Here is a 57671-nt window from a genome sequence, read left to right as displayed (position 1 = left end):
CGACTTGATCGTCCAACTCTCGCCGACCCGCCCCCAGCCCCGCTCCGGGTCGGCGCCGCCACCGAGGGTGTACATGACGCTGTCCAGGTCGGGGCAGATCTTCAGCCCGTGCAGGTAGAGGTCGTCACCGACGTTGACCACGGCGGTCACCTCGGCGCCCACCTGACGGGCGTACTCGCGTACGCCGACCAGGAACCGGGCGCCCCCGATGCCGCCCGCCAGAACCACGATGCGCATGTCGACCATCCTCCCGCACGCCACGCCTGCGGTCCTCCGGTGGCCCGGGAGACTAGGCTCACGTCCGGCAACTGTCCGCCTCGCCCCTGGGAGAGCTAGTGACCAGCCCCGCCGAGCCCGCGTCCGCCGACGCGACCCGGGCCCGCCAGCTGACCAAGCCGCTACGTGAGCTTGCCGCGTTCGCGCTGCTCGGCGCGAACGCCGTGTTCCTCTTCGTCGGCCTGATCCGGCTGCTGACGCCCACCGACTACGGCAGCTTCGGCGACCGCGCGGGCAGCGCCTTCTTCACGTTCGTCGGTCTCGAGGCGACGGCGCTGCCGCTGCTGGCCGTGTTGCTCGCCACGCACATCGAGCCGGTCCTGACGAAGGCGAAGACGATCACTCAGCTGGCGCTGGGCGAGTACGCCGTCGGCGCCCTCTTCGGCGCGCTGACCTTCCTGATCTGGATGGTGGGTCGGCTGGCCGAAGGGGAGGCGCTCGACGCCCTGCTCGGCCTGCTCAGCCGGCTGGCCTGGCTGGCGATCTTCGCGGTCGGGGTCTTCGCCGTCTACACGATCTGGCGGGCCTTCTACTACGTGCCGAAGCCCAAGCCGCAGCCCGGTGTCTACGGCGCCCCGCAGCCCGGCTGGCCGCAGCAGCCGGGCGGCTGGCCCGGTGCGGGTCAGCCCGGCGGCTACCCGGTTCCCGGCCAGCCCGGCGGGTACCCGGCGCCCGGTCAGGGGAGTGGCTACCCGTACGCCGGTCAGCCCGGCGCGTACGGCCAGCCGACCCCACCGTTCACGTCGGCGCCGCACTCGGCTCCGCCGGCCAACGTCGCGCCGCACTCCGCCCCGCCGGCGGGCCCGGCCCCGTCGGCCCCGCCGTTCGGGCAGCCGCCCTCGGCCGAGCCGACGCAGACGATCCCACGTCAGCCCGCCGAGCCCACCCAGGCGATTCCGCGCCCCGGCGACGGCGAGAGCGACCGGACCCAGTCGATCAACCCGGGTGACGATCCGAACACCCCGCACTGACCCGGGCACCGTCCGGCACCGTCCGCACACGTTCGGCGAGAGAGTGGGCTCCCCGTCGGGAGGCCACCTCTCGCCGAATTTTCTTCGCCGGGGCCGGCGGAGAGGTGTGGTTGCCCACGGTGGCGACGACGACGGCGGGGTGCAGCGGATCACCGCTTAGGCTGAGCGGATGGTTGATCGCACCGACTCCGCGCCGACCGAGGCGAGTGTGCGCCGGGCTCTGCGCCGCGCCGCCACCGGTCGGGCGTTGGACGTCGACGAGGCGACCGCGCTGCTCGGCGCGCGCGGCGACGCCCTCGACGAACTGCTCGGCTTCGCCGCCGGGATCCGTGACGCCGGCCTCCGTGACGCCGGTCGGCCCGGTGTCGTCACGTACTCCAAAAAGGTCTTCATCCCGCTCACCCGGTTGTGCCGTGACCGCTGTCACTACTGCACCTTCGCCACGGTGCCGCACCGCCTCCCGGCGCCGTTCCTCGACCGCGACGAGGTGCTGGCGATCGCCCGGGAGGGGGCGGCGCAGGGCTGCAAGGAGGCGTTGTTCACCCTCGGTGACCGGCCGGAGGAGCGCTGGCCGGCGGCCCGCCGTTGGCTGGACGAGCGCGGCTACGACTCCACACTCGACTATCTGCGGGCCTGCGCGGTGGCCGTGCTGGAGGAGACCGGGCTGCTGCCGCACCTGAACCCCGGGGTGCTCTCCTGGTCGGAGCTGCAACGGCTCAAGCCGGTCGCCCCCAGCATGGGCATGATGCTGGAGACCACGGCGACCCGGCTCTGGTCCGAGCCGGGCGGCCCGCACTTCGGCTCGCCGGACAAGGAGCCCGCCGTCCGGCTACGGGTGCTCGACGACGCCGGCCGGGTCGGCGTCCCGTTCACCACTGGCATCCTCATCGGCATCGGTGAGACGCACGCCGAACGGGTCGACGCGCTCTTCGCGATCCGCCGCGCCCACCGCGAGTACGGCCACCTCCAGGAGGTGATCGTGCAGAACTTCCGCGCCAAGCCGGACACCGCGATGCGGGGTATGCCGGACGCGGAGCTGCACGACCTGGCGGCCACGGTGGCGGTGGCCCGGCTGCTGCTCGGCCCGGGGATGCGGATCCAGGCGCCGCCGAACCTGATCGAGGGCGAGTTCGACCTGCTGCTGCGGGCCGGCATCGACGACTGGGGTGGCGTCTCCCCGGTCACTCCCGACCATGTGAACCCGGAACGTCCCTGGCCGCAGCTGGACGAGTTGGCGCGGCGTACGGCCGACGGTGGGTTCGCCCTGCGTGAGCGGCTGACCGTCTACCCGGAGTACGTCCGCGCCGGCGATCCGTGGCTCGACCCGCGCCTGCTGGCGCACGTGACCGCGCTGGCGGACGGGGTGACCGGGCTGGCCGTCGAGGACGCCCGCCCGGTGGGCCGGCCGTGGCAGGAGCCGGAGGAGGTCTTCGGCGGGCGGACCGATCTGCACGTCACGATCGACACGGCCGGGCGTACCGGCGACCGGCGGGGCGACTTCGACAGCGTCTACGGCGACTGGGCCGAGGTCGCCACGAAGGTGACCGCCGCTCCGGCGACGTCCGGTGCGGGCGACCACGACCTGCGGGCCGGTCTGCGGCTGGCCGCCGACGACCCGGCTGCCCTGCTGGAGCCGCGGCACACCGACGCGGCGCTGGCGCTCTTCGGCGCGGACGGTCCGGGCCTGGACGAGCTGTGCCGGATCGCCGACGACGCGCGCCGCTCGGCGGTCGGCGACGACGTGACGTACGTGGTCAACCGCAACATCAATTTCACAAACGTCTGCTACGTGGGCTGCCGGTTCTGCGCGTTCGCCCAGCGGGAGCGGGACGCGGACGCGTACCGGCTCTCGGTCGACCAGGTCGCCGACCGGGCCGAGGAGGCGTGGGCGGCCGGCGCGACCGAGGTCTGCCTGCAGGGCGGTATCGACCCGAAGATGCCCGTGACCGGGTACGCCGACATCGTCCGGGCGATCAAGGCGCGGGTGCCGGAGATGCACGTGCACGCGTTCTCGCCCATGGAGATCGTCACCGCCGCCGCGAAGGCCGGCGTGCCGGTGCGGGAGTGGCTGACGCAGCTGCGGGAGGCCGGTCTGGACACCATCCCGGGCACCGCCGCCGAGATCCTCGACGACGACGTCCGCTGGGTGCTCACCAAGGGCAAGCTGCCGGCCGCGGCCTGGGTCGAGGTGGTCACCACCGCGCACGAGCTGGGCATCCGGTCCAGCTCGACCATGATGTACGGACACGTCGACCATCCCGCGCAGTGGCTCGCCCACTTCCGGGTGCTCGCCGGGGTGCAGGACCGCACGGGTGGCTTCACCGAGTTCGTGGCCCTGCCGTTCGTGCACACCAACGCTCCGATCTACCTGGCCGGGATCGCCCGTCCCGGGCCGACGTGGCGGGAGAACCGGGTGGTGCACGCCATGGCGCGGCTGTTGCTGCACGGTCGGATCGACAACATCCAGTGCTCCTGGGTGAAGCTCGGCGACGCCGGCACGGTCGCCATGCTCCAGGGCGGCTGCAACGACCTGGGCGGCACCCTCATGGAGGAGACCATCTCCCGGATGGCCGGCTCGGCCAACGGGTCGGCGCGTACGGAGGAGCAGTTGCGGGCGATCGCGGTGGCGGCCGGACGTCCGCCGCGGCGACGGACCACCGCGTACGGGACCGTGCGTTCCTGAGATCGGGCCCTTCCCCGGTGGACCTGCCCGGGGCGCCGGCGGCGACGAGTACCGCCGCCGGTGCCCGGGTGGGACCGGTGGCGGCTCGCGAGCCGGCCTCCGCCCGGAATCGTCCGGCGCGGATCGTGCGATTCGGTGCGGCCGTACGCCTCGACCTCGATCGACCTCCGTCGCTGCTCGCCGGGTGATCCCTTTCGCGACCCTTGGCTCGCCGTCCGTCGGGCCGGGCGCTCGGGCCCGGTGCGGGCCGCTCGACGGGCCGGGTCGAAAAGGGGGTGTCGGGAAGCGGCGGGGAATTCCACTTCCTGATCATCGAGGGGGTGGCTTTCTCGGACCTCTCCGTTCGGCGTGGCGGCCCGTCCGGCAGCGGATCATGATCGGGCAACCAGTTGTTCAAGATGCCGGCCGCAATCGTCGTTCGGAGTAAGCCCGGGGTGGTTCGCCGCTGCCTGCCGCCGGGGGCGGGATCGCGCTTCGGGTCGGTCGAGCCGGGTCGGCCGCGCACTCGCCGGGTGGGCCGTGTGCCGCCCTCCAGCAGGCCGCGCCGCGGCGGCGGGTCGGGGCGACGTACCGCCTGATGGGAAGAGCGGGGGTGCGTCACCGTACGGTTGCCGGCCCCGGGCATGCGGTTCGAGCAGCCCGTCTCCGGCTCGCCCGAACTCCGTCCACACTCGTCCGCGGCTCCACGTCCACATGGTGGACGCGGAGAGGTCGGCGGTGGTCGCTCGACGGGCGGTCCGTCGCGAGTCGCGTTAACCTGTGCCCCACCAAGATCAGCAGTGCTGTCCGGGTGCGCCCCTGCGGCGTTTCGCGACCGCTCCGACGCGGCCGGCGCCGGTACGCCACGGGGAAAATCTCCGGCAACTCGCCGGAGAGGGCGTTACTCGGCCGGGGTCTGAATCGATAGGGCAGGTTGCGAGGCCGGGTGGTCGGATGGCCGTCCGGGTCATGTCGGGAGGACGACTCCATTATCAAGTTTGGCTTGACGGCGCACGTATTACACACGTGTAATTTGAATGGGGTTGTTCGCACGGAACGCATCAAACCGGACCGGACGGACACGCACGCCTTTCGCGTGGGGGGTTGCAGCGGCGATGACGCCGGTGCGCGACAAGGAGGCATTTGATGGACGGCCAGCTTGAGGTGGCCGACCTGCTCGGAAACGCGCCGGAGTGGCAGGAGCGGGCGCTCTGCTCGCAGACCGACCCGGAGGCGTTCTTTCCCGAGAAGGGCGGCTCGACCCGTGAGGCGAAGCGGATCTGCTCGCGTTGCGAGGTCAAAACGGAGTGCCTCGAATACGCTCTCGGCCACGACGAGCGGTTCGGGATCTGGGGCGGCCTCTCCGAGCGGGAGCGGCGCAAGTTGAAGCGGCGGGCCGCCTGATCGACGCGTAGCCCGGGCGGTGGGGGCCGCCCGGGTGAGGCGTCAGACCACGGCCTCGACCGACGGGCTCAGCACGACCGGCTCCCGTGGGGGCGGGACGGTCAGGCCAGCTCGTCCGGGTCGACTCCGAGCAGGTTCGCCACCTGCTCGATGATCACGTCGTGGACCAGGTCGGCGAGATCCTCGCGGTCCATCGCCCGGAACTCCAGCGGGCGCCGGTAGAGCACGATCCGAGGCGGCACCTCCTGCCGGCCCGGCCGTCCGGGCAGCAGGCGGGCCAGCGGCACTTCGCCGTCCTCGAGCACGTCGGAGTCGTAGACGTTCAGGTCGGGCGGGACGTCCTCCACCGCGAACTCGACCCCGGCCAGCTCCTTCGCGAACCGCCGCTCCAGCGTCTCGACGGTGTCCAGGACCAGGTCGTCGAAGACCTCTGCCTTCGTCCTGGCCAGCGGTACGGTGGCCGGCACCAGCCGCCCGCGCAGGCCGCGCCCGTGCCGGTCGCGGTGTGCGCGCCGGCCGGAGCCGGGGCGGCGGTGTTCCGGGCTCGTCATGAGGCAAAGGGTAGCCCCCGGGCGACCCCGCCCTGCGGCACCGCCAGCGTTCGGGCGTGCCGGGACCGGACCCGGGCACCGGCGCGGCGAATTGTGATCACCGTGACGGGCGTGTCGCAACGCGAACCGGTGCGCCGGACCCGGTAATGGAGATACCCTGCCGCCGTGAGGTCACCACGGCGCTGCTCCCGAAACGGCTGCCCCCGGCAAGCGGTCGCCACATTGACCTATGTCTACAACGAGTCGACCGCGGTGGTCGGCCCCCTGGCGGCCTTCGCCGAGCCGCACACCTACGACCTCTGCGAGCCGCACGCCCGCAGCCTGACCGCCCCGCGGGGCTGGGACGTCGTCCGGCACGAGGGCGAGTTCGAACCGCCGCCGCCCACCACCGACGACCTGGTCGCGCTGGCCGAGGCGGTCCGGGAGGCGGCCCGTCCGGCACCGCGTCCGCCCGAGGACGACCAGGACAAGCAGGCGCATTCGACCGGGCGCCGGGGCCACCTGCGGGTCATCCCGCCGAACCTCTGAGCGCCGGACCGCTGAGCGCTGGGCGGTCCGCGCGTCGCGTCTCCGCCGCCCGCTCGCGGCCGGGTCAGCCGAGCGGCACCTGCACCGCTACGTCGTGCCTCGGGTAGTAGTCCTCCACCTGCTCCGCGCCGTACTTCTCCCGAAAGAGCGACACCACGTGGTCGACCCGATCCGGGTCCTCGATGGTGGTCGCGGTCGAGTTCACCGCCGTACCGTTCGCGGAGAGGCGGATCACCGGCGTCTGCCGGACGTTCTTGTACCAGTCACTGTCGAGGCCGGAGACGGGCACCAGGAACATGCTCTGCTCCTCCTGCACGAACCAGACCGGGTGGGAGATCTGCCGCCCCGTCCGCCGGCCGGTCACGGTGATCTCGACCTCGCGCTCGTGGGCGAAGGCGTCCATGGCCTCGGTACTCATGCGGGCCTCCGTCGACGTCGCTGAGCTGCTCCTGCCTGTCAGGCTAGATATCGGGACGCCCACCCGGAGCCGGTTCCGGCAGACCGGCCGATCGACGTACCACCTGATCGGGGTCGAGAATCCTTGCGGTCACTTGGCATAGTGCCCTGTGCGACGCCGACCCCCAGCGGAGGGCTGCTCAGTGGATATCGCGACTGAGATCGGTGCGGAGCACCTCGAAGCGCTCGGCGAGGGCGACCTGCGGCCACTGCGTCGCTGGCTCGCCGGGCGGCTGTGCCGGCCCGGCGGTCTCGCCGCCGAGGAGTTCGACCTGCTCGCCTCCCTCTCCACCTGGGACTCGGCGCGGGTGGAGCAGCCGCAGCTGCGATCGGCGATCGAGCGGGCGTTGGCGGTGGCCGCGCCCCTGCCGGGAGCGGCGCCGGGCCTGCTGCTCTACCTCGAGGCGCTCTTCGAGGAGTACTGGGAAGAGGCCTGGGACATCGAACCGGCGCTGGAGCACATGCGGTTCGTGGGCGAGCGGTGGTCGCGGCTCACGGCGCAGGGGCAGGCCGTCGACGAGGCGACGGCCGGGCTGGTGCTGCAGATGATCGAGCTGCTGGCCGTCGAGATGGTCTGCTACGACGCCGGCTACGCCGGCTCCCTCGCCACCTGGTCGGAGCTGGCCGCCCGGGTGGCCGACCGGGCCGAGCGGATGCTGGCCGACGCGATCTCCTGCCCGCGCTCCCCGTTGGTGTCGTCCGTGACCGAGCAGGCCGGCGGCGACGTCCGTTACTACCGTGCGCTCTCCCTGGCGGCACGGGCGGTCTTCGACCACTTCAGCACGGGCGAGAGCGAGGTGGGCGGTGCGATCCGGGCCCTGCACGACGCGGAGGAGCGGCTGCCCGACGGCATCGACCGAAGCGAGCTGCGGGCCCACCGCTTCGCGCTGGAGACGCTCGCCGCCTCGGTCGAGCGACCCTGGCTCCGGATCGAGCACGGTCAGGTCGTCTACCTGTACCCCTTCGGCCTGTACGAGGACGTGGCCGGTGACGGGACGTCGGCCGGGACGCCGCCGAGCGCGGTCAGCCTGCCCCAGGAGCTGATCAACACGGCCCGCTGGGCCGCGTTCGACTGGACCATCGCGGGCTGCTCGATCAGCGGACATCCGCAGGCGTACGTCTCGGACGACCTCTCGCTGAGCGACATCTGGAAGGGCGACGACCCACTCGACCGGCAGTTCCGCGGCATGACGATCACCCTGCCCGACCTGGAGGTCCGGGACGTCGACCGGCCCGACGCCGAGCCGCAGACCTTCACCGTCGAGCTGCGGCTGTCCGAGTTGGGCAACCACTTCCTGCGTATCGTCGGGCAGCTCTCCGAGGCCACCCCGCCGCAGGTGTACGCGGCGATGGTCCGGGTCGCCCCCGAGGCCGGGAACCTCGCCCAGCTCGGCACCCCACTGCGGATGGCCGAGGCCGGACCGTCGGCTCCGCAGTGGCAGCGACTGTCGGACTTCGCGAACCAGGTGATCTCCGATCTGGCCGGGCAGCTCGCCCGGACCACGGACCGGCAGGTCCGGTGCAGTGGACGTCCGGGCATGTACCACGTGCTGCTCTCCGTCGACCGGGCCGGCCTCGTCTCACCCTCGACCGGCGTGGTCGAGCCGGTTCGTACCGCCGCGGAGCTGCTCTCGGCGTTCGGCGCGCAGCCGCTCTGCAACCCCGTACGGGACGGGATGAGCGCCGTGGCGGAGTGGCTGCGCTATCCCATCGACGCGGCGCGGCTCCCCGTCGTGGACGTGCCCGGCTTCGCCGGTGACCTGCTGCTGCGCAGCTGCAACACGACGTTGATGATGACGCCGGGCAGCCCGAGCTACATGATGCGCTCCCTCGCCGAGACCGCCGAGTTCGTGGCCTCCCTCGAAGGCATGTTCGCCGGCTGGCAGGACCAGCTGGGCGGCTACCACCAGGCCGTGCTGGAGCAGTTGGCGGAGATGACCACACGGCTGGACCGGGGCCGGGCCGAGCTGGACGCGGCCGAGATCTCCTCGGCGGCGCACCGGCGGGACGTCGAGGAGCTGACCGACCTGCAGGGGCGGCTGGAGGCCCAGCAGCTCCGGATGCACGGCTTCGTCATGTCCAGTCGTACCGTCCTGATGTTCCTCACCGCGCCGTCGCTGGTCACCTCCCCGGCGATCCGGGTGACGATCGACCGGCTGCTGGTGGCCGCGCGCTTCGGTGAGCTGCGCGCCGAGTTCGAGGACATGGTCGACAAGGTTCTCGCCGACCGGGTGGGCGCGCTGGTGGAGGCGTCGATGCGTCGTCAGCAGGAGTGGGCGCTCGCGGCGGCCCGGGCCGCGCGGGAGCGCGAGGAGGAGGAGCTGCGGGTGCGGCGGTTCCGCGAGGAGGCGGCCGCGCGGCGGCGCGCCGAGCGCGAGCGGGTGAACCGCCGGCGGATCGACATCCTGCTGGGCGTGGCCGCCGCGGTCGGTCTCTCCGGCGTGATGCAGCTGATCCAGGCGGGGTACGACCTGCACGACCTCTGGGCGCTGTCGCTCGCCGTCGGGGTGCTGCTCCTCGCGGCGGCGTTCGGCTTCACGCTGCACTTCATGTCCCGCGACCGGCGGGGCCCGCGGGCGCGTTCAGCGGTCGGATCGGTGGACGACGCCGGTAGCGTGACCGGATGAGGATCACCCGGGTGACCGACGACGCCACCACCGACCTGCTCTACCGGCAGGTGCTGCTCCCCTCGTTCCCCGACGAGCAGCTGGTGACGCGGGAGAGTCTCCTCACCGACCTGCACGAGGGAGCCGGCGAGGTCTTCGTCGTCCGGGACGAGGCCGGCACGCTGCTCGGCGGGGCCGTCGGATCGTGGTACGAGGACGGCCGGGTGATGCTGCTCAGCTACCTCGCCGTGACCGAGGCGAGCCGGGGTACCGGGGCGGGCACCCTCCTGCTAGGCAACCTCGTGCCCGAGTGGGCCAAGCGGTACGACCCGTGCCTCATCCTGGCCGAGGTGGAGCGTCCGGACCTGCACACCGGCAACTCGGCGCACGGCGACCCCGAAGCACGGCTGCGCTTCTACCACCGGCTCGGGGCGCGGGCCCTGGACCTGCCGTACTTCCAGCCGGCCCTGGATCGGCAGAAGGCCCGGGTCCCCGGGATGTTGCTGTTGCTGCTGCATGCGGCGCCCGAGTTCGCCGGCGAGCGGCCGGAGAGCGTGACGGCGGGCCCGCTGCGCGACTTCCTCACCGAGTACCTGGTCGAGGCGGAGGGTGAGGTCGCGCGGCAGGACCCGGCGATCGGCGCGCTCTGGCAGGGGCTGGAGCGTGCCGGCGGCGTCGCCGTACTGCCGGTCGACCGGTACGAGCAGATCGCCGCCGGCTGACGCCTGTCAGCGCCGCCCGTCCGAGGGCCCGGGTTCGGCGAGGTGGGAGCGGATGAGGAAGCGCACCCCCTCGGGAGCCTCCAGGGAGAAGCCGCTGCCCCGGCCCGGCACCACGTCGACCGTGAGCCGGGTGTGTCTCCACAGTGCCCACTGCGCGGCCGACATCCAGAACTCGACGGGCTCGGGGACGCCGTCGACGTCGAGCGACGCCAGCAGGACGTCCGAGCCGCCGGTGCGGAACTCGCCGGCCGGGTAGCACATCGGGGCGCTGCCGTCGCAGCACCCGCCGGACTGGTGGAACATCAGCGGCCCGTGCTGCTCCCGCAGCGAACGGATCAGCTCCGCTGCGGCCGGCGTCACGGAGACCGGGTCGATCGCCGGCGGGAGCGACACCGGGGAGACCGCACGGGGGAGCGGGACGGGCGCGTGTCGGGTGGTGGGTGGCGCCGCGGCGCCCGGCGAACCGGGCACCGCGTCGCGCGACGGGTGGTCGCCCATCAGAAGAAGCCGAGCTTCTTCGGGGAGTAGCTGACCAGCAGGTTCTTGGTCTGCTGGTAGTGCTCCAGCATCATCTTGTGGTTCTCCCGGCCGATGCCGGACTGCTTGTACCCACCGAACGCGGCGTGCGCCGGGTACGCGTGGTAGCAGTTGGTCCAGACCCGGCCGGCCTGGATCGACCGCCCGGCCCGGTACGCGGTGTTGATGTCCCGGGTCCAGACGCCGGCGCCCAGCCCGTACAGCGTGTCGTTGGCGATCTTCACGGCCTCGTCGAGGTCGGCGAAGGAGGTCACGGAGACCACCGGTCCGAAGATCTCCTCCTGGAAGACCCGCATCGAGTTGTCGCCCTCGAAGATGGTCGGCTCGACGTAGTACCCGCCGGAGAGCTCGCCGCCCAGGTCCGCCCGCGCGCCGCCGGTCAGCACCTTCGCGCCCTCCTGCCGCCCGATGTCCAGGTAGGACAGGATCTTCTCGAGCTGGTCGTTGGAGGCCTGCGCCCCGATCATCGTGTCGGTGTCCAGCGGGTGCCCCTGCTTCACCGCCCGGGTCCGCTCCACCGCGGCGGCGAGGAAGTCCGAGTAGTGGCCCTGCTGGATCAGCGCCCGCGACGGGCAGGTGCAGACCTCGCCCTGGTTGAGGGCGAACATCGTGAACCCTTCGAGCGCCTTGTCGTGGAAGTCGTCGGCGGAGGCGCTCACGTCGTCGAAGAAGATGTTCGGGCTCTTGCCGCCCAGCTCCAACGTGACCGGCTTGATGTTCTCGCTGGCGTACTGCATGATCAGCCGCCCCGTGGTGGTCTCGCCGGTGAACGCCACCTTCGCCACCCGCGCGGACGAGGCGAGCGGCTTGCCGGCCTCGACCCCGAAGCCGTTGACCACGTTGACCACCCCGGGCGGCAGCAGGTCGGCCACCAGGGAGAGCCAGTGGTGGATCGACGCCGGGGTCTGCTCGGCCGGCTTGAGCACCACGGCGTTGCCCGCGGCGAGGGCCGGGGCGAGCTTCCAGGTCGCCATCAGCAGCGGGAAGTTCCACGGGATGATCTGCCCGACGACACCGAGCGGCTCGTGGAAGTGGTAGGCGACCGTGTCGTCGTCCAGCTCGCCGACGCTCCCCTCCTGCGCCCGGATCGCCCCGGCGAAGTAGCGGAAGTGGTCGATGGCGAGGGGGATGTCCGCGGCCAGCGTCTCGCGAACCGGTTTGCCGTTCTCCCAGGTCTCGGCGATCGCCAGGGATTCGAGGTTCTCCTCCATCCGGTCGGCGATCCGGTTGAGGATGCGGGCCCGCTCGGCCACCGAGGTGCGGCCCCACGCGTCGGCGGCGCCGTGCGCGGCGTCGAGGGCCTTCTCGACGTCGTCGGCGGTGCCCCGGGCCACCTCGCAGAAGGTTTCCCCGGTCACGGGAGTGGGGTTCTCGAAGTACCGTCCGCCGTGCGGCTTGACGTACTCGCCGCCGATGAAGTGGTCGTAGCGGGATTGCCAGTGGGTGGGCGCGTCGTAGCGCGTCATGGTTACCTCCGCGTCGAGGTGCGGTGACGGCGGCGACGCTAGTCAGCGGAGGGTTGCATCCACGTTGCGTGGCAGGCCGTACTCCCGCGCGAGCTGGTGGATCCGGGCGACGGCGAGCGGCCGGCGGGGCGCGCCCGGCGGCAGCGCCCGCGCCAACGCCTGCCACGCGGCCAGGTCCTCGGCGCCGGTCGGTGTCGCGGTCCAGGCGAAGATGAGCGCCGGGTCCGCGGTGGCGAGCACGGCCGCCCGGAGGTGGCCGTCGATGAGCCGGCGCAGCCGGGTCACTCCCGGCGCGTCGGAGGCGGGCAGCAGCGGGCCCGGGTACGCGTCGAGCGCGCCCGCCGGGTCGCCCCGGTCGAGCCGGGCGGTGACGGAGCGGAAGTCCGCGCGCACCGTCCCGCGCAGCCGGTACGGTCGGGAGTCCAGCAGCTCCGGGCCGAGCACCCGGCGCAGCCGGGACAGCTCGGCGCGCACGGTGACCGGGTGCAGCCGGTCGTCGCCGTAGAGGTCGAGGCCGAGCTGCTCGCCGGAGCGCCCCTCGGGGTGTTCGAGCAGCAGCACGAGCAGTTCGCTGTGCCGGCGACCGAGTCGGATCCGGCGTCCGTCCACCCGCAGCTCCGCCTCGTCGCGGCCGAGCGCCAGGACGTTGAGCGCGCCCGGTTCGGCCGGCCGGCCGGCGGCCAGCTCCGCCTCGGCGGCGCGGGCGGTGGCCCGGACCAACGCCAGGCTCTGCGGGTTGGCCAGGTGGTCGCCGCCGGTGATGTCGATCGCGCCGAGCAGCCGTCCGGTACGCGGATCGTGGATCGGGGCGGCGGCGCAGGTCCAGCGCTGCACCCGGCGGCTGAAGTGCTCGGTGGCGAAGATCTGCACGCTGTGGTCGACGGCGAGCGCCGTGCCGGGGGCGTTCGTTCCCGCGTGCGCCTCGTCCCACCGGGCTCCGGGCACGAAGTTCATCGCCTCGGCGCGCCGACGCACCCCGGGATGGCCCTCGACCCAGAGCAGCCGTCCGTGCGCGTCGCAGACCGCCATGAGGTGCGCGCCGTCGAAGGCGACGCCGCCGAGCAGGTCGCGGAAGAGCGGCAGCACCCGGGCCAGTGGATGCGCGGTGCGGTGATCGGCCAGCGCGTCGTCGGTCAGGTCGACCGGCGCGGTGGCCTCCGGATCGAGCAGGGCGGACCGTTCCCAGGACCGCCGGACCACCTCGCGGACGCGGCCGGGTGTCGTGCCGGCGGCGAGGAACGCCTCGTGCGCGGCGGCGACCTGCGCGATCCGCTCCGCGGGATCGGCGCCGAGTTCCAGGGCGAGCCACGGGTCAGCCACCGGCGACCTCCTCGCACCAATCGTGACCCACGTCACCCCCGCCCGCCAAGGGTGTGGGAGTGGCGGTGGCGGTCGGTGGCCGGAGTGATCCGGTTCACTCCCGGCGTCGCCCGCCCCGGTGGCGGTGAGGCCAGATCCCCCTATTCGTGGTATTCAGGACGTTCTTCTGGCTGGACGATTCGCCAGCATTTGTTCCTGCGCGCGGGCCGTGGACGATGGCTCAGGCGGGTGCTTACAGAACGCTTATCTCCCGCTTGAGACCGTATGCCGGAGAACGAAGGATCACGGGAGCGGCAAGCGTGCGGGTGCTGGTGGCGGACGACGAGCGGTTGTTGGCGGACATGATCGCCGAGGGGCTGCGTCGGGTCTCCATGGCGGTCGACGTCTGCTACGACGGCGACGCGGCGCTGGAGCGGATCGCCGTGAACCGGTACGACGTGGCCGTGCTCGACCGGGACATGCCCGGGCAGACCGGCGACGAGGTGTGCCGCAACCTCGCCGGATCGGACGCCGGCACAAGGGTGCTGATGCTCACCGCGGCCGCCGGCATCCGGGACCGGGTCGAGGGTCTGGGCCTCGGCGCCGACGACTACCTGACGAAGCCGTTCGCGTTCGCCGAGCTCGTCGCGCGGGTGCAGGCGCTCGGTCGCCGCTCCGCGCCGGCCGTGCCGCCGGTCCTCGAACAGCAGGGTGTGGCGCTCGACGTCGCCCGGCACACCGTCAGCCGGGACGGGCGCGCGGTCAACCTGAGCCCGAAGGAGTTCGCCGTGCTGCACGTGCTGATGCGTGCGGACGGTCGGGTGGTCAGCGCGGAGGACCTGCTGGAACAGGCGTGGGACGAGTTCGCCGACCCGTTCACCAACGCGGTGCGGGTCACCGTCATGACGCTGCGCAAGAAGCTCGGGCAACCGGCGATCATCCAGACGGTGCCCCGGGCCGGTTACCGGATCGGCGGGCCGGAGTGATCCCCCGCCGCCGGATCGTCCTCGTCTGTGTGCTCGCCCTGCTCGCCGGGTTCTACCTGCCCGCACTGACGAGGTGGCTGCTCGGCCTGCTCTGGCTGCCCGCAATGGAGGTCTGCGGCCTGCCGATGCCCGGGCTCGAGGTGGCGTGTGAGCCCGCCCGCCGGCTCGACGTGGCGATCCCGAGGATGGCCGAGTTCGTGCTCCTGCTGGCCGCCCTGGCGGGGCTCTGGGGCGCCGCGGTCTGGTGCCTGCGGCCGGTACGCGACCTCGCCCAGCCGATCGCGCACGTCGGTCCGCAGAACCTCGGCTACCGGATCCGGCGGCCCGGTCGGGACGAACTCGCCCAGCTCTCCGGGGCGATCGACCAGATGATGGAGCGCATCGCCGCCGGGTACGACGGGCAGCGGCGGTTCGCCGCGAACGCCTCGCACGAGCTGCGTACGCCGCTGGCGGTCCAGCGGACGCTGATCGAGGTCGGTATGGCCCAGGCGCTCACCGGCGAGCAGCTCGAACTCCTGACCGCCCAGCTGTTGCAGACCAACGAACGCAACGAGCGGCTCATCGAGGGGCTGCTCGCCCTCAGCGAGAGCGACCAGGGTCTGCGCTCCTCGACCCCGCAGCCGCTCGACGAGATCGCCCGGGGGGTGCTGGCCGCGTACCAGGACCGAGCGACGGCGGCCGGGGTGACGGTGGAGAGCCAGCTCGACCGCCGGATCGTGATGGGTGAGCGGGTGCTGCTGGAGCGCCTGGTGACCAACCTCGTGGAGAACGCGATCAAGTACAACCGTCCCGGCGGCCGGCTCGCCGTGACGGTCGGCCGGTCCCCCGCGCTGACGGTGGCCAACAGCGGGCAGATCGTGCCGGCGGAGGCGGTCGCCGGCCTCTTCGAGCCCTTCCGGCGCCTGGCCCGTGACCGGACGAACCAGAGCGGCGGCGCGGGACTGGGTCTCGCCATCGCCCGCTCGATCACCCAGGCGCACGACGGCATCATCGCCGCCCGCCCCCTCGACGGCGGTGGCCTCCGCGTCGACGTCCAGCTACCCGTTCCCCACTAGTGCGGTGTCGCCGCCGACCAGACCGAACCGATCGGCCCCGGGATCCGTGTGTACGCGGATCCCCGACTTCGGCCTGCCCGGTATTTGAGCGGTCCGCACTCGCGGAGCGCCGGCCCACCCGGAGCCGGAGAGGAAAGGACGTTGTGACACACGGAACCGAAGCGTCGACCGCGCCGGCGGCGCGGACGAGCGCGGGGCGCGAGGGCTGGGCCGACGTGGCCAAGGGCACCTGCATCATCCTCGTGGTGCTCTGGCACGTCGTGGTGAAGGACTACCTGCAGATCGACTGGCGGATCGGCCTGCCGGTGCCGGGCGCGTGGGGGCTGCTCGGCGAGCAGCTGCTGCCGCTGCGGATGCCGCTCTTCTTCACCATCTCCGGGATCTTCGCGGCGAACGCCGTGAACCGGTCATGGCGCGCCTCCCTCCGCCCCCGGGTCGCCGGCAATCTCTACCTGTACGCGATGTGGCTGCTGATCCACACCGCCCTGCTCGCCCTCGCCCCCGGCTTCCCGACCGACCGGGCCACCAGCCTCGGCGGGCTGCTCGGCCAGCTCACCATCACACCGTCCAACCTCTGGTACCTGTACGCGCTGGCGCTCTACTTCGTGCTGGCCAAGGCGCTGCGCCGGGTCCACCCGGCGGTGCTGCTCGGCGTCTCGGGCGTGCTGTCGGCCGTCGCCGCCGCGGGGCTGCTGGACACACCGGGCAACCGGGGCGGGGTCTACCAGAACCTCGTGTTCTTCCTCGCCGGCGTGCACCTGCGGCCGTACCTGATGCGCTGGGCGGCGACCGCGACCCGCCGGCGCCTGCTCTGGACCGCCGCGGTCTATGTGGCGGCCCTGGCCGTCATGGGCTTCGCCGCAGCCGAGCAGTGGTTCGGCGTGTGGCCGGTGGTCTCGGTCACCGCGGTGGCGTTCGGCATCACGGCGGCGGCTATTGTCGCCCAGCGGACGCGGGCAGCCGGCACGATGCTCGCCACTCTGGGGCGCCAGACGTTGCCGGTCTACGTGATTCACATGCCGGTGCTCGCCCTGCTGCACCGGCTCCTCGCCGGTCCGGTCACCGAGCTGAACGGGCCGGGACGGGAGCTGCTGGTGGCCGGATATCCGGTCCTGGTAACCGCGGTGGTGTTGGCGCTCAGCCTGGCCGTTCACCGCGGACTGCTGGCGGTCGGCGCGTGGTGGATGTTCAAGCTTCCACCGCGTACCGCCCCGAGGCACAACCGTGAAGGAGAGATCATGTCGCGCACAGAACAGCCGGCCGAGGTCAAACCTGCGGCTTCGGCGTCGGAGACAGTCCCGATCCAGGCGGTACCGGACCGGGCCCGGGTGCAGGAGGCGGCCTGGTGGCTCTCCGGTCGCGTGGTGCGTACCCCGGTGCTCAACTCTCCGACCATCGACCGGCTGGCCGGTGTCCGGATCCTGATGAAGGCGGAGAACCTCCAGACCGGCGGCTCGTACAAGATGCGGGGCGCGATGCTGGCCGTGGGCCGGCTGGCCGCGGCGGGGTACACCGGGGTGGTGGCCCAGAGCACCGGCAACCACGCGGTGGCGGTGGCGCTGGCGGCCGCACGGCACGGTCTGACGGCGACCGTCGTGCTTCCGGTGGACGCGGCGTCGACCAAGGTGGCCCGGGCGCGGGCCGCCGGAGCGGACGTGGTCTTCGCCGGCAGCACCCTCGACGAGCGGATCGCGACCGCCCGGCAGATCAGCGAGGCGCACGGGCACCCGTTGATCGACGCGTACGACCACCCGGACGTCATCGCCGGGCAGGGCAGCGCCAGCCTGGAGCTGATCGAGGAGGCGGAGCGCGCCGGCACGCCGCTGGACGCGCTGGTGGTGCCGGTCGGCGGCGGCGGGGGCGTCGCGGGCGCGTGCCTGGCGGCGGCGGGGACGTCGATCGAGGTGTACGGGGTGGAGCCGGTCGGCTGCGACTCGCTGGCCCACAGCCTCACGGCCGGCCGACCGACGGCGGTCTCCCCGGCACCCACGATCGCCGACGGGCTTCGCCCGACCTGCGTGGGTGAGCTACCCTTCGCGGTCGCACGCGACGCCATCCGAGGCGTCGTACGGGTCAACGACGACCAGATCGCCGAGGCGTTCCAGATGCTCCTGCTCGAGCTGAAGGTGCTCACCGAACCGTCCGGCGCGGCCGGGCTCGCCGGTGCGCTGCGGCTGGCGGCGGACCTCGGTGAGGCGGTCAACCGGCCCGGCGTCGTGCAGAGCGGCCAGGGGCGGGAGCGGTACCGCACGGTCGGCGTGGTGCTGACCGGCGGAAATGTCGAAGCTGAGCTGATCGCCCAGTTGGCGACCCGGCACTTCGCCGACATGGCGACTATGGAAGGGGTGGCGGCATGAGCACGCCTGTCCGGATCGGAATCCTGTTCGGTGGCCCGTCCGCGGAGCACGAGGTGTCCTGCGCCTCCGCCCTCGGCGTCGCCCGGGCCCTGGCCGACGCCGGCCACCAGGTGGTCGCCATCGGCGTGACCCGTACCGGCGGATTCCGGCTGGTGCCGGAGGCCACGCTGGCGCAGCTGCGCGCCGCCGTCGGGACCGGGCTGGCCATCGAGGACCGGCTCACGGTCACCGGACCGGTGGTGGAGCTGCGCTCCGGTGAGCGCCCCGGCACCCTCGCCGTCACCGCGGCCGACACCCCCGGCACGGTCGAGGCCGAGCTGGACGTGGTCTTCCCCGTCCTGCACGGTCCGTACGGCGAGGACGGCGTGGTGCAGGGGCTGCTCGAGTCCCTCGGCGTGCCGTACGTCGGGTGCGGCATCCTCGCCTCCGCGATCGGCATGGACAAGGTCGCGATGAAGCGCGCGCTGCGGGCCGAGGGTGTGCCGGTCACCCCGCAGGTGTCGTTCGACGCGCAGACCTACCGGGCCGTGGACGACCCGGAGAAGCTGGTGCTGGGGCTGCGCCGGCCGCTCTTCGTGAAGCCGGCCCGGATGGGTTCCTCCATCGGCATCTCCCGGGTGGCCGAGGGCGACGACCTGGCGGCCGCCGTCGAGGCGGCGCTGGAGCACGACAACGTCGTCGTGGTCGAGCAGGGCGTGACCGGCCGGGAGCTGGAGGCCGGCGTGCTCGGCGGCTGGCGGCCGGAGGCTTCCGCGGTCGGTGAGGTCCAGGTGAAGGGCGGCTGGTTCGACTACCAGCAGAAGTACTTCGGGGACAGCGACCCGATGATCGTCCCGGCGGTGCTGCCGGACGAGGTCACCGAGCGGATCCGGGAACTCTCCGTACGGGCGTTCGCGGCGATCGGCGGCTGGGGTCTGGCCCGCGTCGACTTCCTCTACGACGAGGCGAACGGCGACCTGTACGTCAACGAGCTGAACACCCTGCCCGGCTTCACCGCGCACTCGATGTACCCGAAGGTGTGGGCGGAGTCCGGCGTCAGCTACCAGGAGCTGGTGAACCGTCTCGTCGAACTCGCCTTCGTCCGGCACGCGGAGCGTCCGGCGAGCGCGCGGCTGGAAGAGACGCGATGATCCTGCTCTCCGATCCGCGGGTGGCCGCGGTGCGGAGCGAGGACGACGGCGACGAACTGGTCGACCTGCGTGAGGTGCCGGAGCTGCGGCTGGACGCCCGGGCCGCCGACCCCGCCGGTTCGTACGCCCGGGTGCGGCGTGCGGTGGCGCTTCGGCTGCTCGACGCGCAGCGTGCCCTGCCGGTGGGTCTGCGGCTGCTGGTGATCGAGGGCTACCGGCCGTACCAGGCGCAGCTGAAGATCTTCACCGGCTACCGGGACGAGCTGCGCCGCCGGTACCCGCAGTGGTCGCCGGAGCGGCTGCACGTGGAGACCACGAAGTTCGTCTCGCCGGTCGAGGTGGCCCCGCACAGCACTGGCGGAGCGGTCGACCTGACCCTCTGCGACGCCGACGGGATCGAGCTGGACATGGGCACGGTCGTCGACGCCACCCCGGAGGCGAGCGCGAACGCCTGCTTCACCGGGGCGGAGAACATTCCGGCCGCGGCCCGACGCAACCGGGAGATCCTGGTGGCCGCCCTCGGCGGGGCGGGGATGGTGAACTACCCGACGGAGTGGTGGCACTGGTCGTACGGGGACCGGTACTGGGCCTTGATGACCGGAGCGCCACACACCCGTTACGGCCCGTTGTGATCCCGAAGCCGCACTGAACGGTCCGGCCCTGTCGTCCGTACCAGGCGTCGTAGGACGTCACCGGACGAACGGGAGAGACAGTGAAGGTGCAGCGAAGGCATGTGCTGGCGGCGACCGTCGCAGTGGCCGCCGCGGCGGTCGTCGCGGTCGGCACCGGGCTCGGGTTCGCGGACACGACTCCGGGGCAGAGCTCCGTCTGCTCCGGGTCGGTCACCTTCTTCGCGGAGGGGGGCGCTCCGGCGGCGACCAGTGACCGGTTCCCGGTGGGTACCCGGTTGCGGGTGACCAATCTGGACAACGGGCGGTCGGTGCCGGTGACGGTGACCGGCCCGTCGGGTAGCTGCGTGCTGTTGAACACCGCCGCGATGGACGCGATCCGCGAGCCGGGCAAGAACGTGGTACGCCGCAACGTGGTCGAACGCCTCGACGCTCCGGCACCCCCGTCGGCCGGGCCCGGCGGGGGCGAGACCCGGCCCGGCAGCGCCCAACCGGGTGCCGCCCGGCCCGGCGGGACTGAGCCGGCCGTCCCGTCCTCGGTCTGCTCCGGGTCGGTCACCTTCTCCGCCGAGGGAGGCGCTCCGGCGGCGACCAGTGGTCGGTTCCCGGTGGGTACCCGGTTGCGGGTGACCAATCTGGACAACGGGCGGTCGGTGCCGGTGACGGTGACCGGCCCGTCGGGTAGCTGCGTGCTGTTGAACACCGCCGCGATGGACGCGATCCGCGAGCCGGGCAAGAACGTGGTACGCCGCAACGTGGTCGAGCTGCTCGACTGACCGCTCCGACGGGAACGCCGTGGCGCCCCCCCCCGGGGTGAGGGGCCGCCACGGCGTTCCCGTCGGAACCGCCTCCGGTCTTCGAGCTGTTGCCGTCAGGCAACGCGGCGGATCCGGCGTACGGCGAGGTAGAGCAGCACCGCCGCCAGCGCGACGAAGATGCCGGACTCGATGCCCTGAAAGAGCCAGAACCGGTCGGCCGGCTGGAAGAGCTGCCAGTTGTAGGCGCCCTCGCCGAACTCCTCCAGCGGCGGACACCTCCCGCCTGCGGGGCGGGCGGACTCCGCCCCGCACGCCGCCTGGGCGCCGGGCAGCACCATTGTGCCGCCGGCGTCCCGGATGCCCTTGTCGATGATCCAGTCGCCGGAGGCGCCGCCCGGCTCGCCGATGGTGCCCTCGATCGGGATGGCCCGGGTCTCCAGCGGCAGGTAGTGCGGCCGGGCCAGGACGGTCAGCAGGATTCGCAGGCCGATGAACCCGCCGAGCGTCACCGCCATCGCGGGCATCATCCTCGGCCAGTACACGCCCGCGCAGATGCCGAGGGCGACCGCGAAGAGGGTGTACCCGATCGGGGTCACCCCCTGCATGTCGAAGAAGAAGACGTCGAAGCGGTTCTGTTGCGCCGCGCCCGTCAGCGGCGCGACCCACCAGGACATGCCGAGCCCGTAGACCACGGCGACCAGCACCGCGACGACCGCGACGAACCCGAACTTCACCAGCGCCCACTGCCGGCGACCGATGCCCTGGGTCCAGGCGAACCGGTGGGTGCCCTGCTCGACCTCGCGGGCGACGAGCGGCGCGCCCCAGAACAGCCCCACGATCAGCGGCAGGACGAGGAAGAGCACGCCGAGCAGGGACATCGAGTTGAACTGGTCGGCGAACTGGTTCAGGGCCCGGCTGCACGGCCCGGCGCGGCCCGGGTCGGGCTGGACCGCGTTCAACACCCGGAGGCACTCGGCCAGGCCCTTGTCGGCGTACGAGGCGCGCATCATCAGCCCGGTCGGGATCATGAGGGCGGCGAGCGCGAGCAGGGCCACCAGGGTGAAGAGCGCCTGCCGGCGATGCTGTCGCCAGGTCAGCCAGATCACGCGGGCACCTCCCAGTCGGTCCGGGTGACGGTCGTCTCCCCGTCGGCGAGGTAACCGAGGATCACGTCCTCCAGTGTCACGTCATGGACCGTCCACTCCGGATCGACTACGCCGTCGATCCGGGCCAGCAGCGTGGACTGGCGGTCCGTGTGGCGGGCGCGTACCACCGTGCCGACGCCGGCGATCGGCTCGCCGATGTGCCGCGGCCCGACCAGCTGCCGGTGGGCGTCGACCAGGTCGTCGACCGCTCCGGCGAGCCGGACCCGGGAGGAGTGCAGGACGACCAGGTGGTCGCAGGTGCGTTCCAGGTCGGCGAGGAGGTGGGAGGAGAGCAGCACCGTCGTTCCGGAGTCGGTGACGCTGCCCATCAGCGACTGGAGGAACTCGCGGCGGGCCAGCGGGTCGAGGCTGGCGACCGGCTCGTCGAGCAGCAGCAGCCGGGGTCGCTTGGCGAGGGCGAGGGCGAGCGCGACCTGCGCGCGTTGGCCGCCGGAGAGCCGGCCGACCGGCAGCTTCGGCGGGATGCCGAGCTGAGCCAGCCGCTCCCGCGCCAACGCGGCGTCCCAGCGCCGGTTCATCCGGCCGCCGAGCTGCACCAGCTCCGCCGCGGTGAAGTCGCGGTAGAGCGGGGTGTCCTGCGCGACGAAGCCGATGTCGGGCAGGACGGCGGGGTTGTCGTACGGCGAGCGACCGAAGAGCCGAACCTCACCCGCGTCCGGTCGGAGCAGGCCGACGGCGAGGTGCAGCAGGGTGCTCTTACCGGCGCCGTTGGGGCCGACGAGGCCCACGATCCGCCCGGTCGGCAGGCGGAGTGAGCAGTCCTGCAACGCCCAGCGCTTCCCGTACCGCTTGCCGAGCTGCTCCGTCTCCAGTGCGACATCCATGTCCTCTCCTCTCATCCGGCCGAGGCGGGTTGCGTGCGGACCGCCTCGGCGGCGAGCGTGGCCCGCAGCGTGGTCTCGACCAGGGCGATGACGTCCTCGGGGGAGAGGCCGGCCGCGCGGGCGCGACCGAGCCAGGCCACCAGGTCGGCGCGCAGCTCCGCCTGGTCGGCGACGGGTGGGCCGCCGAGGGTGCGGCGGACGAAGGTGCCGACGCCGGGCCGCCCCTCGACGAGCCCCTCGATCTCCAGCTCGCGGTAGGCCTTCAGCACCGTGTTGGGGTTGATCGCCAGTGACTGCGCCACGTCGCGCACCTTGGGCAGTTGGTCACCCGGGACCAGCAGCCCCACCCGCAGCGCCTGCTTCACCTGCTGGATCAGCTGCACGTAGGTGTTCACCTTGGACCGGGCGTCCAGTACGAACTCGATCACCTGAGCCCTCTCTGTTGTACTACGACAGTAGGACTATAGGACAGGAGTGGGTTCCGTGGTGCCCCGAAGCCGCGACGCGACCTCGCCGCGCCCGACCGGGGTCGCCTAGGCTTCGAACGTGGAGTCGAGGGCCTTCTACGTCGCCGGCCGTCCCGCCCACGGCGAGGGCGAGCTGACCATCCACCACCCGTACGACGGGCGGGTCGTGGGACGTACCACCGTGGCCACGCCCGACCAGGTCGAAGCGGCGATCGCGGCCGCGGCGAAGGTGACGACGGAGGCCGCGGCACTGCCCGCGCACGTCCGCGCGGGCGCGCTCGACCACGTCTCCCGTCGGCTCGCCGAACGTGCCGACGAGATCGCCCGGCTCGTCACCGCCGAGAACGGCAAACCGCTGAAGTGGGCCCGGGCCGAGGTGGGACGCGCCGTCGCCACCTTCCGCTGGGCCGCCGAGGAGGCCCGGCGCTTCTCCGGCGACCTGCAACGCCTCGACACCGACCCGGCCGCCACCGGTCGGATCGCGCTCGTCCGCCGGGTGCCCCGCGGCCCCGTGCTCGGCATCACCCCGTTCAACTTCCCGCTCAACCTGGTCGCGCACAAGGTGGCCCCCGCCGTCGCGGTCGGCGCGCCGATCGTGGTCAAGCCGGCGCCGGCCACCCCGCTCACCGCGCTGCTCCTCGGCGACCTGCTCGCCGAGACCGACCTACCCGCCGGAATGTTCTCCGTGCTGCCGCTGCCCAACGAGCGCGCCGCCGAGCTGGTCGCCGACCCGCGCCTGCCGGTCGTGTCGTTCACCGGGTCCGGCCCGGTCGGTGCCGCCATCCGCCGAGTGGTACCCGAGAAGCACGTGACGCTGGAGCTGGGCGGCAACGCGGCGGCCGTCATCTGCGCGGACTGGGCCGCCGACGAGGACCTGACCTTCGCCGCGCAGCGCATCGCCACCTTCTCGAACTACCAGGCCGGTCAGTCCTGCATCGCCGTCCAGCGGGTCTACGTGCACGAATGGATCTACGACGGCTTCCTGCCCCGGTTGGTCGCCGCCGTGCAGGAGCTGCGCACCGGAGACCCGACCGACGAACGGACCGACGTCGGGCCGCTGATCTCCGTCGACGCCGCACGCCGGGTCGAGGCGTGGGTCGACGAGGCGGTCGCCGCCGGCGCCACCATCGAGATCGGCGGCCGGCGCGAGGGCGCCAACCATCCGCCGACCGTGCTCTCCGGGGTGCCCACGGCCGCCAAGGTCAACGCCGAGGAGGTCTTCGGGCCGGTGCTGGTCGTCAGCCGCGTGCCCGACGACGAGGCCGCCTTCGCCGCCGTCAACGACTCGGCGTACGGATTGCAGGCGGGCGTCTTCACCCACGACGTACGCACCGCCTTCCTCGCCGCCCGGGTGCTGGAGGTCGGCGGGGTGATCGTCGGAGACGTACCGTCGTACCGCGCCGACCAGATGCCGTACGGCGGGGTCAAGGGCAGTGGCGTCGGGCGGGAAGGCCTGAGCAGCGCCATGGAGGACTACACCGAACCCCGCGTGCTCGTGCTCACCGGCGTCCGCCTCTAGGGCTCAACGCCGACGCGGGAGCGCGACCGGCCGGTCGCTCACCACGTGCCGTCCTCCCGGACGCGGGACGGCGCCCGCCCGAGCAGCAGCGTGGTCAGTGCCGCGTCGACGTCGCCGCCGAGGAACCACTCGCCCGCCTGGTCCAGCGCGAAGACCCGGCCCTCCTGGTCGACGGCGAGGATGCTCTCGCCGTGCTCCGAGCCGAACGGGAAGAGGTGGCTGCCGAGCACCGTCGCGAAGTCAGCGAGGGTGTCGGCGCTGTGCGCGCCCCGTAGCGGGTTGGTGGTGAACCGGCTGATCCACACCTCCTCGCCCGGGCCGCGCCGCCGGCTGAGCAGCGCCGGGAAGGCGGTCAGCGCGGCCACCGCCGCCGGAAACGGCTCGTGCCGGTGTCGCTGCCCCCGCACCTCGCGGGTCTCCCGGATCGCCCCGGCGCAGAGCACCTCGTTGAGCGGGCCGTCCGCCCAGCCACCGTCCAGAAGGGAATCCGCTACCTCCGCCGGGAACCGTCCGGGCTGGTGCGGCACCTGCCGCTCGGGCAGCCACTCCTGCGTGTAGGCCAGCTCCGACCAGCGGAGAACGTTGAAGTGCACCAGGAAGTTCAGGCACGAGTCGCAGGGGCGCTCGGCGAGCCCACCGGCCGGATCGCCCGGCTCCCGTACCCGGAACACCTCGAACCGGGCCGCGGCGAGCAGCAACTCGGCGTCGCCCATGCCCATCGGGGCGATGCCCTCGGCGGCCCGGCGGTGGTCGTACTCGTGCAGCACGTCGGAGACGACGATCAGCTCGGCGTGCCGGTCACCACCGCGACCGAGGTGACCGACGGGCAGTTCGTCGAGGTAGCGCCGGACCAGCGGATGGTGCCGCAGCTCCACGTCGCCCTTGGCCCCCTGGGCCCGGAACATCCTGCCGTCGAGGGAGAGGTGGGCGATCGCGCCGGGGGTGGGCAGCCGCCCGATCTCCCGCAGCAGTTGGCTCGCCGGATCGACCGTCCGAGGCGCCCGCGGCTCGCTCGGCCGGTTACGTCGGTAGAGCTCCTCGACCACGTTCGGTGGGACCCGGGGCCAGGTCGTCACCTCGCCGGTCTCCCGGTCGACGAACGTCGTCGGCAGGTCACCCGGGAGCGTCCGCGCCTCGACGGACACAGTGGACGATATGACGAACCCCAGGTCGAACTCGTCGACGGTCGGCACGCACTCGTAGCCCAGGCGTTGCGAGTCGCGGCGCGCCCACACCGCGGCGAGTTGCTCGGCCTGATGACGGTCGATCACCCGGCAGAAACTACCGGACCCCACGAGATTCGTCGCGCCCGGTATGGTGCGGCCTACACACGGTGACGGGGGAGGCGGCGTGGCGGAGGAGGCGGACCGGTCGACGAATCACCCACTGCGGGTCAGGTTCGACGAGATCCACGGTCAGTACCAGCGACTCAGGTCCGGTCTGGACGAACTGCGTGAGCGGCTCGCCGACCTGCGGGTGACCGAGCGTTCCGCGGACGGAAGGGTGACCGCCACGGTCGGCGCCCGTGGCGAGGTGATCACCGTGGAGCTGAGCTCCGCCGTCTACGGCGACCGGGACGCCGCCGCGCTGAGCCGGACGATCACCGAGACGGTGCGCCGGGCGAGCACCCGCGCGAACGCGGCCACCCGGGAACTGGTCGCCGGCTATCTTCCGGCCGGCGCCGGGTCGATGGATTTCCTGCGTACGGGTGACTTCGGCGCGCTGCTCGACCGGGCCGACGCGGTCCTGGGAGGCGGCAAGTGAGCGGCGCGGGCGGCGGGCAGCTGTGGCTCGACGCCACCCGGGCCCGGCAGGGCGGCGCGGACCTGAGCGCCGCCGGGGAGGCGCTGAGCGCCCGGCGGGCCGAGGTAGGCGGTGAGATCGCCTCGACCAGCGCGCAGCAGCCCTGGGGGCGGGACGACATCGGGGCGGCCTTCGAGCGCGGCTACCGCGGGTGCGAGGAGATCGTGCTGCGGGCGTGGGAGGGGCTCGGCCGCCACCTCAACGCGCTCGGCGTCGACGTGGTGCGTTCGGTCGACGCCAACGTGAACACCGATGCAACCGCCTCGGGCCGGCTCGCCCGCGTCGACAGCCGCTGACCACGGAGCATCCCGATGAGCCTGCTGCCGAGCCCGGTACCGCACCCGCTCGACTACTCGCCGTGGGACCTGCCCGGTTGGATCTACGAGGCCCTCGACTGGGTGCTCGGGGTCGAATGGCCGGAGGGGAACGAACGCGCCGTCTGGGACCTCGCCGACCAGTGGTACGCGGTGGCCGCCGTGCTCGCCGCCCCGCGCGCCGACGCGGCCGAGGCCGCCGCCGAGGTACGAGGCGGCTACGGCGCGGTCGGCGCGGTCCCCGAGGCGTTCGAGGCGGCCTGGCGGCGGTTGGCCGAAGGCGACGACGCTCCGCTGCCCGTGCTGCTCGCCGTCTCCACCGACCTGGGCCGGCTGGTCGAGGAGTGCGGGTGCGACATCGAGGCCGCGAAGCTCGAGGTCTGGATCGAGCTCGGCATCCTGGTCGTCGAGCTGCTGTCGCTGGCGGTCGCGGCCGCGCTCACCGCCGGCGCCGCCTCGCCCGCGGCGGGCGCCGCGGTCGCCGCCAGCCGGGTGATCGTGCAGCAGATCTTCAAGCGCCTGATCGGGCAGCTCGCCCGTAAGTCGCTGCGCCACGGCCTGAAGGAGGCCGGCGAGCGGGCCGCCCGGCAGGTCGCCGAGGGCGGCGTGCGGGGCCTGGCCCGGCGCTCGGCGCTCGGCGGGCTCACCGAGGCGGGCGAGGAGGCGGGGATCAGCCTCGCCACGCAGGCGTACCAGAACTCCACGGGCCGGCGCGACGGGCTGGACCTCGCCGACGCCGGCACCTCGGCGCTCGGCGGCCTGGCCGGGGGCGCGGCCGCACCGCTGGCCGGGCTGGGCCGGCACGCGACCGGGCCGATGGCCCGTGTCGGCGAGCACCTGACCCGGGAGATGGCCGGTGAGGTGATCGCGGAGAACGCCGCGAGCCTGGCCACCGGGGCGGGTTTGACCTCCGTGGAGGACGCCGCGCGGGCCGCGGTCTCCGGCGGCACGGGCTCGGCCACCGCGCAGGCGGACGCTGCGCTCCGCGCCCGGCTCGACGGCCGGCTCGCCGCGCTGGCCTCGACGGAGCTGGGCGTGCCGCCGGGTCTGGGTGTGTCGGCTGGTCTGGGCGTGCCGCCGAGTCTGGGCGTGGCGCTCGGCCCAGGCGTGGCCGAGTTGCCGGGTGGGCCCGAGTCGCCAGTGCCCGCACCGCGCCCGCCGTCCGACGGAACGTCCGCGCCCGGCGTGTTGCCCTCGCCCGGCGTGCTGCCCTCGTCCAGTGCGCCGATCGAGGTACCCCCTCCCGCCGCGCCCGGTCCGTCCGCGCCCGCGCCGGTGTCGCCCGGGCCGGCTTCGTTCGAGACGGTGCCGGTGTCGCCCGGTCTGGCTTCGTCCGAGGCGTTACCGGTGTCGTCCGCGTCGGCTTCGTTCGAGACGGTGCCGGTGTCGCCCGGTCTGGCTTCGTCCGAGGCGTTACCGGTGTCGTCCGCGTCGGCTTCGTTCGAGACGGTGCCGGTGTCGTCCGGGCCGGCTTCACCCGTGACCGTGCCGGTGTCGCCCGGGCCGATGGATTCCGTTCTGCCGGCCCCCACCGTGACGACTTCGGCGGCGATCGCCGACACCCCGACGCTGAGTGCGCTCGCGGCCCCCGCCCCGCCGATCACCGGGGCACCACCCCCGAGCTCGCCGGTTGTCGACCCGGTGCCGACCGGCCCGAGCCCGACCGCTCCGACCGCGGCGACGCAGCCGACGCCCCCCTCGGCCGGCTCGCTCGCAGCCACCACGGCGGCGGCTCCGACCGTCTGGCCGACCCGGACCCCGACACCCGGCCCCGTAGCACCGACGCCGCCCGAGCCCGCGACACCCGCCGCCCCGGCATCCGGCACTCCGCCGCCGACGCCGGATCCGCGCACCCCCGAGCCCGCCGTCCCGCCGAGACCCAACTCCACCGGGCCGCCGAACGGCGGAGGTCCGGACCGGCCGACGGCGGGCGGGTCGGATGCGCCACCGGCTCAGCCGGTGCCGCCCCGGCCGCCGTCCGACGGTTCGCCGGGGCTGGTGGGCGCCGATGGGCCGCGGCCGAGAACGCCCGAGTGGTACGCCGCGGTCTGGGCGGCCGACCGGGACGCCTTCGAGCGGCGCCGGTACCGGGGCCACTTCGAGTACCAGCGGCGCACCCACGAGGAGAACCGGCGCCGTGACCGGGTCGCGCAGCTGCGCCGAGACGCCGACCGGACGGACGACGAGATCCGCTGGCTGCGCAGCGAGGGCCACGATCTGGCCCGCGCCGGGCGGCACGCCGCCGCCGGGCGGTACCGCGCCGAGGTCCGCGACCGGGAAAGGTGGTACCACCAGCAGCGAGACCTCGCCGAGGAGATCCTGGCCGGGACGGTCGCGTCGCCGAGGGTCGGCCTCGACGAGGAGACCTTCCGGCGCGTCAACGACGACGTCGGCGAGCTCGCCGCCGGCGGGGTCGAGACGGCGGATCGCTCGGCGCTGACCGGCGACGACCACCCCCCACCGATCGACAGGTCACGCCGCTACGGCCGGCCGGGCGGGTTGCGTCCGCCGCTGGCCCTGCACCAGACCGACGTCGAGCGTCGGGTCCCCCGGGAAGCCGACGGGCGGGTCGCACGTACCCCGGATCCGCGCCAGGGCGACTGGTTCCGGCTGCTGAACGACGGTGGGCCGGCGGCCGACCCCACCCGGGGCATCAACTGCGTCGACTGCACGCTCTCGCTCTTCGACACGTGGGCGCACGCCCGCCCCCGGGTGTCGGCGCCGCGCACCTTCGACGCGTACGCGGCAGGCGACGTCAACCGGCCGCTCGACGGCGAGCTGCACGGGCCGCAGCGGATCGAGCAGATCACCGGTGGGCGGTTCCAACGACTCTGCGAGCCGAGGCACGACGTCACGCCGGCGCAGCGGCGGCACGCCATCGATCGCGGGTACCACAACCTGCACGACCAGTTGCTGCTCGGTGGGCACGGCAGCTACGCGTTCGTGATCAACACGTGGGAGGGCGGGGGTGCCCACATCTCCGTGGCGCTCAACCAGAACGGCACCGTGCTCTACCTCGATCCGCAGACCGGCCGAATCGCCACCCGACCGCTCTACCGGCACACCGGGACGGCGAACCGGTACAACTCGGTCGACCTCGAGGTTCTGGTGCTCGGCCCCGACGCCCGGCCGATGCCGATGGCCGGGCTGCGACGGGGATGGCACAGCGCCCTTCCAGACCTGCCCGAATATCCGCCCGCCGAGCGCGACGAGGGGTACGGCCACCCGTACCTCAACCGGCTGCATCTCCTCGCCGCCGGGCCTGGGTCGACCACTGCGGAGCATTCGCCGGTGGAGCGGGTGCTCGCCGACGCGGTGGACCTCACCGGCGCCCTCCGGGCCGGAGTGCCGCCGCCCGAACTGGCCGAGGCGCTGGACGGGCCGACGCTGCGTCGGCTCGTACCGCAGTTGGACGACGCTGCCGCCCGGGACGTGGCCACCTTCTTCGCGGACCCACGGGCGCGCGCGATGCTGGACGGGGCCTGGCGGGAACCGCCGCCGGACGAGCCGCTGCTCGCCGCGACTCTGATTCGGCAGCTGGCCGAGCGGCCCGACCTGGTGCGCCTGATCCTGGCGACGCCGGAGCTCTTCGACTCGTTGACCGCCCGTCCGCTGACGTTGCATCACCTGGCGAGTCATCAGCAGGCGATCGACGTCCTCGGCGACGTGATCGCCGAAATCTCGGAGCGGGGCGCCGAAGCGGTTACGGCGGAGGGAACACCGGCGGCGCCCCGGCCGACCATGCTCACTCCCCGCAACCGGGAGGTGAGCCAGCGGGTGCGCGCCCGGCGGCAGGCGAGCATCCAGAGCGGCTTCGACGTGGAGCGGTGCCACGACGGCCAGTTCCTCTCCGACTACCTGCGACGGCTCTACGCCGAAGCGGCGGCAGCTCAACCGGAGCTGAACAACCTGGTCGTACGACTGGCGGGCGATCGGGGGCTGCCCGGCTGGCGCCGTGGGCCGAAGGAGCGCGGACGCCTCCTGGACAAGCTCGTCGAATACGACAATGACGCGTCGCGTCTGACGGATCTCGCCGCCGCGAAGGTGGAGTTTCACGGGCTGGATGACCTGTACGACGCGTTGGACGAGCTGACCCGAGATCCTGACGTGGTGTTGCTCGATATCAAGGACCGTTTCGTTCGCCCGCAATTGAGCGGCTACCGGGATGTGCTGCTGAGGCTACGTACGTCGAACGGGCACGTCGCCGAGCTACGCCTTCAACTCGTCGCGCTGGAAGGGGTGGCGGAATGGGAGCATGCGCTCTACGAGGTCAGGCGGGACCTGGAGGCGCTTGCTGAGGTGGCGGACCGGCCGTTGACACCGACTGAACGGGCGGTGCGGAACGGGCTGCTCCGGCGCGGACAGAATGCGTACTGGCATGCGTTGGGTTACGACGGAGGCGAGGTGTCGGAGGGATGAACCGGCCCGAAGGTTTGGTGCTCCCGGCATTCTTCAGCCGTTACGAGTCGCCGATCAAGCTTGTGGAGACGGCGGACGGTGGCGTGGCGGCGTGGCGCGTCTCGAAGGAGACCGGCGGTTGGACTCCGGCGAACGAGTTCATCCGCGCGCTGTTATTCGTCGGTGGTGACGACATCGAGGAGTTGACGCGCGAGGAGTTCGTGCAGCAGACGGAGCGTGAGCGCGGGTACTACCTCCGGGGCGAAGGCCCGATCTTCGCTCTGTACGAGACCGTCAGGGCCATCACCGACGCCCAGGCCCGGGAACGCCGCTACCCGACTGCCACCGAGATCGCCCTGATCGAGGGGGTACGCCGCAGGACGTTCGTCATGTTCGAGGAGGAGTTGCAGCGGGCGGGTGATCCGGGGGCCGACCCGTCCCTGGCCCAGCAGCCCTAAACCGCTTGCGAAGGGCGGTGGCGGTGCAAGAGTGTCGCGGTATGTCTGACTCGCCCGCCACCGGCAAGCCTGAGGATCTCCCCGCTCAGGGCTTCGCCTGGTCGAACATGTTCGTCCACCCCGACGCGGACCCCCGTTCCGAGGGCGGCTTCGACGATGAGCGGACGGTCCTCGTCCAGTACCTGCGCGATCAGCGGCTCACTCTGGAGCTGAAGTGCGCGGATCTCGACGCCGAGCAGTTGGCCCGCCGGGCCGTGCCGCCGTCGACGCTGTCGCTGCTCGGCCTGGTCCGGCACATGGCCGAGGTGGAGCGGGGCTGGTTCCGCCGGGTGATGGCCGGCGAGGACGTGCCGCCCGTCTACCGCACGGAGAACGACCGGGACGCCGACTTCAACGGGGCGATAGCGGAGCCCGATGTGGTCGAGGAGGCGTGGCGGGACTGGCGTGCCGAGGTGGAGTTCGCCGAGCGGCTGGTGGAGCGCTCGCCCGACCTCTCTGTCCTGGGCCGCATGCGCGACGGCGAGACCATCTCCCTGCGTGAGCTGCTGGTGCACATGATCGAGGAGTACGCGCGGCACAACGGGCACGCCGACCTGCTCCGCGAGCTGATCGACGGTCGAATCGGGCAGTAGGTGCGGCCGGTCCGAGCTGCGGCCCAGGTGGAGAGTGATCCACTCGAGATCATTGAAGTCGGGCTGTCGAGGGCGGGATGATCGCCCGACTTCCTGGAAGTCGTGTCGATCAAGGGCGGCCGGGGGTGTGCGGCGCGGGCGCCACGGGGGAGGGCGATGAGCGTGCCGGGAGCGGCGGCCACACCGGCCAGTGTGGCCGAGGCGGTGGCCGTCCAGGAGGAGTTGCGGTCGCGGGTGGACCTCGTGGGGCCCGGTCCGGCCGAGCCCGCGACGGTGGCCGGGCTCGACGTCGCGTACGCCGAGAGCGGTGACCTGCTGGCGGCTGCGGTGACGGTGCTCGACACCCGTACGCTCGCGGTGCTCGACCAGGCCGTGAGCGTCGGCCGGCCCGCGTTCGGGTACGTCCCGGGCCTGTTCGCGTTCCGGGAGCTGCCCGCGCTGCTCGCCGCGCTGGACCGGTTGAACACCCGGCCGGAGCTGCTGGTCTGTGACGGGCACGGGTTCGCCCACCCGCGCCGGTTCGGGCTCGCCTGTCACCTCGGGGTGGTGACCGGCCTGCCGGCGATCGGGGTCGGCAAGACGCCGCTGGTCGGTGACTGGGTGCCGCCGGCCGTCGAGCGGGGCGCGTGGTCGGCGCTGCGGGACGGGGGTGAGGTGGTGGGTCGGGTGCTGCGGACGCGTGCCGGGGTGAAGCCGGTCTTCGTCAGCGTCGGCCACCGGATGAGCCTGGAGAACGCCGCCGCCCAGGTGCTCGCGTTGACCCCGCGTTACCGGCTGCCCGAGACCACCCGGACCGCCGACCGGCTCTGCCGGGACACCCTCATCGCGGCGCAAGCCACGGCACCACCCGCGACAGGCTGACCCGCCTCCACACGGCACAAGCCACCGTGCCACGCGCTGGACGTCGCGTGTCGCCGCCGTTCGGATGGCTTCCGGTCGGCGGCGTGACCAGGGGCGGAGGCGCTGGCGAAGGTAATGCGGCGCACATCTGGGCCGCTCTATGACCAGTGCGCCAGGTGGGGCGGTAGTAGCCTGACGCGGGCCCTTACCCGGAGCGAACGGCGAGGTGATCATGGCAGTACGGCGGCACGTGGCGCGGTTCGCGACGGTCGGCGCGGTGCTCGGTGGCCTGGTGCTGCTCGGCGGGTCGCCGGCGTTGGCCGATGACGACTCGGTGCGGGTGGGGGCGGCCAGCAGCTTCCGGGCCGGCGGCTCGGCCCAGGGTGTGAACGTCGAGGTGCGCAAGCGCAGCGACGGTTGCGTGCTGCTGCGTACGACGCTCGGGCTGCGGCTGGACGGCCTTGCGGCGGACCAGGTGAAGGTCCAGGTCAACTACGGTGGGCGCTGGTTTCCGGTGCCTGTCAACGGCGGTGGCGGCGCGGTGAGCACGACGCCGACCGCACCGGCGAAGCCGACGCTCTGCCGGGGCAAGGGCATCACGGTTCGTTACCGGGTCGCCTTCGTGGCCGGAGCACCGGGCGGGCGGCTCAGCGTGACCGGCGAGGCCACCAACGCCACCGGCCGGACGCTGGGCCGGGACTCGGATTCGGCGCGGGTGGAGGGTTCGCGGGTGACGGCGTCACCCACTCCGTCGAAGAAGCCGTCGCCGAGTCCGACGCCGGTGGCCACCGAGGCCACCACAGAAGCTGGTTCGACTCCGGCGGCGCTGGCGGCGCCGACCGGACCGAGCACGACCGACAAGTCCAAGGAGTCCTCCGGTATGTCCCCGATCATGTTCATCGGTCTGGGCCTGGTCGCCCTCGGGGCGCTGCTGATCGGGTTGCTGGTTCGCCGGTCCCGGCAGGACAAGTCGTCCGTCGACGAGCCGGTCATGGCGGCGGGCTACCCGGGTGGCACCACCTACCGCGCCGGGGGCGGCGCGCCGGCACGTCCCGGCCAGGTGTACGGGCAGTCGCCCGCCGGTGGCGCCGTCTACGGCGCGCCCGCGCAGCGGCCCTCGGGCGGCGCCGTCTACGGCGCCCGCCCGGCCGCCGAGCCGGACCGGACCCAACCGGTTCCCGGGCAGCGGGCCGGCAACGACCCTCAGAGCGCGCCGTCGATGCCCGCGCCGGGTGGCGAACACACCGTCCTCATGCCCAGGCTGCCCGACTGACCAAGGCTCGACCGGTGCCCTCCGATACGCTCAGGGTTGCGTGACGACCTGAGGCCGAGGAGTGAACTGGTGTCTGATCTGTCCCAGATCGTGAAGGCGTACGACGTCCGCGGGACGGTGCCTGACCAGTGGGACGAACGGGCCGCCGAGGCTCTCGGCGCCGCGTTCGTCCAGCTGCTGAACGCCACCGACGAGCCGGGCGACGCCGTCGTGATCGGATACGACATGCGCGCCACCTCGCCCGGCCTGGCCGCCGCGTTCGCCGCCGGGGTACGCGCGGAGGGGCGCTCGGTCATCGAGATCGGCCTCGCGTCTACCGACATGCTCTACTTCGCCGCCGGCTCGCTGGACCTGCCCGGGGCGATGTTCACCGCCAGCCACAACCCGGCGCGGTACAACGGGATCAAGATGTGCCGCGCCGGTGCCCGCCCGATCGGACAGGACAGCGGGCTCGCCGAGATCCGCGACCGGGCGCAGGCGCTGCTGGACAAGGAGGAGCCCCGGCCGGCCGGGGAGCCGACGCGTGCCGTGGAGCGGCGGGACATGCTGCCGGGGTACGGGGCGTACCTACGCAAGCTCGTCGACCTGTCGGAGATCCGGCCGCTGAAGGTGGTGGTCGACGCGGGCAACGGCATGGCCGGTCACACCGTGCCGAGCGTGCTCGGTGCCGCCGTGCTGCCGGGGCTGCCGTTGGAGATCGTGCCGCTCTACTTCGAGCTCGACGGCAGCTTCCCCAACCACGAGGCCAACCCGCTGGACCCGGCCAACCTGGTGGACCTCCAGCGCGCGGTGGTGAAGCACGGAGCGGACATCGGGCTCGCCTTCGACGGTGACGCCGACCGGTGCTTCGTGGTGGACGAGCGGGGCGAGCCGGTCTCGCCGTCCGCGATCACCGCGCTGGTCGCGGCGCGGGAGCTCGGCAAGTACCCGGGCGCCACCGTGATCCACGGTTTGATCACCTCCCGTGCGGTGCCGGAGATCATCCGCGAGCACGGCGGGGAGCCGGTGGTGGCGCGGGTCGGTCACTCCTTCATCAAGGCGGAGATGGCCCGCACCAACGCCGTCTTCGGCGGTGAGCACTCCGCGCACTACTACTTCCGGGACTTCTGGTTCGCCGACACCGGGATGCTCGCCGCCATGCACACCCTGGCCGCGCTCGGCGAGCAGTCGCTGCCGCTCTCGGTGCTGGCCGGCGAGTACGAGCGGTACGTCGCCAGCGGTGAGATCAACTCCACCGTGGCGGACCAGGCCGCGGCGATGGCCGACGTACGCGGCGCGTACCCGGACGCCGTCGCCGACGACCTGGACGGCTTGACCCTGCGCTTCCCCGACGGCGCGTGGTTCAACCTGCGCGCGTCCAACACCGAGCCGCTGCTGCGGCTGAACGTCGAGGCACCGAGCCGGGATCGGATGATCTCCCTCCGCGACGAGGTGCTCGACCGGGTTCGCCGATAAGATCGCCTGCGCCGTCGGCACCGCCGACGGTCACGCCGCACACGTGGAAGGAGCCGCGCCGTGGCCCTGGATCCGCAGTTGCTCGAGATACTCGCCTGCCCGGACACGCACCACGCACCGCTGAACTACGACGCGCAGGCGCAGACGCTGACCTGCACCGAGTGCGGCCGGATCTTCGAGGTCCGCGACGACGTGCCGGTGCTCCTGCTCGACGAGGCGCGCGGCGGACCGGGGCAGCAGTCGTGATCGACGGTACCGCCGGAGTCAGTGGTCACCGGGAAGCCGACGAGGCGCTGCTCGACGACGCCGACGCGCTCTCCGAGCGCGACCCGGGCGGCATGCTGCGGCACACAGCCGCGGCGGGTGCGCAGGTCCGTGAGTCGGCCGCGCTCGCCGCCGAGGCGAACCTCTCCGTGCTCGCCGACGAGGGGCGGCCGCGCGCGGTGGTCATCGCGGGCATCGGCACCGCCGGCCGCACCGGCGACGTGCTCGCCACGGTCGCCGGACCGCGCTGCCCGGTGCCGGTGATCGCGCACCGCAGCGCGGGCGTGCCGGGCTGGGTGGGCGCGGCCGACGTGGTCATCGCCGTGAGCGCCTCCGGCCGTAGCCCGGAGGCGTTGGGCGCTGCCGAGGCGGCGCACCGGCGTGGCGCCCGGCTGGTCGCGGTCGGTGCGCCCGACTCGCAGCTCCAGTCGGTCGCCGAGCGGGCGCGCGCGCCGTTCATTCCGGTACCCCGGCGTGCCCCGGCCCGGGCCAGCCTCTGGGCGCTCACCGTTCCGGTGCTGCTCGCCGCGCGTACGCTCGGGCTGGTCAAGGTCAACGAGGCGGACCTGGCCGAGACCGCGGCCCGGCTCGACGCGGACGCCGACCGTTGCCGGCCCACCGCCGAATCCTTCGTCAACCCGGCCAAGTCGCTGGCGCTGGGGCTCGCCGGGTCGATCCCGATCGTCTGGGGCTCGTCGCCGCTGGCCACCGTCGCGGCGCGCCGGTTCGGCGACACCCTCTCGGCAAACGCCCGGTACCCGGTGGTGACCGGGGCGCTGGGCGAGGCCGGGCGGGGCCGGGTGGGCCTGCTCGACGGAGTCTTCGGCGGCCTCGCGGAGGGCGAGCGGGACATCTTCGCCGACCCGGACGAGGAGAGCGACGACGGCACCCGGCTGCGGCTGGTGCTGCTGCGCGACGGCGGGCTGAACGCGGAGGACGACACCGACGAACCGCTCGCCGTGGAGGAGCGACGCGCCGAGGCGGTGCAGACCCTCGCGGAGCGCCGAGGCGTTCGCTGTGACGTGGTGACGGCCGAGGGGGGCTCCGCGTTGGAGCGGCTCGCCTCGCTCACCGCGGTCCCGGATTTCGCCTCGATCTACCTGGCGCTGGCCCACGGGCTGGACCCGATGGCGGTACCGGCCATCACCGAGATGAAGGAGCTGTCGAACCAGTGATCGGACGTTGGTGGTCGGCGCGGGACTCCCGTGGCCGGCGGCCTCGCGCGGCGGAGCCGAGCGGTGGCGTGAGCGTACGCGGTGAGCGGAGCATCCGGCTCGGTGCGGTCGCGGCTCACGGTGTCGCCCGGCGGAGCGGAGCGGCGGCGTGAGCGCCGAAGGCGGGACGAAGGCGATCATCGCCGCCCTGCTGGCCAATGTCGGTATCGCCATCACGAAGTTCATCGCGTTCGCGCTGACCGGATCGTCGTCGATGCTGGCCGAGTCGATCCACTCGGTGGCCGACTCGGGCAACCAGGGGCTGCTGCTGCTCGGCGGGAAGCGGGCCAAGCGGGAAGCCACCCCGCAGCACCCGTTCGGCTACGGCCGGGAGCGCTACATCTACGCGTTCATCGTCTCCATCGTGCTGTTCAGCGTCGGTGGTCTCTTCGCGCTCTACGAGGCCTACCACAAGTACGAGCACCCGGAGGCGATCACCAAGTACCACTGGGTGCCGATCGGCGTGCTGCTCATCGCGATCACGTTGGAGTCGTTCTCCTTCCGCACGGCCATCAAGGAGTCCAACCAGCTCCGGGGCAACCAGTCCTGGGTCAAGTTCATCCGCCGCGCCAAGGCGCCGGAGCTGCCTGTGGTGCTGCTGGAGGACTTCGGCGCGCTGATCGGTCTGCTCTTCGCGCTCTTCGGCGTGAGCATGACCCTGGTGACCGAGAACGGCCGCTGGGACGCGCTGGGCACCGCGATGATCGGCATCCTGCTGGTCACCATCGCCGTCGTCCTCGCCATCGAGACGAAGAGCCTGCTGCTCGGTGAGGGTGCCGAGTCGCACGACCTTGCCGCCATCGAGCGGGCCGTGACCGAGGGTCCCGAGGTCGAGCGGATCATCCACATGAAGACGCTCTACCTCGGCCCGGAGGAGCTGATGGTGGCCGCGAAGGTCGCCGTCATGGCCTGCGACACCGCTGAGGAGGTGGCGCGCGGGATCAACGCCGTCGAGGCGCGGATCCGCGCGGCCGTGCCGATCGCCCGGGTCATCTACCTCGAGCCGGACATCTACAGTGCCGCGGCCGAGCGGGCGGGCACCGGGTCCGCCGCGCCCACCGCGGCACCGCCGACACAGGATGCGGCGGACGAGACGGCCGAACGGCCGGGGAGCTGAAACACGTGGAACTGTTGTACGGCCCTGTTCGGGACTACGCCTGGGGATCGCGTTCGGCCATCGCCGCCCTGCAGGGGCGCCCGGTGCCGACCGAGGGCCCGGAGGCCGAACTGTGGCTCGGCGCCCACCCGGGCGCTCCGGCCGCCGTCGAGCGGGACGGCGAGCGGGTCAGCCTGCTCGACGTACTGGCGGCGGAGCCCGAGCACTGGCTCGGGCGCAAAGGCGTCGACCGGTTCGGCACCCGGCTGCCGTTCCTGCTGAAGGTGCTGGCCGCCGACGGCGCGTTGAGCCTCCAGGCGCACCCGGACGCGAAGCAGGCACGGGCCGGCCACGCCGCCGACATCTCACGTCCGGTGGGGGAGCGCAACTACGTCGACCCGTACCACAAGCCGGAGCTGCTGGTCGCGCTCTCGCCGTTCGAGGCGCTCTGCGGGTTCCGTGACCCGGCGGAGTCCGCGCGGGCGCTCGCCGCGTTCGACGTACCGGCGCTGGAGCCGGTGGTGACGGCGCTGCGTACCGGCCTGGCGGGGCTTCGCACGGCGGTCCGTACGCTGCTCACCTGGCCGCAGGAGGAGCGGGCGGGGCTGGTGTCCGCGGTGGTGGCTTCGCCGGCCGAGGGCCCGGACGCCGATCTGGCCCGGTCGCTGGCGGCGGAGTACCCGGCCGACCCGGGCGTGCTGGTGGCGTTGCTGCTCAACCACGTCCGGCTGGTGCCCGGCGAGGCGATCTGGATGCCGGCCGGCAACCTGCACGCCTACCTGCGCGGCACCGGCGTGGAGATCATGGCGGCCAGTGACAACGTGTTGCGCGGCGGGCTCACTCCGAAGCGGGTGGACGTCGACGAGCTGCTGCGGGTGCTCCGCTTCGAGGTGCTCGACGATCCGGTGGTCGCCGCGCGGCCGGCCGGTGCCGGGGTGGACTGCTGGCGGGTGCCGGTGGACGACTTCGCGCTGCAGCGGGTGACCGTGGGCGGCGAGGTGCCGGAGGCGGAGCTCTCGGTCGACGGCCCCCGGGTGGTGCTCTGCGTGACCGGCCCGCTCACCGTGGACGACGGGACGGGCGTGCTGAAGCTGGAGAGCGGCCAGGCCGCCATCGGCAGCGCGGCCGGCGGGCCGCTGCGGATCAGCGGATCCGGTCAGGCGTACGTCGCGTCGAGTGGCGTGAGCTGACCTCAGGGCGGGGCACCCGTCGGGCGGGTCCACCGGGCTGCTCCGGGCGGTCGACAGGTTCCGGTCGGCAACCTCGACGACGGTTCGCGGCCCGGCGACGGGAATTCCAAGTCCGACTTTCCCGAAATAGCTTGACGCGGGCCTAGCGCAGTGTGACTCTATGAGTACGCAGCGTGATCGCGACGACGGTCCGAGAACGCGCGGGGAACCAAACCGGGGGGATGCACGGGGCGGGCGGATGGTGGACGGAAAGTCCGTTCACGGCCGACCGCCCCGTGCGCTGTCCGCGTCCCGCGCGTCTGCGGGCGGCCGGGGTGCCCACATGCCGGCGCGCGTAAGGTGGAGGGTCGCGCAGCACATCGTCCGACAGGAGCTTCCATGACCAGCACCCTCCCGGCGGCCAGCGGAACGCCGTCCGCGGCCCGGCCGAACACCGTCGCCGGCGGCGACTACAAGGTGGCGGATCTGTCGCTCGCCGAGTTCGGGCGCAAGGAGATCCGGCTCGCCGAGCACGAGATGCCCGGGCTGATGGCGATCCGCAGCGAGTTCGCCGCGGCGCAGCCGCTGGCCGGTGCCCGGATCACCGGGTCGCTGCACATGACCATCCAGACGGCCGTCCTGATCGAGACCCTGGTCGCGCTCGGCGCGCAGGTCCGCTGGGCCTCGTGCAACATCTTCTCCACCCAGGACCACGCCGCCGCGGCGATGGTGGTCGGCCCGAACGGCACCCCCGACGCCCCGGCCGGCGTACCGGTCTACGCCTGGAAGGGCGAGACGCTGGAGGAGTACTGGTGGTGCACCGAGCAGGTGCTCTCCTGGCCGGACGGGCAGGGCCCGAACATGATCCTCGACGACGGCGGTGACGCCACCCTGCTCGTGCACAAGGGCGTCGAGTTCGAGAAGGCCGGCGTCGTACCGCCTGTCGAGTCCGCCGACTCCGAGGAGTACGCGGTCATCCTCGGGCTGCTGCACCGCACGCTCGCCGAGGACGGCCAGCGCTGGACCCGGATCGCGTCCACCATCAAGGGCGTCACCGAGGAGACCACCACCGGCGTGCACCGCCTCTACGAGATGCACCGCGCGGGCACCCTGCTCTTCCCGGCCATCAACGTCAACGACGCGGTGACCAAGAGCAAGTTCGACAACAAGTACGGCTGCCGGCACTCCCTGATCGACGGCATCAACCGCGCCACCGACGTGCTGATCGGCGGCAAGATGGCCGTCGTCATGGGCTACGGCGACGTGGGCAAGGGCTGCGCCGAGTCGCTGCGCGGCCAGGGCGCCCGGGTCGTGGTGACCGAGGTCGACCCGATCTGCGCGCTCCAGGCCGCGATGGACGGCTACCAGGTCGCCACCCTGGACGACGTCGTCGAGCAGGCCGACATCTTCGTCACCGCCACCGGCTGCTACGACGTCATCACCAACGAGCACATGGCCCGGATGAAGCACCAGGCCATCGTCGGCAACATCGGCCACTTCGACAACGAGATCGACATGGCCGGCTTGGCCAAGCGCTCCGACGTCACCCGCGAGAACATCAAGCCGCAGGTCGACCTGTGGCGCTTCGACGACGGCCACGCGATCATCGTGCTCTCCGAGGGGCGCCTGCTCAACCTGGGCAACGCGACCGGCCACCCGAGCTTCGTCATGTCGAACTCGTTCTCCAACCAGACGATCGCGCAGATCGAACTCTTCACGAAGACCGACGAGTACCCGACCGGCGTCTACGTCCTGCCCAAGCACCTGGACGAGAAGGTCGCCCGGCTGCACCTCGACGCCCTCGGCGCGAAGCTGACCACGCTCAGCAAGGAGCAGGCCGACTACCTCGGTGTGTCGGTCGAGGGTCCGTTCAAGCCCGAGCACTACCGCTACTGATCCGACGGGAACCGGGCCGGCCGCGCGAGCGACCGGCCCGGTTCGCGTTCTCGGACGCCCCGCGTCCGTGGCCGGTCAGGGCCGCCGCGTGCCGGGAATCAACCGGGGCCGCGCCGGCTCGGGCGGACCCAGGTCCAGACACACCAGGCGAGCCACGTCAGCGAGACCGCCGTGGCCAGTGCCCGCATCCGCAGCGCGCTCAGCAGGAACACCACGGCCAGCACCGCCAGCCACGGGCCGAAACCCCTCACCGTCGCCGTCCGGGCAGGGCCGGGGCGGAGGCGGCGGAACGGGTGAACAGGTCGTCGGGCATGGTCGTCCTGTCTGCGCGTAGGAATGCTCCGGATCCTTCCACAGCCGCCGGCCGGTCGCGCCGCGCAACCGAGCGGCGGGCGCCTGTCGCGCCCCGGCCCCGCCGGACGGGCACCTGCAACGCCGGCCATCAGTCCGGCCTGCTCGCCTGCGGCCTTCGGTCAGGCACCGTGATGCTCGCCCGCGACGGTCGCCGGACGGACGGTGGGGGCGGTGGGCTGCGCGGGCGGACGTACCACCGGGGGGTTCGACGCGCCCGGCGGCGTGGACTCGGGCGCTGCGGGGCGGATCGCCGCGGTGGGCGGGGCGGCAACCAGCTCCGGCCAGAGCGCCGCGGTGACCGCCCGGCGCTGCTGGAGCCGCTGCACCGCCCGGCGATGCCGTTCGCCGAGCACCGCGGCCAGGTAGACGGTCTCCGGCGCGGCCAACGGCGGAGGCGGCGTGATCACCGCGGCGACCTCGGCCCAGAGGCCACGCGCCAGCCTTGATCGCGCCGGCTCCGCGAACCGGTGCACCCGGGCGAGATACTGCCGCGCGGCCAGCGCCAGGTTGTCGTCGAGCCGGCTCAGGTCCAGCGTGTACGCCCAGTTGACCAGCGCCGGGACCGCGGTCGGGACGGGACGCCACACCGACGCGGTGCGGGTGTGCACGACCAGGGTGCCGGCCACCAGGTCACCGAGGCGACGACCGCGCCGGTCGGTCAGCATCACCGTCACCCCGGCCACCCAGCTGACCAGCGGCAGGATGAGGCCGGGCCACTCCACGGCGACACCGACCAGGGCCCGGGTCAGCGACTGCCGGAGACCGACCGGACCGCCGTCGGCGCTGACCACCCGCAGGCCGACGGCGAGCTTGCCCACCGTCTGGCCGTTGTTGAAGCGCTCCATCAGCACCGGGTAGCCGACCAGCACGAACGCCAGTCCGAGCGTGCCGGTCGCGCTGTTCAACGCCGCGTCGACCAGCTCGAACGGCAGCGCCGTGAACAGCAGCGCGAAGAGCACGGCGAGCAGCAGGGCGGCCACCAGTTGGGTCAGGACGTCCAGCAGCAGGGCGAGCACCCGCGAGCCGAGCCGGGCGACCCGGACCTCCAGCGCCACGGCCTCGCCGCTGACCAGACCGGCGTCGCTCCACGGCACGGCCCGGGCCTCCGGGCGGGTACGGGCCGACGACGGTGGTTGCGCGCTCACCCCGACAGTGAACACTATGATCGCCGGACGGGGGTGCTTGTGGATCTCGACGCGTACGTTGCGGAGCACGGCGGGCAGTGGCGGCGTCTCGAGGCGCTGTGCCAGCGCGGCCGCCTCGACGCCGAGGAGGTCGACGAGCTGATCGCCCTCTACCAGCGGACGGCCACCCAGCTCTCCGTGCTGCGCAGCCGCTCACCCGACCCGGCGCTGGTCGGTCAGCTCTCCCAGTTGGTGCTGCGGGCCCGGTCGCGTATCACCGGCCGCTCGCGCCCGTCCCTGTCGGCGGTCACCCGGTTCCTGGTCGCCGGGTTTCCGGGCGCGGTCTACCGGGCCTGGCCGTGGTGGTGCGGGGTGGCCACCGGCTTCAGCCTGCTCAGCTTCCTCCTGATGTGGTTCGTCGCCGACAACCCGGACACCGCTGCCGCGTTCATCGGTGACGACGCGGCGGCCGAGCTGGTCGAATCGGGGTTCGCCGGCTATTACACCGAGTTCTCCGCGCCGACGTTCGCCTTCCACCTCTGGACGCACAACGCCTGGATCGCCGCGCAGTGCCTGGCGTCCGGGGTGCTGATCGTGCCGGTGTTCTACCTGCTCTGGCAGAACGCGCTCAACGTCGGCGTGGTCGGCGGGGTGATGATCTCGTACGGCCGGGCGGACGTCTTCTTCGGCCTCATCACCCCGCACGGGCTCCTGGAGCTGACCGGGGTCTTCGTGGCCGCCGGGCTGGGTCTGCGTACGGGGTGGGCGTGGATCTCGCCCCCGGCCGAGCTGACCCGGGGGCAGGCGGTCGCCCGGGCGGGCCGCTCCGCGATCGTGGTCGCGCTCGGTCTGGTCGGGCTCTTCGCGGTCTCGGCGCTGGTCGAGGCGTTCGTCACTCCGGCCCCGGTGCCGGTTCCGCTCCGCGTCGGGCTGGGTGCCGCCGTCTGGCTGGCCTTCCTGGCGTACGTCCTGATCCTCGGCCGCCGCGCCACCCACCCCACCCCCACCCCCGCGCCCTCACCTCCACCCCTCCCCGTTGATCATGATGTTGACGGCGTTCTGGATCTCCCGTCGGCCCGTTAACGTCATGATCGACCGGAAGGTCGGGGGTCAGAGTTGGGCTTGGGCTTTGAGGCGTAGGTAGGTGTCGGCCAGCCGGGGGGCAAGGGCGCCGGCGGGGGCGTCCACCACAGTGACGCCGTGGCGGGTCAACGCCGTCCGCACCCGGTCCCGCTCGGCCAGCGCCCGCCACCCCGCCGCCGCCGCGTAGGCGTCCCCCGGTCGGGCCGGCGTGCCGGTGGTCATCGCGGTGAGCACCGGATCGTGGACCGCCGCGATGACCACCCGGTGCCGGGCCGCCAGCCGGGGCAGCACCGGTAGCAGGCCCTCGCCGAGAGCGCCCGCCTCCAGCGCGGTGAAGAGCACCACCAGGCTGCGCTGGCGCTGCCGGCGCAGGATCTCACTCGCGATCAGTTCGAAGTTCGTCTCGACCAGCGCCGGCTGGAGCGGGGCGAGCGCGTGCACCACCCGGGTCAGCAACGCCGGCCGGCCGCTGCCGGTCATCGTGGCGCGGACCGCGGTGTCCGCGGCGAGCAGGTCGACACGGTCGCCGGCTCGTACGGCGAGAGCGGTGAGCAGCAACGCGGCGTCGATGGCGGTGTCCAGCCGGGGCTCGTCGCCGACCCGTACGGCCGAGGTGCGGCCGGTGTCGAGCACGCAGACCAGTCGCCGGTCCCGCTCCGGTCGCCAGGTACGCACCAGCACGTCCGCCTGCCGGGCGCTGGCCCGCCAGTCGATCGACCGGACGTCGTCGCCGACCACGTACTCGCGCAGGGTGTCGAACTCGGTGCCCTGGCCGCGCCCACGGGTGACCTGGGTGCCGTCGATGATCCGCAGTCGAGCCAGCTTCTCGGGCAGGTGCCGGCGGGAGTCGAAACGGGGCAGCACCCGCAGCGTCCACGGTGGCGTGGCGGGGCGGCCGGAGCGTTGCCGGAACGCCAGCCGCAGCGGCCCGTACGAGCGGACGGTCAGGGTCAGCGCCGGCCGGTCACCGCGCCGAGTCGGGGTCAGCCGGGTGGGCAGGACCAGCGTGTCGTCGGGCGCCACCGTGACGATCCGTTGCGGTGGTACGTCGGGGCTTGCGCCGGCCGAGGGCACCCAGGCGTCGCGGACCTGGGCGCGCAGCGTCCGCCCGGAGGTGTTGCCGAGCCGGAGCGCGACCGTGGCGGTGCCGCCGAGCCGGACCGTCCGGTCGCCCTCCCGCTCGGCGGTGAGCGCGGCCGGGGGAACTGCGCAGAGACGGTCCACGAGGACCAGCAGCAGCACGCCACCGGTCATCACCAGGACGCCGACGAACGGCGACGGCCAGAGCGGCAGGGTCAGCGCCCCGGCCGCGAGCAGCAGCGCCGCCCGCCAGGTCATCGCGGCGTCGGCACGGTGGCGAGCACCGCGTCCAGCACCGAGTCCACCCCCACGCCGTCCAGTTCGACCTCCGGCCGCAGGCGCAGCCGGTGCCGCAGCGTGGGCCGGGCCACCGCCTTCACGTCGTCGGGCACCACATGGTCGCGTCCGGCCAGCCAGGCCCACGCCTTGGCGGTGTTGAGCAGCGCGGTGGCGCCTCGCGGTGAGGCGCCGAGCTCCAGCGCCGGGGTTGTGCGGGTGGCCCGACAGAGGTCGACGAGGTAGCCGAGGAGCGGCTCGGCCACGTGGACCTGACCGACCGCGGCCCGGGCGGCAGCGAGGTCCGCCGCGCTCGCCACCGGTCGTACGCCGGCCGCGGCCAGGTCCCGCGGGTCGAAGCCGGCGTGGTGCGCCCGCAGCACGCCCAGCTCCTCCTCCCGGGTGGGCAGCGGCACGGTGAGCTTGAGCAGGAACCGGTCCAGCTGGGCCTCGGGCAGCGGGTAGGTGCCCTCGTACTCGACGGGGTTCTGGGTGGCGGCCACGATGAACGGGTCGGGCAGCGGGCGCCGGCCACCCTCCACCGACACCTGCCGCTCCTCCATGACCTCCAGGAGCGCGGACTGGGTCTTCGGTGGCGTCCGGTTGATCTCGTCGGCGAGCAGGAGGTTGGTGAAGACGGGGCCTTCGCGGAAGGTGAACGCGGCGGTGTGCGGATCGAAGATCAGCGAGCCGGTGACGTCGCCGGGCATCAGGTCGGGGGTGAACTGGACCCGCTTGGAGTCCAGCTCCAGCGCGGTCGCCACGGTGCGGATGAGCAGGGTCTTGGCGACTCCCGGCACGCCTTCGAGCAGTACGTGGCCGCGGCAGAGCAGGGCGATCACCAGCCCGGTGACCACCGAGTCCTGGCCGACGACCGCCTTGGCGACCTCGGCGCGCAGCCGGTGCAGGGCGGCGCGGGCCTCGTCGGGGCCGGCGGTCAGGGATTCGGCGGTTGCGGCGGGTCGGGTCACCGCGGTTCTCCTTCGGTCGGTTCGGTTCGGGTCGGCGTGACGCCGTGCGTCTGCTCGGGCGGGGACTCCGCGGCGGCGCGGGTTAGCGCGTCGAGTGAGCGAGCGAGGTCGAGCAGCTCCTGGTCGGTGGCGGGGTCGTCGCCGTACAGCAGCTCCTCGACCTGCTCCGGCTCGCCGCCGGTGCGCGCCGCGACGGCCGTGGCGACCCGGTCGCGTGGCGTCTCCGCCGGCAGGTTCAGCCAGGGCAGCAGGCGGGCCAGTGCGGCCGTACGCAGCGTCCGCCCGGCCGGTCCGCGGGCGCCGGCCCGTTGGTACAGCCGGGCTCGGCCGAGCGCGGTCTCGGCCGAGCGTACGGCCACCGGCAGTGGCTCCGGCGCGGGTGGTCCGAGCCGGCGGGCCCGCCACAGCGCGGCCAGCAGCAGCGCGAGCGCGAGTTGGACGAGCATCGCCCAGAACCAGAGCGGGAAGGCGCCCCAGAGCGGGTTCGGCGCCGGTCCGTCGTCCGAGTCGGCGGGTCGCCGGTCGTCGGAGCTGTCGCCGGGTCTGCTGGGCCGCCCCTGTGCGGTGCCGTCCGCGGGGGTGGTCTCCGAACCGGGTCCTTCGGTGGAGGAGTCGGTGACCGGCGGTCGGCTGCTGGGGGTCGGCGGGGGTGGTTCGGGCCCCTCCAGGTCCAGCCAGACGACGCGGGTGTGCACGCCGAGCAGCGCGGTGGCGAGCGCCTGGTTGTCGTGCTCGCCGATCCGGTCGTTGCGGAACGGGTCGTCGGCCCCGACGAGGACGGTGTCGACCGTTCCTGGCAGGCGGGCCAGACCGGCCGAGAAGCAGAGATCCAGGGGGATCTCGGTGTCCGACGTGTACCGCTGGCGCTGCGCGGCGGCCCGGCGCACCGGGCGGAGCTCGTCGAGCGGGCAGGGGCGGCCGTTCGCCTGCGGACCCACCACCTTGGTCGCCCAGCGCCGACCGTGCTGCTCCACCGGCAGGCCGGCGGCGTGCAGGACCCGGACGGACGGGTCGACCAGCACCACCCGGGTCCCGGCTGGCAACCGGCTCAGGCGGCTCAGGGTCTCGGATCTCAGCAGGTCGGGCGCCGGCACGAAGAGGGTGGTCGGTGCTCCGGTGCGGGCTGTCAGCAGCGCCGCCCGCACGTCGGTCTCCCGCGCGACGGTGCCGCCGCGCCGGGTCAGGGCCTCGGCGAGCCGGCTGCCGCCGTGCTCACCGGCCTCGACCGGGGAGAGGTAACCCGGATCGTCGGCGTCGGGCCGGTCGAGCGCCTGCGCGACCAGGGTGGTGGTGATCAGGGTGGCGACCAGCCCGAGTGGGATGACCAGCCGATGCCACCGCCGTCGCCGCTTCGGGGCGGATCCGGGCCGGGCGGCGGCCGGACGAGGGGCGGGTGGGGTCACTGTCCGCGCGGCGGCGCTCACGCTCGCTCCTCCCGGGTGCCGGCCGGCCGGCCGCCGGGGGCGGACTGCTCGGGTACGAGACTCGTCGGCCCCCCGCCGCCGGTCTGCCTCGGGTCGGACGGGTCGACGGCTCGTGGTGCGGCGAGCGCCTGGTGCAGCTCCGCGGCGAGTTCCCGCATGCGTCGGTCGTGGTCGGCGGAGGCGGGCCGCTGCGCGTACCAGAGTTCGGAGAAGATCAGGCCGGCGGCCGTCACCGGGGGGCCGGTGGGCGGCAGGTTCCGAGCCGCCGTCGAGCCGACCTCGACCACCGTGAGCCCCGGCTGGGCGGGTACCACCTGCCGTGCCGCCAGTTCGCGGATCATGTCGCGCAGCCGCTCCCGTACCGCCTCGGCGTAGCGCCCCTCGGCGGCCAGCCGGTCGGCGAGCGAGAGGTGGACGGTGAGCGGGTCGGGCGTCTCGTCGGGCAGGGCAGGCGTCGCAGCGGCCGTCGGTGCGGCGTCGACGCTGCGCCGGCGGCGTCGCAGCCGCAGCCGGGGCCAGCGTGGCCGGGGCAGCCGCAGCCGGGGCAGGCGCAGCCGCAACCGGGGCAGGGTGATCCGGGGCAGCCGCACCCGCAGGCGGGGGAGGCGGCGGGGGAGCCAGGCCGGGAACGTGTACCAGGCCAGGGCGGTCGCCACCGCCGCGACGGAAAGCAGGAGCGTGACCAGCCACAGCGGGACGTGGTCGCCGAGCGCCGCGGTGGTCTCGCTCCACCACCGGCTGAAGCTCATCGCTCGGCCGCCAGCAGGGCGGGCTCGGGTGTTCCGGCCGGTGCGCGGGCGAGCAGGATGTCCAGGCCCTCGGTGCGGATCCGGGTCTCCAGGTGCAGCACGGCGTCGAGGCAGGCGAGCGCCGGGTAGGCGATCCCGTTCACCGCCGTCCAGACCAGCAGGGCGACGGGTATCGCCCAGTAATCGTCGACGAGGCCGAGTTGGGTCAGCCCGAGGATGGTCCCGCTCGCCAGACCGACCCGGAGGATCCACCAGCCGAGGTAGCCGAGCAGCCGAATCATGCCGGCGCGCATCCCGGACCGGGTGGCCAGCGCCCCGGCGCGGGGCAGGACGCGGTGCAGCGGCACCCGGTCGACGACGAGCGCCGGCGCGACGGCGCCCAGCAGGGCGAAGCCCGCGAACCAGAGTGGCCCGCAGAACGCCGCCACGGACATCAGGCCGCCGACGACGAGCGCGAACAGGACGGTGCCACCCCAACGGCCACCGGCCAGGTGCAGCACCTCGCCGGGGCGGGCGGTCCGGCCGAGGAGCGCGGCGGCGCCGGCCCGGGCGGCCGGGTTGCCGAGGAGCATGATGATCATTGCCTCGGTCGCCGCGCCGGTCGTCAGCAGCAGCCAGTACGTGGCGAACGATCCGTCGGAGAGCCACCAGATCGGCGGCACGGTGCCGGCCGCGAGGCGAAGCGGTTGCAGCACGAGGAACTGTTCGGCGGCGGCGAGGACCACGGCGATCGGCACCAGTACGCGTGCCTGCGCGCGCAGCAGCAGGACCGCGGAGTCCAGCAGTTCACCCACGGTGAGCGGGCGGTGCGGGAGCACGGCGATCGGGCCGGCGTCGGGCACGCGTACTCCTGGGGACGGGCGATGGTGGCGCGCGGCGGCGCACGCGGGGATCATGGTGTCACGCCCGGCCCGATCCGGTGGACCCGCAGGTCGGCGTCGGCGCGCGGTCGCCCACGGTGGCGGCTGCTGTGGCAAGCTTGCCGCGGCGGTACCGTGCCGGGTGACGCCGGTCCCACCGACATTGAAACGGGGATGGAAGATTAATCCCATGAGAGCCCGGGTTCTGGTGGTCGACGACGACCCCGCGCTTGCCGAGATGCTCGGCATCGTGCTGCGTAGTGAGGGCTTCCTGCCCTCCTTCGTCGCCGATGGGGAGCGGGCGTTGGCCGCGTTCCGTGACAGTCGACCCGACATCGTCCTGCTCGACCTCATGCTGCCCGGAATGAGCGGGATCGACGTGGCGCGTGCGATCCGCACGGAATCGGGCGTCCCGATCGTCATGCTCACCGCGAAGAGCGACACGGTCGACGTGGTGCTCGGGCTGGAGTCCGGCGCCGACGACTACGTGGTCAAGCCGTTCAAGCCCAAGGAGCTGGTGGCCCGGATGCGGGCCCGGCTGCGGCGCGGTGAGGACGTGGCGCCGGAGCTGCTGACCATCGGGCCGCCCGGCAACCAGATCAGCATCGACGTGCCGGCCCACACGGTCAGCCGCAACGGCGACGAGGTGAAGCTGACGCCACTGGAGTTCGATCTGCTGGTCGCTCTCGCCCGCAAGCCGCGGCAGGTCTTCACCCGCGAGGTGCTGCTGGAGCAGGTCTGGGGCTACCGGCACGCCGCGGACACGCGGCTGGTGAACGTCCACGTGCAGCGACTGCGCGCCAAGATCGAGCCCGATCCGGAGCGGCCGGAAATCATCCTCACCGTGCGTGGTGTGGGTTACAAGGCGGGCACCGGATAGCCTGGGGCGCACTGTGTCCTCCCCCGTGCTCCCGACCCCCGAAGCAGCGACGACGCGCCGACGCGGCGCTGGTCGCGAGCTGTGGCGCGCGCTCAGCGGGCGGGCCGTGCGGATGGTCGCCGGGGTGCACCGGACGTGGCGGCGCTCCCTCCAGTTCCGGGTCGTCACCATCACGCTGGTGGCGTCGAGTCTGCTGGTGGGTGGTTTCGCCTACCTGACCGCTGACAAGATCACTGGGATCCTGCTGGAGAACGCCAAGACCGACGTGCGGCTGCGGCTGGAGGGCGGCGCCGAGTACGCGGCCAAACAGGTCGACCTCTACGGCCAGCCGCAGGAGGCCCAGCTCCAGGAGACCATCGAGGGCACGGTCAACTACCTGGCCGGCGGCGACCCGCAGCAGACCAGCGGTGTGGTGGTGGCGATCACCGCGGAGGACCATCCCGGGGTCATCCAGACCCGGGCGGCCCCGGCGATCGACGTCGGGCCGCTGATCAGTCCGGAGTTGCGGGCCGCGGTCGCCAACGGCAACGTGGCCAGCCAGATCGGCACCGGCCGGCTCACCGGCGACCAGGCCACCAAGTACCTGGCGTACGGCTCGCCGGTGCCGACCAAGTTCGGCCAGATCGAGCTCTACTACCTCGTTCCGCTGACCCGGCAGAATGTCACCGCGGCCGAGGCCCGGGCCACCGTGGTCGCGACCGGGGCCGCTCTCGTGGTGCTGCTCGGCCTGCTCGCGGCCCTGGTCACCCGGTTGGTGGTGAATCCGGTGCGGGTGGCCGCCCGTACCGCCCAGCGGCTCTCCGCGGGTCTGCTCGACCAACGGATGGTGGTCAACGGCGAGGACGACCTGGCGCTGCTCGCCGCGTCGTTCAACCAGATGGCCACCAACCTGCAACGGCAGATCCTGCGGCTGGAGGAGATGTCCCGGTTGCAGCGCCGGTTCACCTCCGACGTCTCGCACGAGCTGCGTACGCCGCTCACCACGGTCCGGATGGCGGCCGACCTGATCTTCGCCGAGCGCGACGAGTTCGACCCGGCGGTGGCGCGCAGCGCCGAGCTGCTCCAGGCCGAGCTGGATCGGTTCGAGGAGCTGCTCACCGACCTGCTGGAGATCAGCCGTTTCGACGCGGGTTTCGCCATGCTCGACGCCGAGCCGACCGATCTGGTGCCGATCGTGCACCGGGTGGTGGAGCGGCTGACCGGGCTGGCCGAGCGGGTCGGCGTGCCGATCGAGGTGGAGCTGCCGGAGGACGAGGTGATCGCCGAGGTGGATCCGCGGCGGGTCGAGCGCGTGCTGCGCAACCTCGTCGGCAACGCGGTCGAACACGGCGAGGGCCGGCCGGTGCTGATCCGGCTGGGCCTGGACGAAACGGCAGTGGCGATCACCGTACGTGACCACGGGGTGGGGCTGAAGCCGGGCGAGGAGAAGCTGGTCTTCAACCGGTTCTGGCGCGCCGACCCGTCGCGGGCGCGGCAGACCGGCGGCACCGGGCTCGGTCTGTCGATCAGCGTGGAGGACGCGCGGCTGCACGGCGGCTGGCTGGAGGCGTGGGGCGCGCCGGGTCAGGGCGCCCAGTTCCGGCTCACCCTGCCGGCGCGGGCCGGGGACCGGCTGACCACCTCGCCGCTGCGGCTGGTGCCCGAGGACGCCCGGCTGCCCTTCGGCGGTCCGGGCGACGCCGCGCCGCTGGCGATCGGCCCGGGCTCCGACGGCGCGTTGGCGATCGGTCCGGCGCCGACGGGAGATCCGGACGGTACGCGGGCGGAGGTGCGCACGTGAGGGCACGTCTCGTGGCCGGGGCGCTCTGCGGGGCCCTGGCGGTCGTCGGGTTCACCGGCTGCGGCATTCCGGAGCGTTCCGAAGTGCAGGTCGACCGGCGCAAGGAGCCGGCGACGGAGTCCGGCGCGGTCAACGCCGGACGTCAGGAGCCGCCCACCCGGTCGATGGCCACGAGGCCGGAGGAGTTCGTCTCGAACTTCCTCTCCGCGGCCGCGGGTGAGCCCGACCGCGCCTACAGCCGGGTCAAGCAGTTCGTCGACCCGCAGTACCGCAACCGGCTCCAGGAGAAGCGGGGCAGCGAGGTCGAACTCACCGTCGTCCGGCTGACCGACGCGCCGGTGATCACCCTCAACGAGGACAGCCCCGTCGGCGACGACAGCCTCAAGGTGACGATCGCGGTGCAGCAGATCGGCGTCCTGCGCACCGACGGGACGCTCGTACCGCCGGTCTCCGGCGAGACGCGCTACGAGTTCGGGCTGCGCAGCGCCTCCGACCAGGCCGGCGCGGCCGACGACGCGGCCGGCTTCTACGTGACCGAGCCGCCGAACACTCTGCTGCTCAGCGACGAGGCGCTGCTGCGTTACTACGAGGGCAAAACGATCTACTTCTGGAGTTCGGACCGGACTCGGCTGGTGCCCGACCTGCGCTACCTCCCGGGCACGGTGCCCACCGAGCGGCGGCTCAACGAGGTGGTCAAGTGGCTGGTCGACGGCCCGTCCGACTGGCTGCGCCCGGGCGTGGTGGGGCTGCCCGACCGCACCGAGCTGATCAACAACGCCACCGGCGGCGACGGCCGCTGGGAGGTCAACCTGGACATGCCCGGTGACGACCGGACCCGGGCCGATCAGCTGGTCACCCAGCTCGCCTGGTCGCTCCGCGACTTCGACGGCGAGTTGGAGCTGAAGATCCGCAACAACTCCGTGAAGGTGGAGAACCTGGCCGCGCGGCGCTCCGCTTGGGCCCTGTACCGGCTGCGGGAGGGGCCGCGGCGGTACTGCGTGTTCGAGGGGGCGATCCATCCGCTCACCGTGGACGGTGAACCCTCCGCCGTGGTGCCGTTGGACCCGGCGGCGAACCGGAACGTGGTCTCCGCCGGGCTGGCCCGCTCCGAGGAGCAGATCCTCGCCGCGCTCGTGGTAACCGCGGCCGGCGGGAAGCAGCGGCTCTCTGTGGGCACCGGTCGCGGACCGGTGACCTCCTTCGCCAAGGGCCCGGAGTACAAGGCGATCGGCGCGCCCGTCTGGCTGCGCTCCAGCGACCCGCGCCGACCCCAGGGGCTGGTGGTGGCCGACGGCAAGCTCTACCGGTTCGACGGTAATGCCGAGATGGCCCAGATCGTGCTCAACCTGCCTCCGGGCGTGGTCACCGCGGTCGCCGCCTCGCTGGACGGCCAGCGGATCGCGTTGATCGTCGGCGGCGCGCTCTACGTCGCGGCGGTCAAATTGTTGGACGGCGGCGGGGTGACCGTCGGTCCGTCCCGCCGGGTGAGCACCTCGCTGACCGGCCTCTCGGCGGTGGACTGGGGCGACGAGAACCGGCTGATCGTGGCCGGCTCCGCGGCGCGCCCGGCGATCTACGAGATCGGCGTGGACGGCGTCGTCGAATCGCCGCTCGCGCCCGACACCCGGGCCGAGGTGACCCACCTGTCGGCGTACCCCGTGAACCCGACGGTCGAGGTCCCCTCCGGCGCCCTGATGTACGAGGCGAACGGGGTGGCGTACCGGACCGTCCCGGTCGAGCGGATCCAGCCGGGCCAGGTGGCCGACGCGACGCCGCCGCCGACCGGCGTACGGCCCACGAACCCGTCCGCCCCCTTCTTCCTCTTCTGATCCGGTGCGGGGTCTCGGCGGGCTCTGGTCGGACCTCGGCGACCTGGTGCTGCCCGCCGACTGCGCGGGTTGTCGGGAGCGCCGTCCCGGGCTGCGGCACGGGGTCTGCCCGGAGTGCGTCGGAACCCTCGAGGCGCTGCGCCCCGGCCCGGTGCGGCCCACTCCCGCCCCACCCGGCCTGCCGCCCTGCTTCGCCCTCGGCCCGTACGCCGGCCCGCTGCGGGAGATCCTGCTGGCGTACAAGGAACACGGCCGGCACGGGCTGGCCCGACCGCTCGGCGCGTTGCTCGCCGAGGTGGTAGCCGTGGCGGTGGAACCGGCGCGCCCGGTGGCGCTGGTACCGGTGCCGGACACCGCGGCGGCCGCCCGCGCCCGTTACGGCGACCACCTCGACCGTCTGGCCCGGCACTGCGCCGCGCGGCTGCGCCACGCCGGTCGGTCGGTGCGGGTGCTCCGGCCGCTGCGCGCGCTGCCCCGCCCGGACTCGGTGACGCTGGACAGCGCCGGCCGGGCCGCGGCGGCGGAGGCCGCGTTCCGGTCCCGGTCGACCGGGCGGGGCGGGGTCGACGCGACAGTGGTGGTGCTCGACGACATCGTGACCACCGGAGTGACCCTCGCCGCGGTGAGCCGGGCACTGAGCGCGACCGGACCGGCTCCCGCCGTGGCCGCGGTGCTCGCCGCCACCGAAAAGCGACACCGCTGATAACTCTTCGTGTTTTGGTTTCACCCGATGGTGTACGAGCTGCGAAAAAACGTGGCGCTCTTTGCAACCAGGGGTGACTGCCCGAAGAACAGGAGTTAGCGTCAACGTGTCGGGGGTAGGAGGTCATCCCAACCGCTCCCGGCGGTGGAAGGAGGCGTAGCCGTACTGACCGGTCGACGCCGAGCGGGCCTCATCCCTAGGGGCGATCGACCGGGATACCGATCGAAACTCGTCCGAGCCAGGGAGGTCACGTGGACATCGTGGTCAAGGGCCGAAACGTTGAGGTGCCGGACCATTACCGGGTGCACGTAGCCGAGAAACTTGCCAAGATCGAACGCTACGATCACAAGCTCATCAGGGTCGACGTGGAGCTGTTCCACGAACGCAATCCACGCCAGTCCGACCATTGCCAGCGGGTGGAGATCACCTGCATCTCGCGTGGTCCGGTGATCCGCGCCGAGGCCTGCACGAACGACTTCTACTCCGCGCTCGACGCGGCGATCGCCAAGCTCGACACCCGGCTGCGCCGGGCGGCCGACCGGCGCCGCGTGCACCGCGGCCGGCACGCGCCCCTCTCCGTCGCGGCGGCCACCGCCGACCTGCCCGTCACCGACCTGGCGGCGGACCCGCTCGGCGCGCTCAGCGACAACGGCCGCGCCGCCACCGCGGTCGCGGAGCGGGTCGAGGCCGAGGAGGAGTACGACGACCAGCCCTGGCACATCGCCCGGGAGAAGGTGCACGCGGCCGAGCCGATGACCGTCGACGACGCCCTGTTCCAGATGGAACTCGTGGGCCACGACTTCTACCTGTTCCTGGACAAGGAGTCCGGCCGGCCCAGCGTGGTCTACCGCCGCCGCGCGTACGACTACGGCATCATCTCGCTGGCCGTCTGAGCGATACGCCGATCAGGGGGCCGTCGTCGGCACGGCCTCCTGGTCCGTCAGCGCAGCTCGTCCGGCGTCAGGCCGAAGACCAGGTCGTCGATCCGGGTACCGGCCAGGCCGGGCAGCCGGCCACGGAGGAGACCCTCGCGGCGGAAGCCGACCTTCTCCAGCACCCGGTGCGACGCGACGTTCTCGGGCACCGTGCCGGCGGCGAGCCGGGTGAGACCGGCCGGCCCGAAGGCCCAGCCGGCGAGCAGCCGGACCGCCCTGGTGGCGTACCCCCGCCCGCGCCACTGCGGCAGCAGGGCGTACCCGACGGTGCCCTCCCCGGCCTGCGGGTCGCTCACGGAGAGCCCGCAGCTGCCGGCCGGTTCGCCGGTCGCCGCGTCCAGGATCAGCAGCCGGGCCAGTTCGCCGGTGAGCCACTGGCTCGCCGACAGCCGGCAGCGCCGCTCGATCGCCGCCCGGTCCGGCGGTACCGGCGGGGCCTGGTTCGCCACCACCTCCGGGCGGGTGTGCAGCCGGTGCATCACGTCGACGTCGTCCGGGCCGAGCGGCCGCAGGGTCACCACACCGTCGGCCAGCACACCCTGCGGCAGGTCTGGCAGCTGCCGCGGCGCCGGCCCGGGCGGGTCGTCGGCGAGGCGCACCCAGGCCAGCAGGTCGTGCCGTCCGCCGCCACGGGACGGGTTGGCGGCGAGGCGTACGCCCTCGAAGTGGAAGCCGGCGCCCACCGCGACCCGTTGGCTGACCGCGTTCTCGGCGTGAGTGAGCAGCTCCAGCCGGGCGGTGCCGGTGGCGAAGGCGTGCTCGGTCAGGGCCCGGGTCGCGGCGCCGGCGACGCCCCGTCCCCGCGCGTCCGGCGTCACCCAGTAACCGATCTCGGCCTGGCCGCGGTAGGGCACCGGATTGCTGAGGCCCACCGCGCCGAGCAGCCGATCCGTGGCGGGGTCGGCGACCGCGTAGGCGGCCCCGCCACCGGCCCAGACCCCCGGGGCGCCCACGCCGATCCAGGACCGCGCGTCCGCCTCGGTGTACGGGGTGGGCAGGCCGGAGATGTAGCGCGAGGTCAGCGGGTCGGCGCAGCCGGCCACCACATCAGCGGTGTCGTCGAGCCGGAAGGGGCGCAGCCGCACCCCGTACGCCTCGACCGCGAGCGGCCTCATGTCAGGTCGGCGGGGAGCAGGGCGGCCACCCAGGCGTCCACCCGTTCGCCCCGGTGGGCGAGCCCACCGCGGGCGGTGCCCTCGACGGTGAAGCCGGCCTTCTCGGCGGCCCGACGGGAGGAGGTGTTGCCCACGTGGGCCCGCCACTCGACTCGGGCCAGCCCGAGCGTGGTGAAGCCCCAGGTGCAGAGCGCGGCCAGCGCGGCCGGCATGAAGCCGCGACCCCGAGCTTCCGGGAGGGCCATGAATCCGACCTCGGCCAGCAGCGGGTCGCTGGGGGAGAGCCGCAGGTCTATCGAGCCCGCGTACCGGTCGTCGGGGCCGGTGAAGACGTAGTTGGCGCTGGTGCCGGCGGCCCAGGTGTCCCACACGAAGCCGAGGTAGGACTCGGCGTCCGAGCGCTCGTACGGATCCGGCACGGTGGTCCAGCGGATGGTCTCCGGGTCGCGGCAGGTCTGCACGATCGGGTCGAGGTCGCGCTCCTCCATCCTGCGCAGCCGCAGCTCGGCGCCGCCGGCGGTGGCGAAGAGGACGGGCTGCTGCCGACCGAAGACGGCGGCCCGGCGGGCCTCCAGGGTGCCGGGGGCGGCGGGGCCGGGTTCACCGGGGGCGGGTACCTCGCCGGGCAGGAGCGAGCCGATCCAGCCCTCCGCCCGGCCGCCGGGGACCGGATCGGCGAGCCGGAGCCGTCCCTCGACCCGGAACCCGGCCCGGAGCGCGACCAGCCGGGACGCGTGGTTGCCGACCTCCGCCTGCCAGCTCAGCCGGCGCAGCTTGAGCACGTCGAACGCCCAGCGGGCGAGGGCCCGGGTGGCCCGGGTGGTCACCCCACGGCCGCGTGCCCAGGGGGCCGTCCAGTAACCGACCTCGCCGGAGCCGAGGCGGGTGTCGAGCGCGACCAGCCCGCAGGAGCCGAGCAGTTCCCCGGTGGCGGCGTCGCAGACCGCGAACGGGGCGCCGGTGCCGTCCCGCCAGACGCTCGCGGTGAAGTCGGTGACGAACCCGTGAGCGTGTTCGGGCCGGTACGGGCGGGGAACGGTGGTCCAGCGCTGGATGTCCGGGTCCTGGCAGGCGCGGTAGACGGCCTCCGCGTCGTCGGCCCGCCAGGGGCGTAGCAGCAGGCCGTCTTCGATGATCTCCGTGGGCTCCACCCGAGCATGGTGCCGGATCGTTCGCCCACGGCGTAACCGGATATCCACGGCATCCCGCGTCCGTCGCGCGGTATGTCGGTTTCCGTGGGATCGGGCCGCCGCCACCAGTGACCATCGGCCCGGTGTAGCGCCTACGATGGTTCGAGACTGTCTAGGGGAGCGTTGATCCGTGTCGA

The 57671-nt window shown here is 73.1% G+C and carries 52 protein-coding genes (2 of these 52 running past the window's edge); 33 read left to right on the top strand and 19 right to left on the bottom strand.

Annotation, left to right across the window (positions count from 1 at the left end; all coding sequences use genetic code 11):
• Positions 1–237: the 5' portion of a 2-phospho-L-lactate transferase gene (cofD, locus tag D7044_RS27800; protein ID WP_120690666.1), read on the bottom strand. Its footprint begins 711 nt before the window's first position; only the first 237 of its 948 coding nucleotides appear in the window; its start codon is at positions 235–237; its stop codon lies beyond the left edge, outside the window.
• A gap of 98 nt (positions 238–335) precedes the next feature.
• Here cofD and D7044_RS27795 point away from each other — a divergent pair, with 98 nt between their 5' ends.
• The 3 genes from D7044_RS27795 to D7044_RS27785 all read left to right on the top strand — a co-directional run bounded on the left by D7044_RS27795 (position 336) and on the right by D7044_RS27785 (position 5313).
• Positions 336–1247, top strand: coding sequence for a hypothetical protein (locus tag D7044_RS27795; RefSeq protein WP_120673274.1), 912 nt, complete (start codon positions 336–338; stop codon positions 1245–1247).
• 169 nt (positions 1248–1416) lie between these two features.
• Positions 1417–3930: a bifunctional FO biosynthesis protein CofGH gene (locus tag D7044_RS27790; RefSeq protein ID WP_120690645.1), complete on the top strand. Its 2514-nt coding sequence runs from the start codon at positions 1417–1419 to the stop codon at positions 3928–3930.
• A 1125-nt stretch (positions 3931–5055) separates the two neighbouring features.
• Positions 5056–5313 carry a WhiB family transcriptional regulator gene (locus tag D7044_RS27785; protein WP_007455784.1) on the top strand — a complete coding sequence of 86 codons (258 nt, stop codon included), beginning with the start codon at positions 5056–5058 and terminating at the stop codon, positions 5311–5313.
• Positions 5314–5414: 101 nt separating this feature from the next.
• On the opposite strand, the gene D7044_RS27780 is transcribed toward D7044_RS27785, so the two are convergent.
• Positions 5415–5864 carry a metallopeptidase family protein gene (locus D7044_RS27780; protein ID WP_074316962.1) on the bottom strand — a complete coding sequence of 150 codons (450 nt, stop codon included), beginning with the start codon at positions 5862–5864 and terminating at the stop codon, positions 5415–5417.
• A gap of 165 nt (positions 5865–6029) precedes the next feature.
• On the opposite strand from D7044_RS27780, the gene D7044_RS27775 reads away from it, so the two are divergent.
• Positions 6030–6392 (top strand): DUF3499 domain-containing protein, encoded by a 363-nt coding sequence (locus tag D7044_RS27775; protein ID WP_120673272.1) that lies wholly within the window; start codon positions 6030–6032, stop codon positions 6390–6392.
• A gap of 64 nt (positions 6393–6456) precedes the next feature.
• Here the strand turns inward: D7044_RS27775 and D7044_RS27770 are convergent, their stop codons facing one another.
• Positions 6457–6810 (bottom strand): nitroreductase/quinone reductase family protein, encoded by a 354-nt coding sequence (locus D7044_RS27770; RefSeq protein ID WP_120673271.1) that lies wholly within the window; start codon positions 6808–6810, stop codon positions 6457–6459.
• Positions 6811–6991: 181 nt separating this feature from the next.
• Between D7044_RS27770 and D7044_RS27765 the strand changes: the two genes are divergently transcribed.
• Both D7044_RS27765 and D7044_RS27760 read left to right on the top strand, forming a co-directional pair.
• Positions 6992–9475, top strand: coding sequence for a hypothetical protein (locus tag D7044_RS27765; protein ID WP_120690644.1), 2484 nt, complete (start codon positions 6992–6994; stop codon positions 9473–9475).
• Positions 9472–10176 (top strand): GNAT family N-acetyltransferase, encoded by a 705-nt coding sequence (locus D7044_RS27760; protein WP_120673269.1) that lies wholly within the window; start codon positions 9472–9474, stop codon positions 10174–10176. Before D7044_RS27765 ends, D7044_RS27760 begins: the two co-directional genes overlap by 4 nt.
• 6 nt (positions 10177–10182) lie before the next feature.
• On the opposite strand, the gene D7044_RS27755 is transcribed toward D7044_RS27760, so the two are convergent.
• The 3 genes from D7044_RS27755 to D7044_RS27745 form a co-directional block, all read right to left on the bottom strand.
• A complete protein-coding gene (locus D7044_RS27755; RefSeq protein WP_120673907.1) occupies positions 10183–10551 on the bottom strand; it encodes a DUF779 domain-containing protein in 369 nt (122 codons plus the stop codon).
• Positions 10552–10673: 122 nt separating this feature from the next.
• Positions 10674–12179: an aldehyde dehydrogenase gene (adh, locus tag D7044_RS27750; RefSeq protein ID WP_120673268.1), complete on the bottom strand. Its 1506-nt coding sequence runs from the start codon at positions 12177–12179 to the stop codon at positions 10674–10676.
• 42 nt (positions 12180–12221) lie between these two features.
• The gene (locus D7044_RS27745) at positions 12222–13499 is read right to left on the bottom strand and encodes a GAF domain-containing protein (protein WP_120690643.1); all 1278 of its coding nucleotides are present in this window, start codon (positions 13497–13499) and stop codon (positions 12222–12224) included.
• A gap of 299 nt (positions 13500–13798) precedes the next feature.
• Here D7044_RS27745 and D7044_RS27740 point away from each other — a divergent pair, with 299 nt between their 5' ends.
• From D7044_RS27740 to D7044_RS27715, 6 genes are all read left to right on the top strand, one after another.
• The gene (locus D7044_RS27740; RefSeq protein WP_120673266.1) at positions 13799–14464 is read left to right on the top strand and encodes a response regulator transcription factor; all 666 of its coding nucleotides are present in this window, start codon (positions 13799–13801) and stop codon (positions 14462–14464) included.
• Positions 14461–15519: a sensor histidine kinase gene (locus tag D7044_RS27735; RefSeq protein WP_120690642.1), complete on the top strand. Its 1059-nt coding sequence runs from the start codon at positions 14461–14463 to the stop codon at positions 15517–15519. Before D7044_RS27740 ends, D7044_RS27735 begins: the two co-directional genes overlap by 4 nt.
• Before the next feature lie 143 nt (positions 15520–15662).
• A complete protein-coding gene (locus tag D7044_RS27730) occupies positions 15663–17876 on the top strand; it encodes a pyridoxal-phosphate dependent enzyme (RefSeq protein WP_120690641.1) in 2214 nt (737 codons plus the stop codon).
• Positions 17873–19006, top strand: coding sequence for a D-alanine--D-alanine ligase family protein (locus D7044_RS27725; protein WP_120690640.1), 1134 nt, complete (start codon positions 17873–17875; stop codon positions 19004–19006). The genes D7044_RS27730 and D7044_RS27725 overlap by 4 nt, the downstream gene beginning before the upstream one ends.
• Positions 19003–19638 (top strand): M15 family metallopeptidase, encoded by a 636-nt coding sequence (locus D7044_RS27720; protein WP_120690639.1) that lies wholly within the window; start codon positions 19003–19005, stop codon positions 19636–19638. The genes D7044_RS27725 and D7044_RS27720 overlap by 4 nt, the downstream gene beginning before the upstream one ends.
• A gap of 80 nt (positions 19639–19718) precedes the next feature.
• Positions 19719–20411: an RlpA-like double-psi beta-barrel domain-containing protein gene (locus D7044_RS27715; protein WP_120690638.1), complete on the top strand. Its 693-nt coding sequence runs from the start codon at positions 19719–19721 to the stop codon at positions 20409–20411.
• A 95-nt stretch (positions 20412–20506) separates the two neighbouring features.
• Here the strand turns inward: D7044_RS27715 and D7044_RS27710 are convergent, their stop codons facing one another.
• The 3 genes from D7044_RS27710 to D7044_RS27700 are packed head-to-tail and all read right to left on the bottom strand — an operon-like array spanning position 20507 to position 22811.
• Positions 20507–21499: an ABC transporter permease subunit gene (locus tag D7044_RS27710; RefSeq protein WP_120673260.1), complete on the bottom strand. Its 993-nt coding sequence runs from the start codon at positions 21497–21499 to the stop codon at positions 20507–20509.
• On the bottom strand, positions 21496–22383 hold the full coding sequence (locus tag D7044_RS27705; RefSeq protein ID WP_120673259.1) for an ABC transporter ATP-binding protein: 888 nt from the start codon (positions 22381–22383) through the stop codon (positions 21496–21498). Before D7044_RS27705 ends, D7044_RS27710 begins: the two co-directional genes overlap by 4 nt.
• Positions 22384–22394: 11 nt before the next feature.
• Complete coding sequence (locus tag D7044_RS27700; protein ID WP_120673258.1) at positions 22395–22811, bottom strand: GntR family transcriptional regulator; 417 nt, start codon at positions 22809–22811, stop codon at positions 22395–22397.
• Between the two features lie 118 nt (positions 22812–22929).
• Here D7044_RS27700 and D7044_RS27695 point away from each other — a divergent pair, with 118 nt between their 5' ends.
• On the top strand, positions 22930–24369 hold the full coding sequence (locus tag D7044_RS27695; RefSeq protein ID WP_120690637.1) for an aldehyde dehydrogenase family protein: 1440 nt from the start codon (positions 22930–22932) through the stop codon (positions 24367–24369).
• Positions 24370–24407: 38 nt separating this feature from the next.
• Here the strand turns inward: D7044_RS27695 and D7044_RS27690 are convergent, their stop codons facing one another.
• Entirely contained in the window at positions 24408–25640 is a 1233-nt protein-coding gene (locus tag D7044_RS27690; protein ID WP_120690636.1) for an SUKH-3 domain-containing protein, read from the bottom strand.
• A 79-nt stretch (positions 25641–25719) separates the two neighbouring features.
• Between D7044_RS27690 and D7044_RS27685 the strand changes: the two genes are divergently transcribed.
• The 13 genes from D7044_RS27685 (at position 25720) to ahcY (ending at position 41181) form a co-directional block, all read left to right on the top strand.
• On the top strand, positions 25720–26133 hold the full coding sequence (locus tag D7044_RS27685) for a YbaB/EbfC family nucleoid-associated protein (protein WP_120673255.1): 414 nt from the start codon (positions 25720–25722) through the stop codon (positions 26131–26133).
• On the top strand, positions 26130–26468 hold the full coding sequence (locus D7044_RS27680) for a hypothetical protein (RefSeq protein ID WP_120673254.1): 339 nt from the start codon (positions 26130–26132) through the stop codon (positions 26466–26468). Before D7044_RS27685 ends, D7044_RS27680 begins: the two co-directional genes overlap by 4 nt.
• A 15-nt stretch (positions 26469–26483) precedes the next feature.
• Complete coding sequence (locus D7044_RS27675) at positions 26484–30905, top strand: toxin glutamine deamidase domain-containing protein (RefSeq protein ID WP_120690635.1); 4422 nt, start codon at positions 26484–26486, stop codon at positions 30903–30905.
• Positions 30902–31342, top strand: coding sequence for a hypothetical protein (locus tag D7044_RS27670; protein WP_120690634.1), 441 nt, complete (start codon positions 30902–30904; stop codon positions 31340–31342). Before D7044_RS27675 ends, D7044_RS27670 begins: the two co-directional genes overlap by 4 nt.
• Before the next feature lie 41 nt (positions 31343–31383).
• Positions 31384–31974, top strand: a complete 591-nt coding sequence (locus tag D7044_RS27665) for a DinB family protein (RefSeq protein WP_199716790.1) — start codon at positions 31384–31386, stop codon at positions 31972–31974.
• Between the two features lie 156 nt (positions 31975–32130).
• Positions 32131–32835 carry a deoxyribonuclease V gene (gene nfi / locus D7044_RS27660; protein WP_120673250.1) on the top strand — a complete coding sequence of 235 codons (705 nt, stop codon included), beginning with the start codon at positions 32131–32133 and terminating at the stop codon, positions 32833–32835.
• A gap of 211 nt (positions 32836–33046) precedes the next feature.
• A complete protein-coding gene (locus D7044_RS27655; protein ID WP_120690665.1) occupies positions 33047–34087 on the top strand; it encodes a hypothetical protein in 1041 nt (346 codons plus the stop codon).
• A gap of 69 nt (positions 34088–34156) precedes the next feature.
• Positions 34157–35542: a phosphomannomutase/phosphoglucomutase gene (locus tag D7044_RS27650; RefSeq protein ID WP_120690632.1), complete on the top strand. Its 1386-nt coding sequence runs from the start codon at positions 34157–34159 to the stop codon at positions 35540–35542.
• A gap of 60 nt (positions 35543–35602) precedes the next feature.
• Positions 35603–35788 carry a Trm112 family protein gene (locus D7044_RS27645; RefSeq protein WP_076471238.1) on the top strand — a complete coding sequence of 62 codons (186 nt, stop codon included), beginning with the start codon at positions 35603–35605 and terminating at the stop codon, positions 35786–35788.
• On the top strand, positions 35785–36981 hold the full coding sequence (locus tag D7044_RS27640; protein WP_120673248.1) for an SIS domain-containing protein: 1197 nt from the start codon (positions 35785–35787) through the stop codon (positions 36979–36981). The genes D7044_RS27645 and D7044_RS27640 overlap by 4 nt, the downstream gene beginning before the upstream one ends.
• 148 nt (positions 36982–37129) lie before the next feature.
• Positions 37130–38137, top strand: coding sequence for a cation diffusion facilitator family transporter (locus D7044_RS27635; protein ID WP_120673247.1), 1008 nt, complete (start codon positions 37130–37132; stop codon positions 38135–38137).
• Between the two features lie 5 nt (positions 38138–38142).
• Positions 38143–39306: a mannose-6-phosphate isomerase, class I gene (manA, locus tag D7044_RS27630; protein WP_120690631.1), complete on the top strand. Its 1164-nt coding sequence runs from the start codon at positions 38143–38145 to the stop codon at positions 39304–39306.
• Positions 39307–39684: 378 nt separating this feature from the next.
• Positions 39685–41181 (top strand): adenosylhomocysteinase, encoded by a 1497-nt coding sequence (gene ahcY, locus D7044_RS27625; protein ID WP_120673245.1) that lies wholly within the window; start codon positions 39685–39687, stop codon positions 41179–41181.
• A 98-nt stretch (positions 41182–41279) separates the two neighbouring features.
• Here the strand turns inward: ahcY and D7044_RS32725 are convergent, their stop codons facing one another.
• Positions 41280–41432 (bottom strand): hypothetical protein, encoded by a 153-nt coding sequence (locus D7044_RS32725; protein ID WP_199716789.1) that lies wholly within the window; start codon positions 41430–41432, stop codon positions 41280–41282.
• Positions 41433–41654: 222 nt separating this feature from the next.
• Complete coding sequence (locus D7044_RS27620) at positions 41655–42680, bottom strand: RDD family protein (RefSeq protein ID WP_233565145.1); 1026 nt, start codon at positions 42678–42680, stop codon at positions 41655–41657.
• A 39-nt stretch (positions 42681–42719) separates the two neighbouring features.
• Here D7044_RS27620 and D7044_RS27615 point away from each other — a divergent pair, with 39 nt between their 5' ends.
• Positions 42720–43742, top strand: coding sequence for a stage II sporulation protein M (locus D7044_RS27615; RefSeq protein ID WP_120690630.1), 1023 nt, complete (start codon positions 42720–42722; stop codon positions 43740–43742).
• A 27-nt stretch (positions 43743–43769) separates the two neighbouring features.
• Here the strand turns inward: D7044_RS27615 and D7044_RS27610 are convergent, their stop codons facing one another.
• Genes D7044_RS27610 through D7044_RS27590 form a run of 5 tightly spaced genes read right to left on the bottom strand, consistent with a single transcriptional unit; the run spans position 43770 to position 49084 of the window.
• Complete coding sequence (locus D7044_RS27610; protein WP_120673243.1) at positions 43770–45080, bottom strand: DUF58 domain-containing protein; 1311 nt, start codon at positions 45078–45080, stop codon at positions 43770–43772.
• Positions 45077–46039, bottom strand: coding sequence for an AAA family ATPase (locus D7044_RS27605; protein ID WP_120673904.1), 963 nt, complete (start codon positions 46037–46039; stop codon positions 45077–45079). Before D7044_RS27605 ends, D7044_RS27610 begins: the two co-directional genes overlap by 4 nt.
• A gap of 26 nt (positions 46040–46065) precedes the next feature.
• Entirely contained in the window at positions 46066–47493 is a 1428-nt protein-coding gene (locus D7044_RS27600) for a DUF4350 domain-containing protein (RefSeq protein WP_199716787.1), read from the bottom strand.
• On the bottom strand, positions 47490–48242 hold the full coding sequence (locus D7044_RS27595) for a DUF4129 domain-containing protein (protein ID WP_199716786.1): 753 nt from the start codon (positions 48240–48242) through the stop codon (positions 47490–47492). Before D7044_RS27595 ends, D7044_RS27600 begins: the two co-directional genes overlap by 4 nt.
• Entirely contained in the window at positions 48239–49084 is an 846-nt protein-coding gene (locus D7044_RS27590; protein WP_120690629.1) for a hypothetical protein, read from the bottom strand. Before D7044_RS27590 ends, D7044_RS27595 begins: the two co-directional genes overlap by 4 nt.
• Positions 49085–49292: 208 nt before the next feature.
• Between D7044_RS27590 and mtrA the strand changes: the two genes are divergently transcribed.
• The 5 genes from mtrA (at position 49293) to hpf (ending at position 55187) form a co-directional block, all read left to right on the top strand.
• On the top strand, positions 49293–49982 hold the full coding sequence (mtrA, locus tag D7044_RS27585; protein WP_120673241.1) for an MtrAB system response regulator MtrA: 690 nt from the start codon (positions 49293–49295) through the stop codon (positions 49980–49982).
• Between the two features lie 112 nt (positions 49983–50094).
• A complete protein-coding gene (gene mtrB, locus D7044_RS27580) occupies positions 50095–51762 on the top strand; it encodes an MtrAB system histidine kinase MtrB (protein WP_120690628.1) in 1668 nt (555 codons plus the stop codon).
• Positions 51759–53591 (top strand): LpqB family beta-propeller domain-containing protein, encoded by a 1833-nt coding sequence (locus tag D7044_RS27575; RefSeq protein ID WP_120690627.1) that lies wholly within the window; start codon positions 51759–51761, stop codon positions 53589–53591. The genes mtrB and D7044_RS27575 overlap by 4 nt, the downstream gene beginning before the upstream one ends.
• Before the next feature lie 46 nt (positions 53592–53637).
• Complete coding sequence (locus D7044_RS27570) at positions 53638–54294, top strand: ComF family protein (RefSeq protein ID WP_120690663.1); 657 nt, start codon at positions 53638–53640, stop codon at positions 54292–54294.
• A gap of 251 nt (positions 54295–54545) precedes the next feature.
• On the top strand, positions 54546–55187 hold the full coding sequence (gene hpf / locus D7044_RS27565) for a ribosome hibernation-promoting factor, HPF/YfiA family (protein ID WP_120673238.1): 642 nt from the start codon (positions 54546–54548) through the stop codon (positions 55185–55187).
• Between the two features lie 47 nt (positions 55188–55234).
• Here the strand turns inward: hpf and D7044_RS27560 are convergent, their stop codons facing one another.
• The gene (locus D7044_RS27560) at positions 55235–56344 is read right to left on the bottom strand and encodes a GNAT family N-acetyltransferase (RefSeq protein WP_120673237.1); all 1110 of its coding nucleotides are present in this window, start codon (positions 56342–56344) and stop codon (positions 55235–55237) included.
• Positions 56341–57495 carry a GNAT family N-acetyltransferase gene (locus D7044_RS27555; RefSeq protein WP_120690626.1) on the bottom strand — a complete coding sequence of 385 codons (1155 nt, stop codon included), beginning with the start codon at positions 57493–57495 and terminating at the stop codon, positions 56341–56343. Before D7044_RS27555 ends, D7044_RS27560 begins: the two co-directional genes overlap by 4 nt.
• A gap of 169 nt (positions 57496–57664) precedes the next feature.
• Here D7044_RS27555 and secA point away from each other — a divergent pair, with 169 nt between their 5' ends.
• A protein-coding gene (secA, locus tag D7044_RS27550) for a preprotein translocase subunit SecA (RefSeq protein ID WP_120690625.1) crosses the window boundary here: on the top strand, positions 57665–57671 show its beginning. The gene runs 2915 nt beyond the window's last position; only the first 7 of its 2922 coding nucleotides appear in the window; the start codon lies at positions 57665–57667; its stop codon lies off the right edge, out of view.

The organism is Micromonospora musae (assembly GCF_003626635.1).
Classification (GTDB): Bacteria; Actinomycetota; Actinomycetes; order Mycobacteriales; family Micromonosporaceae; genus Micromonospora; species Micromonospora musae.
The sequence above is the reverse complement of the archived record's forward strand: the minus strand, read 5'-3'. Positions and strand labels throughout refer to the sequence as shown.

What these genes read in the sequence shown, in the direction of transcription:
- D7044_RS27655 (WP_120690665.1), top strand. Translation starts at nt 33,047, where the DNA reads ATGGCAGTACGGCGGCACGTGGCGCGGTTCGCGACGGTCGGCGCGGTG.
- D7044_RS27595 (WP_199716786.1), bottom strand. Translation starts at nt 48,242, where the DNA reads ATGAGCTTCAGCCGGTGGTGGAGCGAGACCACCGCGGCGCTCGGCGAC.
- D7044_RS27610 (WP_120673243.1), bottom strand. Translation starts at nt 45,080, where the DNA reads ATGACCTGGCGGGCGGCGCTGCTGCTCGCGGCCGGGGCGCTGACCCTG.
- D7044_RS27705 (WP_120673259.1), bottom strand. Translation starts at nt 22,383, where the DNA reads ATGGATGTCGCACTGGAGACGGAGCAGCTCGGCAAGCGGTACGGGAAG.
- D7044_RS27770 (WP_120673271.1), bottom strand. Translation starts at nt 6,810, where the DNA reads ATGAGTACCGAGGCCATGGACGCCTTCGCCCACGAGCGCGAGGTCGAG.
- D7044_RS27760 (WP_120673269.1), top strand. Translation starts at nt 9,472, where the DNA reads ATGAGGATCACCCGGGTGACCGACGACGCCACCACCGACCTGCTCTAC.
- D7044_RS27665 (WP_199716790.1), top strand. Translation starts at nt 31,384, where the DNA reads ATGTCTGACTCGCCCGCCACCGGCAAGCCTGAGGATCTCCCCGCTCAG.
- D7044_RS27725 (WP_120690640.1), top strand. Translation starts at nt 17,873, where the DNA reads ATGAGCACGCCTGTCCGGATCGGAATCCTGTTCGGTGGCCCGTCCGCG.
- D7044_RS27720 (WP_120690639.1), top strand. Translation starts at nt 19,003, where the DNA reads ATGATCCTGCTCTCCGATCCGCGGGTGGCCGCGGTGCGGAGCGAGGAC.
- D7044_RS27780 (WP_074316962.1), bottom strand. Translation starts at nt 5,864, where the DNA reads ATGACGAGCCCGGAACACCGCCGCCCCGGCTCCGGCCGGCGCGCACAC.
- D7044_RS27785 (WP_007455784.1), top strand. Translation starts at nt 5,056, where the DNA reads ATGGACGGCCAGCTTGAGGTGGCCGACCTGCTCGGAAACGCGCCGGAG.
- D7044_RS27790 (WP_120690645.1), top strand. Translation starts at nt 1,417, where the DNA reads ATGGTTGATCGCACCGACTCCGCGCCGACCGAGGCGAGTGTGCGCCGG.
- mtrA (WP_120673241.1), top strand. Translation starts at nt 49,293, where the DNA reads ATGAGAGCCCGGGTTCTGGTGGTCGACGACGACCCCGCGCTTGCCGAG.
- D7044_RS27670 (WP_120690634.1), top strand. Translation starts at nt 30,902, where the DNA reads ATGAACCGGCCCGAAGGTTTGGTGCTCCCGGCATTCTTCAGCCGTTAC.
- adh (WP_120673268.1), bottom strand. Translation starts at nt 12,179, where the DNA reads ATGACGCGCTACGACGCGCCCACCCACTGGCAATCCCGCTACGACCAC.
- D7044_RS27560 (WP_120673237.1), bottom strand. Translation starts at nt 56,344, where the DNA reads ATGAGGCCGCTCGCGGTCGAGGCGTACGGGGTGCGGCTGCGCCCCTTC.
- mtrB (WP_120690628.1), top strand. Translation starts at nt 50,095, where the DNA reads ATGGTCGCCGGGGTGCACCGGACGTGGCGGCGCTCCCTCCAGTTCCGG.
- ahcY (WP_120673245.1), top strand. Translation starts at nt 39,685, where the DNA reads ATGACCAGCACCCTCCCGGCGGCCAGCGGAACGCCGTCCGCGGCCCGG.
- nfi (WP_120673250.1), top strand. Translation starts at nt 32,131, where the DNA reads ATGAGCGTGCCGGGAGCGGCGGCCACACCGGCCAGTGTGGCCGAGGCG.
- D7044_RS27675 (WP_120690635.1), top strand. Translation starts at nt 26,484, where the DNA reads ATGAGCCTGCTGCCGAGCCCGGTACCGCACCCGCTCGACTACTCGCCG.